This window comes from Xylanibacter rarus, assembly GCF_001275135.1.
In the GTDB taxonomy this organism is placed as follows: domain Bacteria; phylum Bacteroidota; class Bacteroidia; order Bacteroidales; family Bacteroidaceae; genus Prevotella; species Prevotella rara.
Genome location: NZ_LFQU01000025.1, coordinates 1 through 51724 on the forward strand (window position 1 = coordinate 1; position 51724 = coordinate 51724).

The 51724-nt window shown below is 47.9% G+C and carries 34 protein-coding genes; 16 read left to right on the plus strand and 18 right to left on the minus strand.

Features of this window, described 5'->3' with window-relative positions:
- The first annotated feature begins 586 nt into the window (after positions 1-586).
- Both ACU52_RS11495 and ACU52_RS11500 read left to right on the plus strand, forming a co-directional pair.
- A complete protein-coding gene (locus ACU52_RS11495; RefSeq protein ID WP_053398874.1) occupies positions 587-1690 on the plus strand; it encodes a glycosyltransferase in 1104 nt (367 codons plus the stop codon).
- Positions 1691-1841: 151 nt separating this feature from the next.
- Positions 1842-2651, plus strand: coding sequence for a LicD family protein (locus ACU52_RS11500; protein WP_053398875.1), 810 nt, complete (start codon positions 1842-1844; stop codon positions 2649-2651).
- A 99-nt stretch (positions 2652-2750) separates the two neighbouring features.
- Here the strand turns inward: ACU52_RS11500 and ACU52_RS11505 are convergent, their stop codons facing one another.
- Complete coding sequence (locus ACU52_RS11505; protein ID WP_053398876.1) at positions 2751-3755, minus strand: NAD/NADP octopine/nopaline dehydrogenase family protein; 1005 nt, start codon at positions 3753-3755, stop codon at positions 2751-2753.
- Positions 3756-3773: 18 nt separating this feature from the next.
- Positions 3774-5594 (minus strand): aminotransferase class I/II-fold pyridoxal phosphate-dependent enzyme, encoded by a 1821-nt coding sequence (locus ACU52_RS11510; protein WP_053398877.1) that lies wholly within the window; start codon positions 5592-5594, stop codon positions 3774-3776.
- A gap of 585 nt (positions 5595-6179) precedes the next feature.
- On the opposite strand from ACU52_RS11510, the gene rplM reads away from it, so the two are divergent.
- The 4 genes from rplM (at position 6180) to tsf (ending at position 9180) form a co-directional block, all read left to right on the plus strand.
- On the plus strand, positions 6180-6641 hold the full coding sequence (gene rplM / locus ACU52_RS11515) for a 50S ribosomal protein L13 (RefSeq protein ID WP_021855731.1): 462 nt from the start codon (positions 6180-6182) through the stop codon (positions 6639-6641).
- 10 nt (positions 6642-6651) lie between these two features.
- Positions 6652-7038, plus strand: a complete 387-nt coding sequence (gene rpsI, locus ACU52_RS11520; protein ID WP_021855732.1) for a 30S ribosomal protein S9 — start codon at positions 6652-6654, stop codon at positions 7036-7038.
- Positions 7039-7302: 264 nt separating this feature from the next.
- Entirely contained in the window at positions 7303-8151 is an 849-nt protein-coding gene (gene rpsB, locus ACU52_RS11525) for a 30S ribosomal protein S2 (RefSeq protein ID WP_021855733.1), read from the plus strand.
- A gap of 39 nt (positions 8152-8190) precedes the next feature.
- A complete protein-coding gene (tsf, locus tag ACU52_RS11530) occupies positions 8191-9180 on the plus strand; it encodes a translation elongation factor Ts (RefSeq protein WP_021855734.1) in 990 nt (329 codons plus the stop codon).
- Between the two features lie 244 nt (positions 9181-9424).
- Here the strand turns inward: tsf and ACU52_RS11535 are convergent, their stop codons facing one another.
- Positions 9425-10564 (minus strand): sensor histidine kinase, encoded by a 1140-nt coding sequence (locus ACU52_RS11535; protein WP_053398878.1) that lies wholly within the window; start codon positions 10562-10564, stop codon positions 9425-9427.
- On the minus strand, positions 10554-11879 hold the full coding sequence (locus tag ACU52_RS11540; RefSeq protein ID WP_021855736.1) for a sigma-54-dependent transcriptional regulator: 1326 nt from the start codon (positions 11877-11879) through the stop codon (positions 10554-10556). Before ACU52_RS11540 ends, ACU52_RS11535 begins: the two co-directional genes overlap by 11 nt.
- Positions 11880-12209: 330 nt before the next feature.
- Here ACU52_RS11540 and ACU52_RS11545 point away from each other — a divergent pair, with 330 nt between their 5' ends.
- The 7 genes from ACU52_RS11545 (at position 12210) to ACU52_RS11575 (ending at position 25638) form a co-directional block, all read left to right on the plus strand.
- Positions 12210-13532, plus strand: coding sequence for a TolC family protein (locus ACU52_RS11545; RefSeq protein ID WP_239684920.1), 1323 nt, complete (start codon positions 12210-12212; stop codon positions 13530-13532).
- The gene (locus ACU52_RS11550) at positions 13517-14770 is read left to right on the plus strand and encodes an efflux RND transporter periplasmic adaptor subunit (RefSeq protein ID WP_053398880.1); all 1254 of its coding nucleotides are present in this window, start codon (positions 13517-13519) and stop codon (positions 14768-14770) included. The genes ACU52_RS11545 and ACU52_RS11550 overlap by 16 nt, the downstream gene beginning before the upstream one ends.
- A gap of 338 nt (positions 14771-15108) precedes the next feature.
- On the plus strand, positions 15109-17466 hold the full coding sequence (locus ACU52_RS11555) for an ABC transporter permease (protein ID WP_053398881.1): 2358 nt from the start codon (positions 15109-15111) through the stop codon (positions 17464-17466).
- A 105-nt stretch (positions 17467-17571) separates the two neighbouring features.
- Positions 17572-19953, plus strand: a complete 2382-nt coding sequence (locus ACU52_RS11560; RefSeq protein ID WP_053398882.1) for an ABC transporter permease — start codon at positions 17572-17574, stop codon at positions 19951-19953.
- A 106-nt stretch (positions 19954-20059) separates the two neighbouring features.
- Positions 20060-22417, plus strand: a complete 2358-nt coding sequence (locus ACU52_RS11565) for an ABC transporter permease (RefSeq protein WP_053398883.1) — start codon at positions 20060-20062, stop codon at positions 22415-22417.
- Between the two features lie 68 nt (positions 22418-22485).
- Positions 22486-24867, plus strand: a complete 2382-nt coding sequence (locus tag ACU52_RS11570; protein ID WP_053398884.1) for an ABC transporter permease — start codon at positions 22486-22488, stop codon at positions 24865-24867.
- A gap of 108 nt (positions 24868-24975) precedes the next feature.
- The gene (locus ACU52_RS11575) at positions 24976-25638 is read left to right on the plus strand and encodes an ABC transporter ATP-binding protein (RefSeq protein ID WP_021855743.1); all 663 of its coding nucleotides are present in this window, start codon (positions 24976-24978) and stop codon (positions 25636-25638) included.
- 806 nt (positions 25639-26444) lie between these two features.
- Here ACU52_RS11575 and ACU52_RS11580 read toward each other — a convergent pair.
- The 7 genes from ACU52_RS11580 to ACU52_RS11610 form a co-directional block, all read right to left on the minus strand.
- Positions 26445-28073 carry a hypothetical protein gene (locus tag ACU52_RS11580; protein ID WP_147630854.1) on the minus strand — a complete coding sequence of 543 codons (1629 nt, stop codon included), beginning with the start codon at positions 28071-28073 and terminating at the stop codon, positions 26445-26447.
- Between the two features lie 122 nt (positions 28074-28195).
- Positions 28196-30529, minus strand: a complete 2334-nt coding sequence (locus tag ACU52_RS11585) for an Ig-like domain-containing domain (protein WP_147630855.1) — start codon at positions 30527-30529, stop codon at positions 28196-28198.
- Positions 30530-30704: 175 nt separating this feature from the next.
- Positions 30705-34472: a choice-of-anchor J domain-containing protein gene (locus ACU52_RS11590; protein ID WP_082335269.1), complete on the minus strand. Its 3768-nt coding sequence runs from the start codon at positions 34470-34472 to the stop codon at positions 30705-30707.
- 27 nt (positions 34473-34499) lie between these two features.
- Positions 34500-35153 (minus strand): hypothetical protein, encoded by a 654-nt coding sequence (locus tag ACU52_RS11595; protein WP_147630856.1) that lies wholly within the window; start codon positions 35151-35153, stop codon positions 34500-34502.
- Positions 35154-35259: 106 nt separating this feature from the next.
- Positions 35260-36084: an Omp28 family outer membrane lipoprotein gene (locus ACU52_RS11600; protein WP_053398889.1), complete on the minus strand. Its 825-nt coding sequence runs from the start codon at positions 36082-36084 to the stop codon at positions 35260-35262.
- Between the two features lie 6 nt (positions 36085-36090).
- Entirely contained in the window at positions 36091-37731 is a 1641-nt protein-coding gene (locus tag ACU52_RS11605; protein WP_021855749.1) for a DUF6029 family protein, read from the minus strand.
- A gap of 36 nt (positions 37732-37767) precedes the next feature.
- On the minus strand, positions 37768-38256 hold the full coding sequence (locus ACU52_RS11610) for a TlpA family protein disulfide reductase (RefSeq protein WP_147630857.1): 489 nt from the start codon (positions 38254-38256) through the stop codon (positions 37768-37770).
- A 1408-nt stretch (positions 38257-39664) separates the two neighbouring features.
- Between ACU52_RS11610 and ACU52_RS11615 the strand changes: the two genes are divergently transcribed.
- Positions 39665-39883, plus strand: coding sequence for a hypothetical protein (locus ACU52_RS11615; protein ID WP_053398892.1), 219 nt, complete (start codon positions 39665-39667; stop codon positions 39881-39883).
- Between the two features lies 1 nt (position 39884).
- Positions 39885-41324: a lipopolysaccharide biosynthesis protein gene (locus ACU52_RS11620; RefSeq protein ID WP_053398893.1), complete on the plus strand. Its 1440-nt coding sequence runs from the start codon at positions 39885-39887 to the stop codon at positions 41322-41324.
- A gap of 174 nt (positions 41325-41498) precedes the next feature.
- On the opposite strand, the gene ACU52_RS11625 is transcribed toward ACU52_RS11620, so the two are convergent.
- The 7 genes from ACU52_RS11625 to ACU52_RS11655 form a co-directional block, all read right to left on the minus strand.
- Entirely contained in the window at positions 41499-42452 is a 954-nt protein-coding gene (locus tag ACU52_RS11625; RefSeq protein WP_021855754.1) for a glycosyltransferase family 2 protein, read from the minus strand.
- 68 nt (positions 42453-42520) lie between these two features.
- Positions 42521-43960: a DUF6080 domain-containing protein gene (locus ACU52_RS11630; protein WP_053398894.1), complete on the minus strand. Its 1440-nt coding sequence runs from the start codon at positions 43958-43960 to the stop codon at positions 42521-42523.
- A gap of 137 nt (positions 43961-44097) precedes the next feature.
- The gene (locus ACU52_RS11635; RefSeq protein ID WP_053398895.1) at positions 44098-44700 is read right to left on the minus strand and encodes an HAD family hydrolase; all 603 of its coding nucleotides are present in this window, start codon (positions 44698-44700) and stop codon (positions 44098-44100) included.
- 48 nt (positions 44701-44748) lie between these two features.
- Positions 44749-45639, minus strand: a complete 891-nt coding sequence (locus ACU52_RS11640; RefSeq protein ID WP_053398896.1) for a decaprenyl-phosphate phosphoribosyltransferase — start codon at positions 45637-45639, stop codon at positions 44749-44751.
- Positions 45640-45764: 125 nt separating this feature from the next.
- A complete protein-coding gene (locus ACU52_RS11645; RefSeq protein WP_053398897.1) occupies positions 45765-46775 on the minus strand; it encodes an acyltransferase family protein in 1011 nt (336 codons plus the stop codon).
- Complete coding sequence (locus ACU52_RS11650; protein ID WP_053398898.1) at positions 46772-47836, minus strand: acyltransferase family protein; 1065 nt, start codon at positions 47834-47836, stop codon at positions 46772-46774. The genes ACU52_RS11645 and ACU52_RS11650 overlap by 4 nt, the downstream gene beginning before the upstream one ends.
- 71 nt (positions 47837-47907) lie before the next feature.
- Positions 47908-49737 carry a phosphoethanolamine transferase family protein gene (locus ACU52_RS11655; protein ID WP_053398899.1) on the minus strand — a complete coding sequence of 610 codons (1830 nt, stop codon included), beginning with the start codon at positions 49735-49737 and terminating at the stop codon, positions 47908-47910.
- 257 nt (positions 49738-49994) lie between these two features.
- Here ACU52_RS11655 and ACU52_RS11660 point away from each other — a divergent pair, with 257 nt between their 5' ends.
- Positions 49995-51680, plus strand: a complete 1686-nt coding sequence (locus ACU52_RS11660) for a SulP family inorganic anion transporter (protein ID WP_021855761.1) — start codon at positions 49995-49997, stop codon at positions 51678-51680.
- Positions 51681-51724 lie beyond the last annotated feature (44 nt).

Consider the following 51724-nt stretch of genomic DNA (forward strand, 5'->3'; position numbering starts at 1 on the left):
TTCATACCTATTAGTAAAAAATAGGAAGCAAGCGGATTGAAAAATCCTTATAGTTCAGTTCCGGCAGATTACAAATCAGCCGGCACATTAGTCTTGTTGGTATATGCCGCTTGTAGGGACAACATCGAATATAAGAATTGTAGAGAAGCAACAAGGCTAATGTTCTGGCGGATATGCTATCCGACAGCAAAAAATATAAGGATCTGTGATCCGAAATTCATACCTATAAATCATAAATAGGAAGCAAGCGGATTGAAAAAATCCTTATACTTAATTCCGGCAGATTGCAAATCAGCCGGCACATTAGCTTTGTTGCTACATATCCGTCGGAACAATAGTCTTGTTGGTATATGCCGCTTGTAGGGCTCGGCATAACCAAATATAATTTGCTTCTGCTCTCACTTGCACGACAATTGCAAATCAGCCGGAACAATAGTCTTGTTGCTACATATCCGTCGGACAAGCTATAATGTAAATCCTCAAATCATAATTGGTTGGCGCCGAACTTCATTTCTCCATTCTCAATTCTCCATTCTCAATTATTCTTCGTATTTTTGCAGATATAACAACTTTGCCATAAACAGATATGCAGAATAAGAAGAAACGAGTTTTTCATATAGTGTCGCATTTCGATGTAGGCGGAGCCGAGAGAGTGGCCGTGAACATTGCCAAGTCGCAGACTGAAGGCTTTGAATATCACGTGGTGGAACTGATACGCGCACACTCGGCGTTCACCAAAGTGTTTATAAAGGAACTCGAGGACGCGGGGATAAAATATCATCGGGGGCTGGTGCCAGAGGTGCATTTTCATTATCTGTTTGAGCGTCTCGCCGCAGTTACCTTTCCGCTGTGGTTTATCTTTCTGTTTCTGAGATACCGCCCTGCCGTGATACACAGCCACACCGAGATGCCCGACCTTGCCATATATTCGTTCTTCAAGATGTTCCCGACGCTGCTCAGAGGCTGCAAGGTGGTGCGCACAATACACAACACGCAGCTGTGGACAGGACTGAAGAAGACCGGGATGAAGGTGGAGAAATTCTTTATACGCAACAACTCAAACATAGCCATATCCGTAGCCGTGCGCGACAACTACACGGCAGAATATCACCAAACTGCACCTATTATATATAATGGTGTGGCTCCGTCGACGCAGAAACCGTTTGACGGAATTGTTGAAGGCAAGAAGAACATTCTGTTTGCCGGACGGCTCGAACCACAGAAAGGCATCGACGTGCTCGTGGAGATTATCAGCAGACTGAGCGGCGACGGCCGTTTCTTCTTCCACGTGGTGGGCGACGGCAGCATGCACGCCTTTGTACAAAGCAAGCTCGGCGGACTGCCCAACGTGAGCCTGCGCGGCCCTATACACGGACTGCCGGCATATCTGTCATCGTTCGACTATCTGCTCATGCCGTCGGTGTTTGAAGGTCTGAGCATAATGTCGCTCGAGGCAAGCATGGAGGCACTGCCCGTGATAGCCAACAGCTGTCCCGGACTGCGCGACACCCTGCCCGACGACTGGCCGCTGAAGGTGAGCGGCAACAGCATCGACGCCTATATGCACATATTCAACGACATTGTGGCAAAGGAAGACAAGAGCCGCTTAGGATGCATCGCCCGCGACTTTGCCGCCGCAAAATTTGGCGTAAGGCAGATGCAGACAAGCTACGAGAAGGTGTACGGCTGACCTGATGACGCCATGCAGGCCTCAACGCCTGCACCAACAGGCACATAACGCCCGGCAGGACGGCCCATGTTTAGCTACTTTTTACAAAGTCATGCGGCAAAAACATAAAAAAGCATTACCTTTGCATCAAACTGATTTACGCGGAAAAGATATGAAACGAATTACCGACATAGCCGAACTGCGCAAGGTGCAGACGGGCATACTCGACGACATACACAGATTCTGCGCTGCCAACGGAATAATGTATTTTCTGTCGTGCGGCACTCTTATAGGAGCCGTGCGCCACAAGGGATACATACCATGGGACGACGACCTCGACCTGTATATGCCGAGAAAAGACTACGACAGATTTGTGAAACTCTATACTGACGCAGGCGGACGCTACCGCGTGCTCGACCCGAAGAAGGAGAAAAACTACTTCTACACATTCGCGAAGGTGGTAGACACACGCACGCTGCTCGTCGAGACAGAAACAGAAGGATACCAGATTGGCGTTTACGTAGACATATTCCCAGTAGACTACGTCAGCGACAACGAGGCCGAAAGGCAGCGCATATTCAAGCGCAAGCGGCTGCTGTATAAGATAAGGCGATGCAAAATTTCAAAGAGAAACTATCTGAAGTCGGCACTGGCCTACTATTGCTACAAGATGCTGCCCGTAACCGTGGGCATGCTAAACGGCATGATTGAGCGCATGGTGGTAAGACGGGAGCCTACAAACACCGTTGCCAACATGACCGAAGCCGGCCCGTCGGTAAAGGGATGCATGCCGGCAAAGGACATAGAGGGCGACGTTGACATTGAGTTTGAGGGAAAAATGTATAAGACCATGGCAGGATATAAAGACTATCTGAGCCGCACCTACGGCGACTATATGAAGCTGCCGCCCGTGGACCAGCGCGTAACCCACAGCTTCGAGGCTTACTGGACCGACGGCAACGAGCCGAAAGACGGCGAATAGCATCAAGAAAAAGAAAAAACGATTTAGACATAAGAGAAAAGAAAAGCCGGGCAATGGTCATTGTCCGGCTTTTCTTGTATTGTTGCAACTGACACCTGGTCATAAAATCTTGCTCATTCCCCACTCGTAAACCTTGTCAATAACCGGACAAGGTATATGTTTTTCTTTTGCCAGATTGCGTATTATGGCAAGTCCGTAGGGAAAGTCCTCGGTGAAATATCTGCTCGAGAAATCGGGAACATAGCCCCCGTCGACCTTCTTCATTGGCGACGGTATGCCCTTGAAGGCTTCTATGGAGCGCAGCTTTGCCGCAAGAGAGGCGGCGTCGGTGCTCTCGTAATATTCGAGCACGCCGGGAATGCATCCGGACGAAACGGGAAGCACACGGAGCAGCAGGCTAAGCTCGTTGTCCATGGCGATATAAATGGCTGCCGCCTCTTCGGTCCATTCCTCATAGAACATGCTGTTGCGGCTGTAGACATCACCCGGCTTCCAGTCTTTCCACATGCTGTAAAGGCGCGAGGGATGGAGCAGCGGATTGCTGTTGGTGAGACTCACCTCATACATATTGTCAAGAAGAGTTACAGGAGTGGCCATGAGGCGCTCTATGTCGCTACGCAGCTGTTCGGGATGCTCCACGTTGTCCGTGCCCATGCTCAGCGACTTTTTATACCCAAGGAGCGACGCCCTGTGGCCATACTCCGAGGTGCGGGCTATGAAGGGCACGCGCTGAAAGCCGAAAAGAGGTGTGCCGGAAGGCAGCAGGCGCCTGGCATGGAAATAAAAGCCCGTGCTCGACACGATGCTGCCCACAACCGTGGAGGCAGAGAGATGCGGACATATTTCGCTGAGCGTAGACTCTATCGAAAAGCCGGGAAGGCAGAGCAGAACGATGTCGGCACCGGGCACCACCTCGGCGGCATCGGCCGACACGCAGGCCAGACGGCCCTCGAGCGTGCCACGGTCAGGAGTGTCGACAAGCAAGGTTTCGCCCCACTGAGCCGGGCGGCGCGTAAGTATTCTCACTTCATCTGTGCCGGCTGCGGCAATAAATCCGGCAGTTACATGTCCGAGGTTTCCACCTCCGCAGATACATATTTTCATGTCGTGCGTATTGTTGTGTTATTGTTTGTCTAAAGCCAGCAGTGCATCCACAAGCCTGTCGTTGTCGGCCGTGTCTCTCACTGATATCCTGACAAAGTTCTTGCCCTCAAGGAAGGTTTTAGTGTTGCAGTCTTTTATCATTATATTAAACTGCGCCAGAAGCTTCTTTGCCAGTTCGTGCGACGTGAACTTGCCAAGCACCTCACAGCAGAAATAGTTGGCCTGCGACGGCAGCACACGCATGTAAGACACTGTCTGCAAGCGCTTCATGAAACGTGCCCGTTCGCTAATAAACTTATGGCAGGCTTGGGTGTAGTCGGCCTGATATTTGTTGAATATCTGCATGTAGAACTCGGCAAACGAATTGATGTTCCAGATGCTTACATCCTTCTTCACACGGCTGATAAGCTGCTCGTCGGCAGACGCCATTATGCCAAGGCGAAGACCCGGCACACCGTATGACTTGGAGATGCTCTTGATGACAACAAGGCGGGGATTGTCCTCGAGCGTTGAGTTGCGCAGCAGCGTGTTATGCTCAAAGTCATCGCTGAAGTCGACAAACGACTCGTCAACAACGAGCCTTATGCCCTGCCCGGCGCACCAGCGGCTAAGGCGCAGGACATCGTCTGCCGGAATGAAGTTGCCTGAAGGATTGTCGGGATTGATAAGCAGAAGACTCTTTATGCCGCTGCCTTCGAAGAAACGCATAAGGTCGTCGGCGGTATAAGACAGGTCATTGTTGTCGGGATAAAACGCCACGATGTCGTCCTTACTGAGGCGGTGGGGATATTCCTCAAACGTAGGGAACACCACGCCCGTAAGTCCTGCCGACTGCTCCATGAGGCTCTTGATAAGCTCTGCCGCACCGTTGCCCACGACGACAAACTGCTGCCTGATGCCGAAATACTTGCCGGCCAGCAGCGAGTTGACATACATGCCCGACGGATATTCGCGCATGAGCGTGTCAAAGTTGGCCTTCATCTCCTCAGTTAGCTGCTCGGGCGGGAAGTAAGGGTTGACAAGATAGCAGAAGTCGAGCATCTTCGGGAAGCGCCAATGACCGCCGTAGCGGTAGTTATAGCGGCGCATCATCTCCTCGTCCTCGGCAAAGAGCGTCTCGGCAATGTCAAGGTCCTGCACGTCGTCAATCTCATACCATTTCTCGTTTCCAACAGGAAGCGCCTTAAGGTTAGAATTGTCGAGCAGCGTTATCACGCGCAGCACCTGCTCATAATATTCGTTGTTGCCCAAGGCCTTGCAGTAAGCATCGAGGAAAGGAACATACTGACGGCACGAAAACTCACGGCTGAACTTATAGATGTTTACCGTTTTATAGTAATCATCGACATCCTCAAACCTGAAAGCCTTCTTCGGGACAAAGTTCACGATATTGCGCTCCTTGTCTATCCTTACCATCGTTCCGTCCATCCACGACTCATATTTAGCCACAAGTGCAAGGTTGGGATGCGGATCGTTCAATATCATGGGCAGCATGCGGTCGGAGAAAATAAGGTCGGACTCTATAAGCAGCGTATCGTCCTGCTGCAGCTGCTCCTTGGCCAGCGAAAGCGAATAAATATTGTTTGTCTTGTTATATATAGGATTCTCCACATACTCTATGTTGAGCCTGCCGTCGTACCTGTTGCCTATATGGGCCTTTAGTTCACTGCCCTTATATCCCACAACGATAACCACGCGCCGCAAGTCAAGACGCGCAAGCTGTCCGAGCATACGGTCAATCAGTTTCACGCCGTTGACCTCTACCATACATTTAGTGTTGTTCTTGGTGTATTCGCCAAGTCTGCGCCCAAGTCCGGCCGCAAGGATTATTGCCTGCATAACAAATAGTCTTAAAAATTTGGATATCCGGCAGAAGCTTAAAGTGCCGCAGCACCATCAGGGCCGCTTACATATTCAGCATGTAAACAACGCCTAAGCCCAAAGCTGCACATTCTGCCGCCACAATCTGATTATCTTTCTGTCGGCAAAGATAATGAAAGGTGAGAGCAAAGCAAAATAAAAACACAGTTTTTTACTTTTTGCTTAGCCGAGCCGCATCTTATCTTATGAAAAGATAATGAAAGGTGAGAGCAAAGCAAAATAAAAAACATAGTTTTTTACTTTTTGCTTGGCCGAACCGCATTTATTCTGCTGAAAAGGCATCAGGTTTTACGCTATACGACGCCCATCGGTAGTTAAACTAAGTTAATTAAATATAATACAACACGTTCAACGCCCTTCCCTGCGAACGAGTTATAATAAAAATATGTACCTTTGCAGTCCGATTATTAAGGGGATAACTCTTAGAACCCCGGAACGGAGTGTTAATAGTCGTACTTTTGGCCGAGTGCGACGGTTAGTGAATCGCCGTTCAAGCAATAATGAATTTAAAAACGTTTTTTAGTAGTAATTTTAAAATTAAAAATGAACACTTTAAGTTACAAAACTATTTCCGCAAATAAGGAAACAGCAAAGAAAGAGTGGGTTGTTATCGACGCCACAGACCAGGTAGTTGGCCGTCTTTGCTCTAAGGTTGCCAAGATTCTGCGTGGAAAGTACAAACCTAACTTCACTCCTCACGTAGACTGTGGTGACAATGTTATCATCATCAATGCCGCTAAGGTGGTATTCACTGGCAAGAAAGAAACCGACAAGGTGTACACCCGTTATACTGGTTATCCTGGCGGACAGCGTTTCAACACTCCTGCCGAGCTGCGCAAGCGCAAGGACGGTGCAGACAAGATCATCCGTCACGCAGTTAAAGGCATGCTGCCCAAAGGCCGTCTCGGACGTCATATCTTGAACAATCTTTATATATTCGATGGCACAGAGCACGATATGCAGGCTCAGCAGCCAAAAGCAATTGATATTAACCAGTATAAATAATTAAGCAATAATGGAAGTAGTTAATGCAATAGGTCGCCGTAAAAGTGCCGTGGCACGTGTTTACGTAAGCGAAGGTACAGGCAAAATTACAATAAACAAGAAAGACATTACAGAATATTTCCCATCAGCTATTCTGCAGTATGTTGTTAAGCAGCCTCTGCAGCTCCTTGACGTAGCTGAGAAATATGATATAAAGGTGAACCTCGATGGTGGTGGTTTCACAGGTCAGAGCCAGGCTCTGCGCCTCGCCATTGCACGCGCACTCGTTAAGATCAACGAGGAAGACAAGAAGAATCTGAAAGATCACGGATTCCTTACTCGTGACGCACGTGCCGTTGAGCGTAAGAAACCGGGTCGTCCGAAGGCTCGCCGTCGCTTCCAGTTCAGTAAGCGTTAATATCTGGCGGAAACTGTTCCTAAAGATAAAGGCATGCCTGTGGAAGCGTCGTCACAAGGCTTTATTTACCTTGTGTACGGCGAAGCCCCAAGTCTGCCGACTGAACATTGTTTAGCATCTAAACCGATAAGACCCGCCGCAACGGCGATAATCGGAAAGCGCTCATGGCCATGCCGCGGTGCTAATGCCGCAGAGCGGTTACCTGTCGGTTGGTTCTAACAAAACTAAAAAGAAAGTAAACAAAACAATTAAAAAGAAAAGAAAATGTCAAGAACAAATTTTGATATGTTATTGCAGGCTGGCTGCCACTTTGGCCACCTGAAACGTAAGTGGAACCCCGCAATGGCTCCTTATATCTTCATGGAGCGCAACGGCATCCACATCATCGACCTTCACAAGACTGTAGCCAAGATTGACGAGGCTGCAGACGCACTGAAGCAGATTGCCAAGTCAGGAAAGAAAATCCTGTTCGTTGCTACTAAAAAACAGACAAAGGACGTTGTAGCTGAGAAGGCTGCGTCTGTAAACATGCCTTACGTTATCGAGCGCTGGCCGGGCGGTATGCTCACCAACTTCCCGACAATCCGCAAGGCTGTTAAGAAGATGGCCAACATCGACAAACTGATGAACGACGGAACTTACTCAAATCTCTCTAAGCGTGAGATTCTGCAGATCACACGTCAGCGCGCTAAGCTCGAGAAGAACCTCGGCTCTATTGCTGACCTGACTCGTCTGCCTTCAGCTCTGTTCGTTATCGACGTTATGAAAGAGGCTATCGCAGTTAAAGAGGCTAACCGCCTGGGTATTCCTGTATTTGCAATCGTTGACACCAACTCTGATCCTAAGGATGTTGACTTCATGATTCCTGCTAACGACGACGCAAAAGACAGCGTTGAGGTTATCCTGAACGCTTGCTGCGCTGCTATCGCAGAGGGTCTTGAGGAGCGCAAGGTAGAGAAGGCTGACGAGAAAGCTGCAAAAGAGCAGGCTGAGGCTAACGCTATAGAGGACAAACCGAAGCGCGCACGCAAGGCTCGCAAGGATGCTCCTGCTAAAGAGGAAGAGGCTGCTAAGGCTGAAGAAACAGCTGAAGAGGCTCCCGCTGAGGCTTAATATCTGATTTTAACTAACTTAAAATAGAAAATACGAATTATGGCTGTATCAATAGCTGATATACAGAAAATCCGCAAGATGACCGGTGCCGGTCTTGCAGATTGCAAAAAAGCCCTCACAGACGCTGAAGGCGACTTTGACAAGGCAGTACAAATCATCCGTGAGAAGGGTCAGGCTATCGCTGCTAAACGTAGCGACCGCGAGACATCTAACGGCTGTGTACTCGTTAAGGCTGACAATGGTTTCTCTGCCATGATAGCCCTGAAGTGCGAGACCGACTTCGTTGCTAACGGTAAAGACTTCATCGCTCTGACACAGAGCATCCTTGATGCTGCCGTTGCTGCCAAGGCTAAGACTCTTGACGAAGTTAAGGCTCTGCCTCTGAACGGAAGCACTGTTCAGGACGAGGTTATCGCACGCTCTGGTATCACAGGCGAGAAGACTGAACTTGACGGATATCTCTATCTCGAAGGCGACAACGTGTCTGTTTATGACCACATGAACAAGCACTTGCTCTGCACAATGGTTCAGACTAACAAGCCGGCTGAAGAGCAGGCTCACGCTGTTGCTATGCAGGTAGCAGCTATGAACCCTGTTGCTCTCGACGAGGCAAGCGTTCCTCAGGAAGTTAAAGACACTGAGCTGACTGTTGCTATCGAGAAGACAAAAGAGGAGCAGATCAACAAGGCTGTAGAGGCTGCCCTGAAGAAGGCTGGCTTCAATCTCTACATCGCTGAGAACGAGGAGCACATCGCTGAGGGTATTGCTAAAGGCAACATCACTGAGGCTCAGGCTGAAGAGATACGCAAGATAAAGAAAGAAACAGCTGAGCAGAAGGCTGCCAACATGCCCGAGCAGATGGTTCAGAACATCGCTAAGGGCCGTATGGCTAAGTTCTACAAGGATTCTTGCCTGCTCAACCAGGAGTTCATCCAGGACAGCAAGCAGACTGTTGCTCAGTATCTGCAGGCTGCCGATAAGGAGCTCACAGTTGTTGCTTTCAAGCGTTTCACACTCCGTGCTGAATAATCCTTAAAGCAAAACAATAAACAAAAAGCTGTCTCAAACATTTTGGGGCAGCTTTTTTTATGCCTTGTTACATATACACGAAGACATGGAGAATAAATCAGGAATCCTGCCTATAAGTATAGGCAATAAAAGTTTCTGAATAAACTCATCACTCGTCACATTTGCCTTTAATAAACTGAATGATAGACACATACAGCGTAATGAGTTGCCTTGTTAAACTAGTCACACAGGTACAAAACAGAAATTAGTTGAAGATAAGCCTGAAAATAGTCAGTCGGTTAGCCCTGTCGGTAACAAGAGAGATAAAGCCGTTGCTCACACGCATAATCTGTCTGGATATAGAAAGGCCTATGCCACTGCCTTCTTTCTTTGTCGTAAAGAAAGGCACAAATATGTGAGAGGCCACATCGTCGGGTATCATCGGGCCGTCATCTATTACGTCTATCACCACGGTGTCGTTCTCGCCGGTGTAAGCCTTCATCCATATATGCCCACCGGCAGATACTGCATCGGCGGCATTTTTCAGCAGATTAGACACCACCCTACTTATAAGTCCCTCATCGGCATATACAATAAGATCGCCCGGAAGCACGTCGGCCTCAACAGTGCATCCGTCTTTAAGATACTGTCTGGCAAGACTCGCCATCCGCTCAAGAAACGGCTTAACGTAAAAGAGCGTAGGCTGCGGCGCAGGAACATGGGTAAATCGGCGGTAGTTCTCAACAAACTTGACCAGTTCCTTGCCTGTGCGGTTGATTACCGAAAGTCCTTCATGCTGTTCGCCTTCCGAATGGCGCAGCAGCGTATCACTGAGCGACACAATAGGCGTTACGGTATTCATGATTTCGTGAGTAAGCACACGTATTAGCTTAACCCATGAGTCGATTTCCTGATTGGCAAGTTCCCCTTTGATGTCGCTGAAGGCAACAATCCTCACACGGCGCCCTTTCAAGAATGTGTTGGTCTCGCGCGACGAGAAGTTTTTCATCGTCTCCTTTATCTGGTCGACGTGCGTTATCACCTCACGCTGCAGAAGTTTCTGTGCAGCACGATTGTAGCGCAGCACCACCCCACGGCCTTCCTCAACCACGATAATGCCCGTGTCGACAGAATCAAGTATAAGTTCAAAGTATTTCTCTCGCTCCATCTGCTCGTCGCGCGCATGCATCAGTATGTCCTTCACCCGGTTCAGCGACCTGTTAAGCACTCTGTCGCCTGCCGCCTTGTCGCCCTCGGCAAAGCGGAAGCTATAATCGCCGTTGTCGATAGCGTTGAAAAGGAAGGTTACCTTTCTGACGGTCGACCTGTAGCGCCGCCAGAAATAAAGGCAGCCTGCGGCCGCGACGACGGCAAACAGGAGCAGAAGAGCAATATCAAAGTCCATACTTCTTTATTTTGTTATACAATGTCTGGCGCGACACGCCAAGCCTCGACGCCACCTGCGACAGGTTGCCGTCACACTCGCGTATAGTCTTTTCTATCAGCCGGCTCTCCATCTCGCCTATTGTCTGCACGCCTTCCATAGGCTTCTCCGCAACAGACGCGCTGCCGCTTATGTCCTGCTCGCCTATCTCCCTGCCGTCGCTCAATATCACGGCCTTCTCTATTGCGTGCTGCAGTTCGCGGATGTTGCCATACCACGGCATATCCTTTATCTTCTGTTCGGCAGCCGGCGTAAGCTCCATTGCGGGCTTGTTATACATAGCCGCATACCTGTTGAGGAAGAGGCGTGCCAGCGCCGGAATGTCTTCTCTACGCTCACGGAGCGAGGGCAGATGCAGATGTATCGTGTTGATGCGGTAGAGCAAGTCTTCGCGAAACTCGCCCTTAGTCACCATATCGCTCAGGTCGCGGTTTGTGGCGCATATCAGTCTGACGTCGATAGGTATAGGCACACTGCCGCCCACGCGCACAATGCTGCGGCGCTGCAGGGCCGTCAGCAGCTTTGCCTGCAATGCGTAGCTCAGGTTGCCTATCTCGTCGAGAAACAGCGTGCCGCCTTCAGCCAGTTCAAACTTGCCTGCCTTGTCTGCCTTGGCGTCGGTGAATGCCCCTTTGACATGACCGAACAGCTCGCTCTCAAACAGCGTCTCGCTCACGGCTCCCATGTCTATCGTCATCAGACTCTTGCCGCTACGGTGCGACAGACGGTGAATCTCGTTGGTCAGCACCTCCTTGCCCGTGCCGTTCTCGCCGGTTATCAGTATGTTGGCGTCGGTCGCTGCCACCTTAGTTACCATAAGTCTGAGTTCCTGCATGCACGGAGCCACGCCCCAGTACATGCCGCTCTCGCCGCTGCCGGCATCAGAGCCGCCGGCCGACTTGCTGCACGCCTCCTTCAGCGTGGCTATCAGCTTGTCGTTGTCAAACGGCTTTACGATGAAGTCAGTGGCGCCCGCCTTAATCCCGCTTACGGCCAGTTCGATGTCAGCATAAGCCGTAAACAGCACCACCTTGGCCTGCGGACGCATCTTCTTGATTTGTCCGAGCCAATAAAGTCCCTCGTTGCCGCTGTTTATTCCGCTCTGAAAGTTCATGTCGAGCAGCACCACGTCGGGCTTGTCCTCGCGCAGGTGCGCCGGAATATTGTTCGGATTGGCTATGGCGACAATATGCTCAAAGGTGTTCTCGAGCAGCATCTTCACGGTGGTCAGGATGTTGCGGTTGTCGTCTACAATAAGTATTGTTCCCTGTTTCATTTCAATGCAAAGATAGGTTGTATAACCGACAAAAGCAAGAGTGTGTAAAGTTTTTGGACACTAAATTTTCAGATATTCACAAATAATATTACTATATGCCACCTTCATGCCCCATCACACGCACAGCCATACGGCTCGCGGCACGGCTTAAAGCAGCAAGACAGCCTGCATAAAGCCATTTTTCAGCCTCAACCATGCCTGTTGTCTAATTTTTATACGCCAGTGTCTAATTTTTGGACACTCACAAAAACGCGGATTTGCCGTATCTGCCTGATATACTGCAACATAGGTATTTTGGCACGGTTTTGGCAATGATAATGGTGTATGAATATGAAAATTGCCATAATTACTCTCGCACTTGCCGCCCCTGTGGCTGCCGGCGCACAACAGGAATGGTCGCTCGACCGCTGTGTCAGTTATGCCATTGAGCATGCTACCGAAATGGGACGCGAGCGTATCGAGCAGAAACAGGCCCTGACGGAATACCGCACCTCGCTGCTCGACTTCCTGCCAAGCGTCTCGGCCCAGGTGAGCGGACAGTACAACTGGGGACGAAACATCGATCCGGAGACCAACACATATAACAATGTTACTACATTCAACAACGGCTATCAGATAAGTGCGTCGCTGCCCGTGGTTGACTGGGGGCACACATGGAACGCGTTCCGCAAGGCCCGCATAACCAAGAACACGGCTGCCACGGCGCTGCAGAAGGCTAAAGACGACAAAGCCATAGAAGTGATGCAGAAGTTTGTCGACGCCGTGTATGCCATCAAGTCGATAGAAATTACCGACAGAAAGCTTGCCGACTCGAAGGCTCTGCTGGCAAAAACGCGCAGACTGTACGAACTGGGCGAGAAGAGCCGGCCGGACGTGGTGCAGATGGAGAGTCAGGTGGCAGAGGACGACTACAACCTGCTGCACCAGAAGAATCTGGCACGCACCGCCCTTATTGCCCTAAAGACGGCAATGAACTATCCTGCCGCCGACTCGCTCAGCCCCGACTGCTCGATGGCAGCGCTTACGTCGCAGATTCCCTCAAGTCTCATGGTTGACAGCATGGCACTGAGCGGCAAGCCCGACATAATAATGGCAGAAGCCAACGTCGAGAAGGCAAGGCTCGAATGGAAAATAAGACGTGCCGACCTGCTGCCGCAGCTGTCGCTGGGTGCCGGCGTATCAACCAACTACTACATAAATCTCTCTCAACATCAGGACAGACTGCCGTTCAGGTCGCAGTTTCGCAACAACTTGGGCGAGTATGTCTACCTTACACTGTCTATCCCCATCTTCTCTCCTTCCACATGGAGCTCGGTAAAGCGCGCCAAGGCCGACTATCAGCTCGCCATGCTCGACGCACAGGACGCGCGGCGCAAGCTGAACGACGCCGCCCTGCAGGCCGTAACCGACTATGAGGGCTACCAGAAGGAAGTGAGACAGATGGAGAAGAAGGTGGCTGCCGACTCGCTGGCCTACCGCCTGTCTTACCGCAAATATGAGGAGGGCATGCTCTCTACGTTCGACATACACGAGGCGGCGCAGACTTATCTCGAAAGCAGCATAACGCTGCTGCAGCTGAGAATGCTGCTCGCCATAAGACAGAAACTCGTAAGATACTACATAAACAACGAACCGCTATGGACATTAAACTGAAACAGAAGAAATACTGGATTCCAAAAAAATACTGGCTGTGGGCCGGCGGAGGCGCACTTATAATAGTGCTGCTGATATGGCTCGCCACGATGAACTTCACGTCGACGCTGCGTGTAGACCGCCGCGGCCTCAGCATAGGCAAGGTAAGCAAGGCACAGTTTGACGACTACGTGAGCGTAGACGGCAGCGTGGTGCCCATACAGGTGGTGCAGATTTCGTCGGAAGAAGGCGGCGTGGTGCTCGAAAAGGTGAAGGAGGAAGGCACACACGTGAGCAAGGGCGACGTGATAATACGCCTCAACAACTCTAACCTCGACCTCGAGATTCTCAACGCAGAGAGCGAACTGGCTGAGAAGCAGAACATGCTGCGCAGCACGCGCCTGTCGATGGAGCAGGACCAGCTGAACAACAGCAACGAGGCGCTGCAGCTGAGCATGGACGTAAAGACAAAGCGCAGGGCATATAACCACCAGGCAGCGCTGCAGAAGGAGGAGCTGAACTCGCGCGAAGACTATCTGAAGGCCAAGGAAGAATATGAGCTGGCTGTGCAGAAGGAGAAGCTGATAAGGCAGCGGCTCAAGAAGACCAACGAGCTTAACCGCTCGCAGGTGGAGCAGATGGCTTCAGACCTGGCGTCGATGCGCAAGAACGTGGAGCTGGTGCGCGAGCGCAAGGCAAGACTGAACGTGCGCTCTACAATAGACGGCGAGATTGGTCTGCTGGACGTAGAACTGGGCCAGAGCATATCGCCGGGACAGAAAATAGGCGTCATCAACGACCTGAGCGACTACAAGGTGGAGGCACAGGTGGACGAGCACTACATCGACCGAGTGCATGCCGGACTGTCGGCCACGTTCGAGCAGAACGGCAAGACATATCGCCTGACCGTGCGCAAGGTGTATCCGGAGGTGCGCGAAGGCCGCTTCAAGATAGACTTCACCTTCAGCGGCTCGCGCCCGAAGAACATACGCACAGGACAGACCTACTATGTCGACCTGCAACTTGGCGAGTCGAAAAAGGCAATAATCATACCCAAAGGCACGTTTTACAGCGTGACGGGAGGCTCGTGGATATTCGTTCTCGACAAGGACGGCCGCAAGGCATACAGGCGCAAGATACGCATAGGGCGGCAGAATCCGCAATATTATGAGGTGCTTGAGGGCCTCGAACCGGGCGAGCAGGTGATAGTGAGCGGATATGAGGGCTATAAAAACAACGAAATACTCGTGCTCGAATAATCACGCCAAACCTGACATGCCGACAGAATGAGCCGTGTCTGACATCGGAAAAGATACATTACGGCAACCGTCAGATGTAAATATATTTCGCGTTGGCAACAGCGCCGCAAGGCAACAGCCGCAAAGGCGTAATGCAAAAGGTGGCCTTTCGCACTGCAAAACATGGTCTTTCAGGCTGTAAAAAGGCACCTTTCAGAGGCTAAAAGACGGTCTTTTGCAATGCCTCACATAACCTTTTGATTATCAATCGGTTATAAACCAACAAACCCAATGCGGCAAACAGCACAGAAAAAGGCTGCAAAGCGCACGAAAAATGAAACATAATAACAGCATAAAATATGAGCAACTTTAACCTTAAAAGCTATTTCACGTTCCTTTCGAGGAACAAGACATACACGGCTGTGAACGTGTTCGGACTGGCCGTAAGCCTGACATTCGTCATCATCATCGGACTGTACACGTGGCAGGAGTTCTATATCGACCGCCAGCACAGCAAGGCAAAGCGCATTTACAACATAGGCCTCAACATGGACGACGGCACATGGCGAACAGCCAACTGCCACCACGCCGTGCTGCGATACCTGCGCTCACGGTATCCTGAAATAGAACAGACGTGCGGCTTCACAGCAGGAAGTCTGAAACTGAAAGATAACGGCAACTTTGTCAATCTAAATGTTCTCGAGGCAGACTCGACGTTCTTCTCAATGTTCGATTTTCCCTTTGTGCAGGGCAACCGCACCAACAGTCTCGACCAGAAGGGCAACATCGTGCTGACAGAGAGTGCCGCACGCCGCCTGTTCGGCAACACTGCGGTAATAGGCCGCACCCTGACAACAGCCAACGACAATCACTTCCGCGTTACAGGCGTGGTTAAAGACTTCGACAACACCTTTATCGACAAGGACATACAGGGCGTGATCGACTTCTCATACACCATCAACATGGCCAACATGGACGAAAATTTTCCGCACATGGTCAACATAACCGGTGCGGCATCGTTCGTGCAGGTGCGTGAGGGCTGCGACTTTGCAGCAAAGCAGAAAGACGTGGACGCCTACTTCCAGACATTCTGGGAAGATAACCACCCTATCATAACACGCCTCGACAAACTGTATTTTTCAGGTCTTGATGCCTTTCTTATGCAAATGGGTAATCTTACATTGGTAAAGATACTGCTCGCCGTGGGCATTGCGATACTTCTATTTTCCATAATGAACTACGTCAACCTGACCGTGGCACAGAGCGGATACAGGGCACGCGAAATGGCCACCCGCCGCCTGTTCGGCTGCACCAGGGGTACTGTCGGCGTAAACATGTTCACCGAATCGTTGGTGATGTGCGTCATATCCCTGCTCATAGCCGTGGCGTTGGCCTGTGCGTGTGCGCCATACGCAAGCCTGCTGCTTGACACAAAGCTCGACCTCAGCCTGCTTGCAAGTCCGCTTACTGTCGGCATCATGGCGGCTTTCATCCTGCTGGTGAGCCTCGCCTCAGGTGTGCTTCCGGCCACGATACTGTCAAGGGTGAAGCCCATCGAGGTGGTGCGCGGCACGTTCCGCAAGCACACCAAGATGATATTCTCGCGCGTTTTCATAACGGTGCAGAACATTATAACCATAACCATGCTGGCATGCGCCATGATAATGTCGATGCAGATGCTGCATCTTACAAAGGCACCGCTGGGCTTCAACACCGAGAACATTATCTGCATAGAATATCCCGACAACTACTCCAGCCAGAATTCAGGCGAATTTGAAGACCGTCTGCGCTCGTTGCCGTTCGTAAAGGCAGTGGCTCCGTCATGCGGAACTCCGGCTACCGGCGGCAACAACAACACCGTAACGTTTGACGGGGAGAAACGCGAATGGTCGTTCCAGTTCATCAGCGGCACACCCGAAATGATGAAAATATACGGCCTTACATTGAAAAACGACCTGCACGCCAAAGGCGACAGTATTGTATATCTTAACGACATGGCGATGAAGGCATTGCAGATGAAACCCACGGACAGACACCTTAGCAGCCGCTACGAACAGATAAGGTATGGGTATTTCCGCAAGAATGCTGAATTCGGCGGCGTGCTCAACGAATTGCGCATACGCAACATTCTCGAAGAGCAGCACCCTCTGCTCGTACAGGCGTGCAACAACATACAGAATCCGTGGAACATCTCAATACTCGTCAGCGGCGACCCCGTGGAGGCATATGCCAAGATAAAGGATGTATATAAGGAAGTGTTCCACGAAGACATCGACGAGTCCAGTTCGCCGTTCGTAGATAAGTATGTGCAGGAACGCTTCAAGCAAGAGCTGCGCACAACCAAAATCGTGTCGCTCTTCGCCTTCATAGCCATCATAATCTCGCTGCTCGGACTTGTGGCAATGTCGACATACTTCATACAGCAGCGCGCAAGAGAGATTGCCGTGCGCAAGGTGTTCGGCTCTACCGGCAACCAGATACGCCTGCGACTGATACGCACGTTCATGCTATACGTTGGCATCGCCTTCATCATAGCCGTGCCGATAGTGGTGCATTTCATGTCGAAATGGATCGAGCAATACAGCTACCGCATCGTATGGTGGCCGTGGATTGTTGCGGCAGGAGCAATCGTTATGCTTATAAGTCTGGCTGCCGTGGCTGTGCAGAGCTGGATGGCGAGCAACGAAAACCCCGTGAAGAACATCAGGCAGGAGTAAGAGTCACAGAAAGAACATCGTGAAGAAAAGGCTTCGCCATGACCGGGAAACTCTGAAAAATGAACGGACAAGTATAAAATTTGTGTAACATAACAGATACAAGATATGAGCAACTTCAACCTTAAAAGCTATTTCACGTTCCTCTCGAGGAACAAGACATACACGGCTGTGAACGTGTTCGGACTGGCCGTAAGCCTGACATTCGTCATCATCATCGGACTGTACACGTGGCAGGAGACAAGCATCGACCGCCAACACAGCAAGGCAGACAGAATATATAACATAGGACTTGAGTTTATGGATGACAGCAGCCGAGTGATGGGTTGCCACCACGCGTCGCTGCGTAACCTGCGCATGCACTATCCGGAAATTGAAAACACATGCGGCATGGTGACAGGAAGCATAAAGGTCAGAGACCGCGACGATGTTCTGAACGTGAACACTATTAACACCGACTCGACGTTCTTCTCTATGTTCGACTTCAAGCTGCTGCGCGGCGACCGCGCCACCTGTCTTAGCAACAAGGGCAACATTGTGGTTACAGAACAGTTTGCGCACCGGTATTTCGGCACAGACGACGTACTGGGACGCACCATAATGACCACCGACTCGCTGCACTTCAGGGTTACGGGAGTGGTGCAAAACTTCGACAATACGATAATATCAAAGAACACAGATGCGCTTGTTGACTTTGCTTATGCCGAACGTGAAGGTGAAGGAAACATGGACAAATATTTTCCGGGACAGATAAACGTAACCAACTGTGCCTGCTTCGTGCTGGTGCGCGAAGGCTGCGACCTGATGCAGAAAGAAGCCGACATACAAAAGTTCTGGCCTACATTCTGGCCCTATGAACCGGCTATGCCCCTACGGCCGTTCCTGACACCGCTCAACAAGCTCTACTTCAACGACACGCCGAAAGTAAACGTCATGCAGTTTGGCAATATTAACATGGTAAGAATCCTGCTTGCCGTTGGACTGGTGATTCTGCTGTTCTCAATCATGAACTACATCAACCTGACCGTGGCGCAGTGCGGCTACCGCGCAAGAGAGATGGCCACGCGCCGCCTCTTCGGATGCAGCAGGGCCGGCATCATCACCAACATGTTCAGCGAGTCGCTCACCATGTGTGCCTTTTCATGCATTATAGCCGCTGCAATGGCCACAGCCACAGCCGGATTCGCAGGCCGCATAATCGGCAAGGACATAGACACAGGAATACTGGCCACACCATGGGCCATAGCCGCAATAGTGCTGTTTGTCGTAGCTGTAAGCCTGCTGGCAGGCATCATTCCGGCCACTGTGCTGTCAAGGGTAAAACCGATTGAGGTGGTGAGAGGTACGCTGACAAAGCACACAAAGATGATTTTCTCGCGCATCTTCATAACAACCGAAAACCTGATTACGATAGTGCTGCTGTCGTGTGCACTTATAATGTCTATACAGATGCGGCATCTGCTGAATGCTCCGGTAGGATACAACAGGGAAAACATAATAAGCCTATTTGATCCGTGGAAGTTCAACGGCAACGACCTCACCGTATTTCTAGACAAAGTGCGCGAGCTGCCGTGTACAGAAAAAGCCACAGCCACCTGTGGATGTGCCGTATATGGAGGAAACAATACCGGAATAACTTTTGAAGGAGACAAGGCGCAGACAACCGTACACATATTCAACGTAACGCCGGAATTTATGGAGATATACGGCATAACGCCTAAAAACGGCGAAAAGATTCAGTCAGGCAACACGCTGTATCTTAACGACCAAGCCCTGGAACTGCTGCACATGAAACCTACGGACACACACCTCAGCCGCAGATACAAAAGCTCAAAGTCAAACATGCTGCCTGTCGACGTAAGATACGGAGGAGTAATAAACAATTTTCATACGACAAATATTCTGCAGCCGATAAGTCCGTATTTCATCTTCGTAAACGACAAGATTGAATATCCCTGGTATGTAACGATAAAGGTGAAAGGCGACATCGTTGACGCACTAAACGAAGTGAAGAAGGTTTATAAAGAAGTGTTTAAGGAAGAAATAAACGACAGCAGGCCTATGACTGTAACCGGCCAGATAGCAGAACTTTTTGAGAAAGACATACGCACATCCAAGATTGTATCGCTCTTCGCCTTCATTGCCATCATAATCTCGCTGCTCGGACTTGTGGCAATGTCGACATATTTCATACAGCAGCGCGCAAGGGAGATTGCCATACGCAAGGTGTTCGGTTCTACGGGCAACCAGATTCGCGTAAGACTTATACGCACATTCATGCTATACGTGGGCATCGCATTTGTCATAGCCGTGCCGATAGTCGTTCATTTCATGTCGAAATGGATCGAACAATACAGCTACCGCATCGTATGGTGGCCGTGGATTGTGGCGGCAGGAGTAATCGTCATGCTTATCAGCTTGGCCGCCGTAGCTGTGCAGAGCTGGATGGCGAGCAACGAGAACCCCGTGAAGAACATCAGGCAGGAATAAATCTCTGTAACTGAAGACGATGCCTCTGGCAAATGTCCACATGGGCAAGACAGCCGCATAAGGCATAAGAAAAAACAATATTTGTAATGTATATACGAAAACAGCAATGAGCAACTTCAACCTTAGAAGCTATTTCACGTTTCTCTCAAGGAACAAAATATACACGGCAGTGAATGTGTTCGGACTGGCCGTAAGCCTGACATTTGTCATCATCATCGGACTGTACACGTGGCAGGAGACAAGCATCAACCGGCAGCACAGCAAGGCAAAGCGCATATACAACATAGGACTGATGTCCGACGACAGCATCGGTACGGCCAACTGTCACCATATAGTCCAAAGATACTTGCGTGACAGATATCCTGAAATAGAAAAGACATGCGGCTTCACAACCGAAAACATGAAGCTGAAAGACAGGGACAACTTTGTCAACGTAAATGTAATGGAGACCGACTCGACATTCTTCGACATGTTCGACTTCCCCCTGCTCTATGGCAACCGCGCCACTTGTCTCATGCAGAAAGGCAACATTGTGCTGACGGAGAGCTTGGCGCTCCGCATGTTCGGAACGGCAAATGCCGTTGGCCGTGACATAACAACCGCCGACAACACCCACTTTCGCGTTTCAGGAGTGGTGGCAGACTTTGACAACACCATCATAGATAAAGACATTGATGCAATAGTCGACTTCTCTTTCTGCAAGAACCTTGCAAACAAGGATGAGTATTTCTATCAGTTTGCAAACTACCTTATGTGCTCGGTTTTCATACAGGTACACGAAAACAGCGACTTCATGGCTAAACGGAATGAAGTGAGAAAGTATCTGCATGAGACCGTCAAAGACTGGCAGCCCACGATAACGCGCCTTGACAAACTGTATTTCTCCGGACTCAACGCCTATTCAGGACTACATCTCGGCAACCTTATGCTGGTAAAAATTCTGTTCGCCGTGGGACTCGTTACGCTGCTTTTCTCCATTATCAACTACATAAACCTGACCGTTGCACAAAGCGGTTACCGCGCAAGAGAGATGGCTACACGCAGGCTCTTCGGGTGCAGCAAGAACAGAGTGGCAGTCAACTTGTTCATAGAATCGCTCGTGATGTGCGCCATTTCGCTGCTTATCGCCGTTATGCTGGTACATATAGCCGCCCCTTATGCAGGCCGGTTGCTCGACACAAAGCTCAACCTGTCTTTGCTCATACACCCATATTGCATTGGTCTGACGGCTGTTGTCGTCATTGCGGTGAGCATCATTGCCGGCATACTTCCTGCCACAATACTGTCACGGGTGAAGCCCATCGAGGTGGTGCGCGGAACATTCCGCACGCAGACAAAGATGATTTTCTCGCGCATCCTCATAACCGTACAGAACATCATAACCATAACCATGCTGGCATGCGCCTTTATTATGGTCAGCCAGATGCTTCATCTGACGAAAGCTCCACTTGGCTTCAACACGAAGAACATAATAGCCTTAAAGCTTAACTACACAACGGACAACGACCTTACCAACGAGTTTATCAACCGTCTGCGCACTCTTCCGCCGGTAAAGGCTGTGGCCCCGTCTAACGGAACCCCGGCTGACGGAGGCAACGACCCGTCTGTGCAATTTGAAGGGGACAAGGACATAAGCCGCTTCAACTTCATAACAGGCACGCCTGAAATGATGAAGATATACGGCATAAAGATGAAAAACGACTTCAACCTGAAAGGTGACAGCATAATTTACATGAACGACCAAGCTCTGCAATATCTGCATATGAAACCAAACTCAACGCATATGAGCGAAAGGTTTGACAGTTTCGTGCTGACATACTTTGCAAAAAGCGCAAGATACGGGGGCGTAATCAACGACTTCCACGTACGCGACATATGCAACAACACGAAAGGCATAATATTGCTGACGTGCAGGAACATTAAGCACCCCCTCAACATATCAATACTCGTAGAGAGCGACCCCGTGGAGGCATACGCCCGGATAAAGGAGATATATAAAGAGGTATTTCATGAGGAAGTGGACGAAAGCACACCACCGTTTGTAGATAAACAGATAGAGAAACGCTTCGAGCAGGAAATCCGCACGTCTAAAATCGTGTCGCTCTTCGCCTTCATAGCCATCATAATCTCGCTGCTCGGACTTGTGGCAATGTCGACTTATTTCATACAGCAGCGCGCAAGAGAGATAGCCGTGCGCAAGGTGTTCGGCTCTACGGGCAACCAAATACGCATAAGACTGATACGCACTTTCATGCTCTACGTAGGCATCGCATTTGTCATAGCCGTGCCGATAGTGGTGCATTTCATGTCGAAATGGATCGAGCAATACAGCTACCGCATCGTATGGTGGCCGTGGATTGTGGCGGCAGGAGTAATCGTAATGCTTATCAGCTTGGCTGCCGTGGCAGTGCAGAGCTGGATGGCGAGCAACGAAAACCCCGTGAAGAACATCAGGCAGGAATAGGCCGGCACCGTAAGACAAGACTGCGGCAAGCAGACAACAAGAAAAATCATTAAACAACATATCAGAAGATGAACAACATAACGCAAGCATTAAAGAACCTGACACGCCGTGGACAGCACAACATAATAAAGATATTGTGCCTCGGCATTGGCTTTGCACTGGCGTCGGTGCTGATAGCGAAACTATGGTATAAGCACGAATACGACACGTGCTACCCCGACCATGACCGCATCTACCGCATAAGCGAAAAGATAAGTAGGGGCTCTGATCCGGAAGCTACATACGGCAACACGCCCGGAGGCATAGCCACGACGCTGAAAAAATATATTCCCGAGATAGAAACGGCAACAAGAATAAACCCTGCATGCAATGATGAGGAAATGAAAATAAACGGAGAACGACGCGTCAAAGGAAACATATACGTTGTTGACTCGTGTTTCTTCAAAATGTTCCCGACCAGGATATTGGAGGGCAACGCCGACGAGGTGCTGGCAAAGCCGTATTACTGTCTTGTGTCACGGACTATGGCTGAACGCATGGGCGGCAACGTGATAGGACGCAAACTGGAGCTTACTTCTATTCCGGGACTGACGATGACCATAGGCGCAGTATACGAGGACTATCCATGGAACTCTTCTTTTCACGACTATGACGTAATGCTCTCAATGACAACACAGCGCAGCTTCAGCTACGACGGACAGGACAATCTGGCGGGCAACGACCGCTACTACTCGTTCATAAAGGTGAGCAAGGGATGCCATCCTGAGCAGGGCGACTTTGACAATAAGGTGAACGAAATAGTAAGCAAATTTCTTGCCCTACTTGAAAAGGAAGAGATAAAATTCTCGCTGAAGTTCACTCCCATATCAAAATATCACCAAGAGGACAGCTACTTCAGGCAGACATTCCTCATGATGATGATATTAGCGGCGGTGATTCTCGCGGCAAGCGTGCTCAACTATCTGCTGATTGTGATTGGCAACACGGTTACGAGAGGACGCGAAATGGCCGTAAGAAAATGCTACGGAGCCATGCCGCGTAACATATTAGGCATAACCATGGCCGAAACCCTGCTGCATATCGTGCTGGCAATGATGCTGGCCGCAGCACTGATATACGCCTGCAAAGGCTCGATAGAGACGCTGCTGTCGGCCCCGGTCAGCTCACTTTTCACCGGCAAGGGCACACTGTTCCTCACAGCATTGCTGATAGTGGTGTTCATCGTTAGCGCCCTGCTGCCGGGCAGGATATACAATGCCGTGCCCGTAACAACGGCGTTCCGCAACTTCACCGAGAGCCGCAGGCGCTGGAAGATGGCACTGCTGGCGGTGCAGTTTTTATTCGTCAGTTTTCTGGTATGCCTGCTGCTGATAGTCAACAGCCAATATTCCAAGCTCACAGACTTCGACCTCGGCTACTCTTATGACCGCCTCGCGATAGTCAACGTAAACCAAATAAAGGGCGAAAAGCGCAGCGCCATGGTTACAGAACTAAGCAAAATGCCAGAGATTGAGGCATGGACGGCTGTAACATCTCCCTTGTTTTCAAACGGCGGCGGCAACAACATAGTTGACCCGGAAACCGGTGAGGAGATGTTTAACGCCACCGACCTGTATATGGCAGGCGACAACTATCTCGACATGTTGGGCATAAAGCTCAGACAGGGGCGCGGATTCAACGCCAGCAGCGACAGTCTTAAGGAGATGATGGTAAGCCCCGACTTCGCACAGAAGCTGAAGAACGAGAAGAAATGGAAAGACGTGATTGGACGTAAGATTCTGATAACGGAACACAGCCAGACGGGCAAAGACCTGTTCACCATAGTAGGAATATATGATAATTTTCACGCCAATACGGCGCTCGACGATGACGACCGCCCCACGATGATGTTCCACTCAGACCCTTACGGCAGCTACATCAGTTATTTTCTGCTGAAGTTTCACGACCTTACGGCAGACAATATGCAGGCTGTGCAACAGCGGCTGCAGAGGCTTTATCCTGACGAAACAATCATCGTTGACAGCTATGCACGGCAGCTGGACACATGGTATGACAGCGTAAAGCATTTCCGCTCGGCTGTCATGACGGCAGGAATATGCGCGTTGCTTATAGCTCTGATGGGACTCATAGGATATGTGAACGACGAGATGCAGAGGCGAAGCAAGGAAATAGCCATACGCAAGGTGAACGGTGCAACCGCCATAAGCGTGCTGCGCATGGTGCTGGGCAACGTGCTGCTGACGGCCGTTCCGTCGGCAATAGCTGGGGCTATTCTTGCCGGGATTGTGGCGGGCAAATGGCTTGAGGACTTCAGCGTGAGGACAAACATGAGCCCGTGGCTCTTTGTGGCAGGCATATTGGCAGTGGTGGCGGTTATAGCCGCGACCGTGGCCGCCAATGCTTACCGCACGGCAAACAGCAATCCTGTAAAATACCTGAAGAACGAATAAGCACTTAACGCCTGAAAAGCAGGCATTGAAGAAAATATAGAAACAATAAAACTAACCGAGCTCACGAATACGGCGAAAGCCGTGAGGGGGCATAAAATAGAACAGAATATGATAAAGGTAGAAAATCTTAGCAAGTCGTTCCGCACGGAAGAGGTGGAGACTATAGCGCTTGACAACGTAACGTTCAACGTGGAAGACGGTGAGTTTGTGGCAATAATGGGTCCTTCGGGATGCGGCAAATCTACGCTGCTGAACATTCTCGGACTGCTGGACAACCCCACTTCTGGCCAATACTGGCTCGACGGCCAGGAGGTGTCGCTGCTGAAGGAAAAAGACCGCACGGGCATACGCAAGGGACAGATAGGCTTTGTGTTCCAGAGCTTCAACCTCATTGACGAGCTTAACGTAGAGGAGAACATCGAGCTGCCCCTGACATATCTGAAGGTTGGCAAGGCTGAAAGAAAACAGAAGGTGCAGGAGGTGATGAAGCGCATGGGCATAACTCACCGTGCAAAGCACTTTCCGCATCAGCTCTCGGGCGGTCAGCAGCAGAGAGTGGCAATAGCACGCGCCGTGGTGTTCGGCCCCAAGCTGATTCTGGCGGATGAGCCTACGGGTAATCTAGACTCTAAGAACGGCGCCGAGGTGATGCGCCTGCTGACAGAACTGAATCAGGACGGCACGGCAATAGTGATGGTTACGCACAACGAGCACGACGCGCAGATAGCCCACAGAACGATACACCTGTTTGACGGAAAAATCGTTGGATAGTGTGCCTGATGGTATTGTCATGGCCATGACGCCACAAAGGCTCAGGCAACAGCATCAGACCAGCAACACAAAAGACGTCCTTCAGCAGTACAAAAGGCATGCTTTCACGCTGTAAAACATGCCCTTTTGCAACGTGAAAGGACGTCTTTTGCATAAGCAGAAAACACGGAACGCCATAGGGAAAGGACTCTTTAAAGTAAACCAAATTTAGGGAAGTACACTGTAAACAATTTAGGTTTATTTTTTTGCGAAGGAACTCGTCACTCGTCACATTGCGACATAACGTCCTGAATGTCAAATCGTTGCGGTGTGACGAGTTGCCGTTGCAACTCATCACACAGAGTAAGCCCAAAGCAGGAAAATACATAAAATTGCTACGAAGTGATGAGTTGGAAATTCAACTCATCACACATTAACAGTCTAACTGTCAGCAACTTACGCACAGATGTGACGAGTGATGAGTTTTTTCAAAAAACTTTTTACGGCTTATTTACGGCGGACAGCTTGTCGGCAAACTGCCGAATACAATAATCGCCCATTACAGACAGGTCATTATAAGGACCAATAAAACCATGCTTTTAACCAAGCAACACGCCGGCATATAAAAGAGAAACACAAGCAAAGCATGCATAACAGACATCAGAATTTTGCGTTCAATGCTCACGGCTGACCATCGTGCGCAAAACCGTCAACGCGTGATTAATCTTAATCATACATGTTCTGAATCTTCAATAAAAAAACAAGCTGCCTCATAAAATAAATGAGACAGCCTGCGAAATTGTCAGTTATATATAAAATTGCAGTAATTATTTTACAACAACCTTCTTGCCGTTCATGATATAAACGCCCTTCTTAACACCTGTAAGAACAGTTGCAGCAGGAGCCTCCTTAACGAGGATACCGTCGATTGTGTAAAGCTTAACAACGGCATTGGCATCGTCACCAAGAACAGAATCTATACCTGTAGGATCAGTGTTGAATTTACCTGTAATCTCAACGCTGTCGCCATTGCTGAGCATTCCACCTTCTACAGTCAATGTAACCTCACGGTCCTTGCTTACGCCGGCAAGTGGAATATGGCTTACATAACCCGCATAAGATTTATCATAAGCAAACGGAACATCCTCTGCCTTGAATTCCTTTGTCTGGAGTGTGCCGCGGTTGTTGAGCCACTGCAACAGAACCTTGTCGAAAGTAAGAACACCAACTTCCTCCGGCAACCAGATTATGATCTCGCTGCAATCAGCCAGAGAGCTGCCTTCAGTAGGCAAGAAGTCATAATAAAAAGATATTTCCTGCTTCTTCAGAGGATAAGTAACAACGATGCCACTTGTTCCGGCAGAAGCGTTGTTTGTGAGAATAGCACGTCCGTCTGCAGTTGTAAGGCCCTTGATGTTCATTGTTATCACAGTCTGCACTTCACCGTTTCTTGAAGTCTCTACTGTCTCTGGGAAGCGGTAACCGCGGATATCAACAACAACAGTCTTGCCTTCGATAGTAAAATCAGGATTAAATGAACCCATAGAACCGGCCTCTGAATCGCCATAAGACAGGTCTACAGTTACCTTACTCTTATCAGTATTAAGTTCATCTGTGAAAGTAAATGTCAGCAAACCTTCTTCACCGGTTTCAGGATAATATGTATAAAGAGTTGTACCTTGTGCCGAATCTATAGAAACCAGCTCACCGGGCATCTCGCCCATAATCAGTGTAACAGAATAGTTTCCGTCCTCACCATAGATTACGCTCTCATCGTTAGCATCGCAAATACCTTCAAGAGTGATTTTAAACTTATCACCAACCTCAAGTTTACCGTCTTCAGCCATCTCACGGATAAACTTGCTCAGCTCGATGCTATAGAAATACTGAGTAGTATAGGTACCATTGATATATGCTGCGGGAATCTCTTCCTTTGTTTTAAATACGCCGTCAGCCTCCTCACCATACTCAATCCAGTTGTGGGCTATATCAACCGTACGGTCAAAAGCCAATTCAAGGTTTGAGCCAGAAACTGTATAGGTATCACCATCCGAAAAGTTAGATGTCAATGTGATAGGCATGCCTTCTCCGTTACCATAATAAATTGTAACATCTATTGAAGGCTCAGTAATCATACTGGTTGAGAAATAATAAGTTTTTCCTTCCTCAACCTCACTACTGAAGATTTTGTGACCTTCAGCGTCATAGCTTATAGAAAGGTTGTTGCCCTCTTCACCCATGGCATTACATTCAAACATCATAATGCCAAAATATCCGACATTAAAGTGGATGGTGTTGCTCTCAATAGCCTTCAGCTGTAAATAGTTTGCACCTGGCTGCAATTTAATAGTTACAGACTCAGACGGGTCATTAATCTCAATCGGAGTAAAAGTAACAGCCTTTAAACCTGTCAACCCCAATACAATACCGATTAAAGTAAAAATAAGTCGTTTCATGTCTAAATATTCTTGTCTGTTTTATTTTGAGGAAAAAGCTAAAGGCTGGTCGATGCGCTATTGCCATAAGGCCAAAGCGACAGGCTGCAGCCTTTAGCTTTTTATTTAAAATCTACGGCAGATTAGCGGATAACCACTTTCTGGCCGTTGATGATATAGATACCCTTAACGAGTTTCTTCATTACGTCAGCTTTCTTACCCTTGCTTACGAGGCAGCCGTCTACGCTGTAAACCTCAACAACAGCATTAGCATCTTCAACTTCTACACCACCGATGTTTGTAGAATTGTCAACGATGAATGTATATGTCAGCTCAGGATTGAAGAGATTGCCGTCAAGATCATAGAATGTTTCTTCAGGAATAACAACAGTGTAAGTACCATCTTCTGTTATTTCCGGAGTAAACGTAATCATCATCTTATTCATGTCATCACCTGTAGCATAATCGATCGCTGCAGAGATATTGCTTGCCTCAACACCGTCTTTCTTAACTGTGATAACATTGTTTGTGTTCAGTTCACCAACACCATACTTAGAATCTACAGTGAGTTCAACAGTAGCAATTGACTTAACTGTGCTTCCGTCAGCAGGTGTAACCTCTGTAGGAACGAGGATATTCTTAGGCATCTGATATGCGAGCAGGATAACACCGTCTGTGCCATAGCTGATAGGTGTGCCATTTTCATTAACAGCAGCAACAGATACGCCTATGTTGTTCTCAGCGAGAGCAGCCTCAGGAACAGTAACTGTTATAACCTTGCCTTCAACCTTTGCTTCAGCAGGAACACGAGTGTTCATACCATAAGTTACAAGAGCAGAGTTTACTTTAGCGCCCTCACCGCTCAATGTAATATTAATTTCAGCAGGAATCTCCTTGCTGTACTCGCCACCTTCTACGTAAGGAGCCGGGTCAACAGACTCAACTGCAAGAATAGCCGGGTCAATGTTGAATGCTACAGTGAAGTCTGGGTTACATGTACCATGACCCTGCAAACCATCAGTCCAAGGTGTTTCTTCGTTGAAATATTCGTTAGCAATTGACTGTGAATCTACCTTAAGAACATAAGCACCAAACTCATTGATTTCTTTCGGAGTCTGTGTGCCAATTTCAACAAACTGAGCTGTTACAACAAGGCCAAGACCTGTTTCATCCTCATTTGTAGTCAAAATTGCATCAGCAACTTTCTCTTCACCTTTGTAAACGGCAGCTGTAGCTGTAGATGTTGTATACACTTTCTCACCATATGTAAATTCCATCTTGCCCAAGCTTGTGCAGTAAGAATTTTCAGCAGGTGTTACAGATTTAAAGTTCAAAGAAGCGTCTGCAAAACGACCATCGTTCACACCAAATGTAAAATTGTAACCGCTTCCGAATACAACACTTTCAGGGAAGCCTTCTGCCTTAGGCTCAATTTCGTTGCCCTCTTCATCAGTCAAATCAAGCTGAAGGATAACGTCTGTTACAATAGTTCCCATAAAATTATAGAACGCCTCAGACATAGTACACTTGATAATAGAGTGGCCTTCTTCTGTATATGATACTTCTGCCTTTTCCCAGTCTAATGTTCCGTACATACCCATCGGGTAAACACAGTTCTTAACTTTAACTTTCTTGTCAACTTCAACAGTTACAACCTTTCTGTCATCCTTAAAGCTGAGCAGCTGGTCTTCTGTAGGATAAACGACATTTGGTTCCGGTTCAACTTTTACAAGATTTACAACAGTCTTTTCAACTTTTGCTGTACCACCTTCAAATGTCAGAGTTGTTGTCTCAGGAGTTTCAGTACCCTGCTCCATACCTTCCTTAGTCTGATATGACTCAATAATGATTTCGTATGTATTTCCTTCATACATATACCATGCATTATCAAGAACACGGTCGTCTTTTACAATTTTCTCAGGACCAACCATGATAACATCTTCACCTTCTTCAGCCTCAGATGTATAATACTGGTGCATAATGCCTTCATCACCATGGAACTCACAGTGAACATACTTAACCTTCTTGTTCAATGTAACCTTAACCTGATTATCCCAGCTGATTTTCTCAACCTTTGAACCCTGCTCAGGCTCTGAACTTACAACCTGCAAAGAGCTGGCACCTTTCTCCTCAAAAGAAACGGCTATCTCTAAATCAAAAAAGAGTTGTCTGTTATTATAAATAACATAAGTCTTACCAGCTTCAACCTCCAAAGAAGAAAAGTTTGCATCCACACCCATTGAAACATTCAACGGAGTTCCATCCTCCAACATAAATGTCGGGTAAGACCAACCATGCTTAAGAGATAAAGTACCATCTGCAGGAGCTGTAAAGCTAGCATAAACGATGTCATTTACAACATAAGTGTCACCATCGGCAATCACATACGGATCCTCTTTGGTACCCGAACCGCTTGGGGTAGCATTGACCCCCAAGACACATAGGAATGCCATCAAACTGATTAGTAAAGATTTCATAATACTTAATTTTAAATTAATAATAAGTTAGCATTAAATTATATAGGAAGGGTTGGGGACTAGCCCCATACCCTTTTCTATATCTTAGGTTCTTAAGGTCCATGCCTTGCTGTCTGCTGTATTATGTTTTGTGAAGTGTTTTTCTGATACAAACATACAAGGCAGATCTAAATATTTATTTAACGATTACTTTCTTAACAACGCTTACGCCGTCGCTTGTAGCCTTAACGATAAACAAGCCGTTCTTTCCGCCTGTGCTTACCTTAACAGCACCAGAAGTAGAGTTGACATTGCTTATTACGCTTCCGCTTACATCATAAACTGTAACGTTGAGATCGCTTCCGCCGTTAACGCTTATTGAACCGTTCTCACCAGAAATTGTGATACCGTTTTCAGATACTGTTGCATCGTTGATTCCAGCTGTTCCGGCTGACATCTTAAGTCTTGCAGCATTCAGAACGCGCTCTGTATTTGCATCGAGCAACATAACAACAACCTTAGTGTTATCCCAGTTCTTAACGTTTTCAGGCAAGCTGAATACCTTATTGAATGCAACAGGCTGACCTGCAGTTACGCTTACAGGGATGAAACCTGATTCACCTGCGAAGTTGTCGTTTGGCACTTTACGTGCAACATCGTTGAATGTTACAACAGCAACGCTTGAACCATACTTGCCGCCCTTACCGAACTCACCGAATATCGGCTGGTCGAGAACGTAGAAACCATTAAGCTGAGGTCCTTCCAAACCATCCTCAAGAACAACAAATGCAAGATTGTGGTTCAGAGAGTTCATGGTTAGAGCATAGTTTACATTACCTGTAATCTGTATGTTCTTGCTTGAAGCATCGTAAATAGCCTTGTCGATGCTGACATCTGCAATTGCATAGTTTTCGAACTCACGCTGAGCTACATCATAGAATGTATTGTTGCCTTCTGGTGAATCGAAGTGATACTGCTCGCTTCCATCAACATACATCGGCGCATAAAGAGTGTCTATACGATTAACCAGACCCATAGGCTGTGCTGTTATACCGAAATATGTATTATAGTTCTCATAAGCAAACTGGTCTGTTCCGATTATAGAGCTATGAATAGCGATAGGTATAACCTGCTCACCGTAAAGTTTCTCAAGATTTTCCATTGCAAGGATTCCCTGAGGACAGTTCTTACACTGCTGACCAGTGCTTTCTTCTATAACTACATGCTTTGTTGTCTCAAAAGCAAGGTTGCTGATAGTGTTTGTCTGGCTGTAAACAGTACCGCCGAGATCAATGCTTATAGTATACTTATTCTGTGCACCTACAGTCAGAGGCAACTTGTCAGGGAATGTGAAAGAATAATTCTCTGCACTTGTTATAGGCTTGCTAGGTGTATCTGTATAAGTGCTCTTGAATGAGCCGTCTTCAGAAGTAAGTGTTGCATTAATAGTGTTATAAGTCTTATCACTTGTAACCTTAACTATTACACCAACATTTGTAGACTCTTTGTTAACCTGCGTGCTTTCTACATTAGGAACGAAGTTGAAGTCGCCCTTGTAGTAAACCTTCAGATTATCCAAGAAGATCATACTCTGATTTTCGTTCTCATTAACGAAAGCGATATAGATATTCTTACCTGCATATTCTGCGAGAGATTTCTCAACATGTGTCCAGTCACCTGTCAGATTTTCCTCTGACTCACCGGGAGAAAGCTGCTCGTCATAAAGAACCTTACCATTAGCCTTGAACTTCTCATAAAGTTCTGTTGTGAAGTTAGAATAAACAGCATCATCCTCAAGAACGAGAACCTTAAGTCTGTCTGCCTTTGACTTATAGTATGACTGAACGTCAAAGCTGAGATAATAGTCGGCATTTTCTATTGACAGACGGGGTATTGCCATCCAGTCGTCAGATTTTCCTGTAGGATTATAGATAGATGTTGAAGCTGCACAATAGTCAGAGCTGCTTTCTGATTCACGGATTACGAAAAGCCAAGGAGAATTGTCGGCATCAAAGCCTAAATCCTGCATTGCACTTGACGGCTTGTTGTGGTCACCTTCATAAAGGAGGTATTTAACCATAGAGTTGCTAGGATCATTGAAGTCATCAGAGAAGAGGCTTCCGTCAGAACTGATTTCAGGCTCGTATGCACCTGTGTAATTAATTGTAATCTCATTGTTCGGACAGAATCCCATAATATCTGTAACAGAACCAGCCTCTACAACAACCTTATATTTCTCATCTTTTTCAAGATAACGCTTGAGGCTAGGATACAGAAGGATTGTGCTTTCTGCTCCCTGCACAAAGTTAAGTTCACAAACCGGTGATGTCTGACCATCTCTATACAGATAAGCCTTAGCATCTTCAGATATAGCGATAGACAAATCGAAGAGAATCTGTACAGGATGCTCTGAACTTATTTCAGATACATTTGCCTGATCTGCAGGAGAAACCTGCTGTACAGCAGCCGGAGCCTCGGCACGGCCGATATACTTAATTGTGATTTCATCACTCTTGATAGAGTTGTCTGCCATCAAATAGAATGCTCCAGCAGGAATCTTCATTGTATATTCCTCGCCTGCATTCAGAGCCTGAGGTATACCGCCAATAGTGAATGTCTTGTTACCAGACTGAGCCGTAATGTTATACTCTCTCAACACCTTACCAGAAGCGTCCATGAACTGAGCCTTAACACCAGATGTTACAGCGGCAGACTTAGAGAAAGCCAACTTCATCTGACTGAATTTAGCAAACTTAGAGCCATAAGCAGGAGAAACGGCATAAGTGCCTAATGGATTCACGCTGCTTGCAGCTTCGCTGATAGTTTCAGGAAGACGAATGATATAACCCTTTGTCTTTGTTTCAGACATACCGATTATGGTCTTTTCATCATCAGAAACTCCTTGAATTGTTCCTGTGAAATCATAGCCAGTACGCTCATAGAAGTTCATATCATAACGGCCAGAAAGAATTTCGTCTATTCCGTACCAAAGACTACCCACACGTACGTAAGCAGAACGGACAGGGTTTACGGCAGGACTGCAAGCAAATACAACGCCTGTATTTGAAACAGCACTTCCGGCACGGTCTTGCTCTTCGCTTTCTGTATTATATAATATACAAGAGTTGTCACTTGTATTGTAAAGATAGCTTGAAATGTATGAACCACCAGCCACCTGTACGATACCGGTAAGATATTTACCATTGTTACTCATTGTTGACTCGTCAACAAATGTTTCGTCAGGCACTTCTCCGAGAGCATTGTCTACATATTTGCACTCCTGAGTTGTCTTGTTGTAAACATAATAGCAAACAGTTGCAGGAGTTACAAAGTTAATAATACCAGAAAGGATGTTACCATCAGGACTAACATTGTCTATACGTACCTGCTGAGTGTTTGTTCCAAGCTTTGTTTTCTTTGGGAAGTTAGGAAGTTCAGCATACACATCAATTGCACGATATGTACCATCAGACTGCTTCTCCCACAAAAGCGGTGTTTCAACATAAGCATCACCTGAGAAGCTACCAGAATTGCTCCATCCGCTGATGTATTTGCCATCAGGTGTTACAGATGTAGCTTTTCCAGGATTCTCAGACTGAAGAGTGATCCACTTACCCTGATTCATGTCATAATAAGCAGGCTTGCTGTCATAGGTACCAACGATGATTTTTCCATCATTAGTAACGTCTGTTGCTTCGAGTGACTTTATCAAGTCTGCTTCAACCCAAAGTTCAGTAAGAGCACCTGTCTCTACATTAATAAGATAAGGATAGGCATACTTACTTTGATCATCATCATTCACACCAGCAGCAGTAGCCCACAAGCCATTGTCTGACAAAGATGTGAAAGCTGCAGCCTTGGGGAAACTCACAGTGGTAAGCTGTGCTTCCTGTGCTGAAGACGGAATTGCCCACAGCAGGCCCAAAGCCAACAGGATACATAAATATAAACTTTTCTTTACCATACAATAAAATTAAAAATAGGATTTATTTTACTTTACAATCACTTTCTCTATACGTCCGTCAGCATACTTCAGGATGTTTATGCCTTTCTGAGGAGCATCAAGAAGCTGACCATTGATTGAATAGCGTGCTACGACCTTATTATCTGCATTATTCTGAATACCGTCTATACTTGCAGTACCATCATAAATGAAATTAATAGTAATTTCAGAATCAGGCAGCATAGATTTAGATCCCTGAGCTGATATTTTCACTGTAGTTGTACCTGCAGCAACAGGAACCCACTCAGTATCAGTTGAGATATCAATAGTTTTGCCTGCATCAGCATTGGCATTCTTCTCTATTGTACCTTCACTATCCAAATTTGAGCAGTTTTCTGCACAGCAAGCAGCAAATGAGCCATTAGGCAAAGCTGTAACATTATAAGTAACTTTACAACTCTGAGATTCAGCAGAGTTATTCTTAATATAAACTCCACTTAAAGAAATCATTGGCACCTGTATTATTTCATAAGAGCCATCAGGATTAAATACGAAATCCTCTTTATAGGATACCTGATCCATTGTAAGAGTTGCACCATTTTCAATGGTATTGCCGTCACCATCAACGAATATAAAATTCTGTGCATTCATTGCTACACAGCTAAATAACAAAGCGATACAAAGAGTAAATAACTTTTTCATCTTGTTCTTTTTATTAAAATATTAAAATTGTTTTTTATAGTAGGATTGAAAGAGGATATCAATGAGAGTGCATCAAAATGAAATACACTCTCATCGACATTATTTATCATTCATTCGGTTGTGCGTCGTCTTCAGTACTGATAACGGGTACTTTAACTACCTGCTGAACACCACTATTGTTATATACGAATGCTACAACCGACATATTTTCAGCCTTCCAGTCTTCATCCAAGACGTAAGTGCTTGTTACAGTCTTTTCTTCATCCCAAGCTATGCTGAAATCTTCTCCGTCCTGTCCGTTGACAGCTGTGCGGAATACATGATTATGCACATATTGAGTATTGACAGATCCGTCTGGCATATACTGAATGTTTGTTATATTGTCTTCAGTAAGCCAAAGCTGCAGTTTACCTGTAACATCAAGCACGCCTTTTGCATTAACATTTATGGTTACGGTTCTTGTTGCCTCATCATAAGATGTTGTTGCATCAAGTGTGAGCGGAGCAGAAGCCTGCAATGCGTCACGGACGATTGTTCCCCAAGACTGATATGTACTTGAAACCGTTTTTCTGTCAATAACGCCGGTAGGCTGTGCATCTATGCCCCATGAATTAAAATAGTAATCACCTGTTTCAGTCCACAATGGGAAAGGCTGATTAGTTACAGTCTTAGAGAACGGACCACTATGAATACCCACAGCGATGACATTCTCTGCGCCATACTGCTCTTGCAGGCTTTCAATCATTTCTGAAGCATTCGGACAGTTAACGCAACGCTGTCCTGTGAAGTCTTCAATCAATACACGTTTCGCAACTTCTACAGGCTCCACTTCAATAAAGCGGTCGTCCTCATCAATGTTGCTACATGCCATCAGAGAAAGTGCTGCTGCACAGATGGCAAACTTATTATATATGTTATTTTTCAGCTTCATCTCTGTTTAGAAGTTATAGTTGTACGAAAGTGTTACACCCTTGCTTGCCGGAACGTAACGGCATACACCGCCTGAGCAGTTATATCCTGCACGTGTACGGCCATAGCCGAGCTGTATACGGTGTGATCCTTTGTTGAATGTTACATATCCCTGATAGTAATGAAGGTCTGTCACGCCGCTGTTATACTCGTCGGCAATTGTGAACATCCAGTTGGGAAGCACTGACAGCTCCAACAGAGCATACCACCAGTCGCCGAGGTCGTCGTCTGTAGACAGATACTGAAGTTCGCCGCGCAAAGTGAATTTATTGTTGAACTGATATTTTGCATCGGCGATGAAGATGTCAGAATGGATCATACCACCTTCACCCTCTACTATTGTCTTATTGTAGAACTGGTTCATGTACATGAGGTTGAGCTTGAACTGACGTGTCAGTTTCTTCTCAATCTGTACGTTCAAGTCCTGATAGAAAGTCTCGTCGCCCATTTTCCAGAAAGCAGAGCCATATCCGTCTGTGCCAGCTCCACCCACTACGTTAGTATCAATACCACGAATGTGAGAGAAGTTCACCTTTACGTTTGTGCCATACTTACCGCCAAGGAGTGTATGACGCTTGAACTTATAGCCAAACTCGCCCTGGAAGGCCCATTCGCCGTCAGGATTGGTTGCATAAGGATACATGGCAGCCAACGCATAAGTCTGGTCCATCGTAAATGCCGGCAGATGGTTTATGAACGATGATGTACCGTTAATTGTTCTTTTACTGCGGAACGACATGTTGTCGCTGCGCTTTGCCTGCAGCAATACGCTCAAGCCTCTCTTTGAATAAGAAGCTGACAACATTGCCACGTTTCCTTTACGATATATATATCCGTTGTCGAACGTCGGGTCTTGTGTCTTCCACGCATATTCTGCGAGAAGGCTGAAGTTTCCTTTCTGTAAATTTGCACGCACGTCAAAAGCGTTTACCGTTGTAGGCAGGTTAAGCTTGTGCGTAGCATCAACCATGACGTCTTCTTCTTTCTCGTACTTGTTTACCCATGAAGCACCGAGTGTAAGATATGTTCCGCTGTTGCTCAGGCCCTTGAACCACTGGTCGAGACCGAGTTCAACGTCTGCACCAGACACCCATGAGTCGTTGTGTGACCAATATCTGCGCTGCTTACCGCTAAGAGCCTTTATCGAAACTCCGGGCAGCGGCTTGATTGTCAGGCGTCCTCCAAGCAAAGAGTTGTCGATGCCCAGTGTGCGCTCCTCGTATGTACGGAGGATAAAGCCTGAACCGAACTGCTCGTAGAAGTTACCTAACGTAAGGTCCCAATTTTTAAAGTGTGTTTTCAGATAGAAATAAGGAACTCCCCATCCCTTGTAGTCTTTTTCGAATCCGGGTAGAGGATGTTTCAGAAATTCGAAACGTGCTCCGGCATCGATATGCTCGCTCATTACATTCACATCAGCGAATGTGTTGGTCAAAGCCCATTCATTAACTTTTTCGGTGCCAATTGCTTCATCGTCTTGCGGAATAAGGATGTCGCTCTGGATACTTCCGCTGACGGTTATCTTTTTTTCTTCTGTCTCTTGTGCCATTGCTGTCAAAGACAAAGCAGGCATAAGCAAGAGACAGAAAATTTTATTATACTTGTGCATAAGTGTCAATTATTCTATAGTCAGCACTATGTGACATTATTTGTTTACGAGCTCTCTCACTTTCTCAATGAGTTCCTGTTCAGCTCCTTCTGTGTATCCGTTGTGTTTATAAACAATATTACCATTTCCGTCAACGATCAGTGTGTAAGGAATCATCTGAATTCCAAGTGCACGCTTGAAATCGCTGTTCGGGTCAAGCAGTACTTCATACGGCCACTCATGACTGTCAACAAGAGGTTTTACCTTGTTGATGTTCTGTGCCTGGTCAATAGAAACGGCTATAACCTTTACGCCGGTCTCTTCCTGCCACTCTTCATAAACTTCGCTGATGGCAGTCAGCTCACGGTTGCAAGGCTTGCACCATGTGGCAAAGAAATCAATGATGAAAGGTTTGCCATTGTTTGACAACGTGTCTGTTCTCACTGTCTTACCATTAATGTCTTTAAGTGTTACAGACGGTAACTGCGCATTTGCAGAACACAATATTCCTAGCGCAAAAACAATTGATAATAAAAATTTTTTCATTATTAATGCAATTTTACTGTTTTAACTTGGACAAAGTTAGTAATAATTTTGTAACGCGCTAACTTTTTTATTAGAAAAAATGCATAAAAATATTTGTTTATGATAAATATTCAGACCAAAAGACCTATTTAATAAATATTAACTATAAAGATGCAATTTTTATGCATAAATTGTTCTTTTATAGAAATGACTTAGTCGTTTTTTCTTTGTTTTTCCTTTTTTAGGCTATTGCATACCTTCGTGACAACTAAAAAGATTATATAATAACATTATGCAAAGTAAAACTATCCGGCATTTTTCGATATGAAAACTTTGCGCCTTATACGCCCCGTTATATCATGGCAATAATTATTGCTGCTCATATTTCTGCAAATTTAAGTGTAAAACGGACATTATTCTTTTACTTTCAAATAGATGACAGGTCAATAAAAAACAAAAGTCAATATTGTCATTTTAACAACAAAAAGCACCAGGCAGAAAAGCAGTAAAATGATACGGAAAAATTATCAAAACACTAAAAAAATTAACGCCCTATATATATAAATAGGTGTAAAGCCTTGATTAATATCAAGAGCTGCTGAATGGGCCTGACAATAGAGATGCTTAATAAGGGAACAAAAACACATCATGCAGCGGCATAAATATAAACTATATCTATGTAAAAAAATCAGAAGCAAAGACGCCTGATAATACGGCGAGAAAGAAGGCTGGCATAAGTCCGAAAAATATTTACATTTAAAGCTAAATGTAACATCTTTGGGGCACTGAAAATCACGTAACAATAATAAACAGGTTAAAAGTTATCGGGCATCCATTTGTAACTTTGCAGGCAGAAAAGCGCACATTATGTCATTTAAGTTTTGTCATGATTTTCAGGCAAAATAGAAAACAAAATTAACGGAACAGGCTTTAAAAATAAAAAATTATTTACGATGCCCATCAAAAGGGCACGTTTTACATGCCGAAACAATGCCTTTTACGACTTAAAACACGGCTTTTGAAGGCTTAAATTAATACATATTTTGGTGAAAAAACATATGTTTTAAGCCTGAAAAGGACGGGAAAAATTGCACACTTTGACACACATACGATTAAAGGCCCTAACAATCAGAAAGTTATGCTTGCACGCGTTTTCAGGCAATATTTACAGACAAAAGATTTTATTTTTGAAATAACGCAGTCTAGAAGCGTCATTAAAATCCAATATGTAAGCAAAACGCACATAACGGCAGCAATCTGACTCTGATTTAAACGCAAGCTATACCACAGCCGCAATGCCGTATCCGGGCTTGCGAAATAACAACATTTCATATGCATTTATTTTGCTTTTCGAGCAGTTTGCACTATCTTTGCATTAAGTGGAAAATGGCTTTGCCTATATTGAAGGCAAAAGATTAAGCTGTTTGAAATGAAAGACTGCAATAAATACATAATATTCTGCCAGACAATGAAAAGGCTGTTCAGAAACAAGACGGGCGTCGGAGTTTCTGAAGGGCAGCTGAAGACATTGACCGGTGGAAGGGAAAAGAACATTGAGAATGCTGCAAGGACGAAAGTCTTTGTTCTGGCGGCATACACGGCCGGAGAAGCTGCCGCACTGTCGGCTCACGGAATCAAGAACCTATAGAATGGAAACATTAAAAGAGAAAACAGCCAAAGGGCTGATATGGGGGCTGATGAACAATGGCTCCACACAGATTTTAAATCTGATATTCGGCATATTCCTTGGCCGGCTGCTTACGCCGTCTGATTACGGAATGGTAGGCGTGCTGACCATATTCACCGCAATAGCCGGCAACCTGCAGAGCAGCGGATTCACTCAGGCACTGACAAACATGAAGCATCCTGAAAGCCGCGACTATAATGCGGTGTTCTGGTTCAACGTTATCGTAAGCATCAGCATATACACCATTCTGTTCTTCTGCGCCCCGCTCATATCGCTGTTTTTCCATCAGCCTGCACTGACCGAGCTGTCGCGCTTCGTCTTTCTAAGCTTTGTGATATCATCGTTCGGCATTGCCCACGGAGCATACATGTTCAAGAACCTCATGGTAAAGGAAAACACCGTGACAGGATTTGCAGCATTGGTGACATCAGGCATAGTGGGAGTGGTGCTTGCAATAAACGGACAGTCTTACTGGAGCCTGGCATGGCAACAGATTATATATATCACCATAATCAACATAGGGCGCTATTTTTACACGCCCTGGCATCCTACGCTCCACATAGACCTGCGGCCAATAAAGAAGATGCTTAACTTCAGCATGAAGATTTTGCTGACGTCAATAATCAACACGCTCAACAGCAACATTCTTGTGTTCATCTTCGGACGCCTCTACCCCATAAAGGCTGTTGGAAGCTTTACGCAGGCCAACAAATGGAACACCATGGCCTATTCGTTTCTCAGCGGAACGATGGCGCAGGTGGCACAGCCGGTAATGGCACAGGTTACGGGCGACAACGAGCGTGAGCGCCGCGTGTTCCGCAAGATGATGCGCCTCACGGCCATGCTTTCCTTTCCTGCCATGTTCGGTCTTGCCATGGTGGCCGAAGAGTTTATCCTGCTGACCATCCACGAGCAGTGGCTAAGCAGCGTGCCACTGCTCCGCATTCTATGCATCGGCGGAGCATTCATGCCGCTTTACACTCTGTATCAGAACCTTATGATAAGCCGCGGACGCAGCGACATATACCTGTGGTGCACCGTGGTGCAGATTGTCATACAGATAGCCATCGTCGTGGCATTCGCCAAGTTCGACATGCAGGCAATGGTTTGGGCATATACAGCCGGAAACATTGTGTTTATCGGAATATGGCAGTATTTCTTAAACAAGCTTACAGGCATACGGACTACAGAGATAATGCGCGATATATGCCCGTTCATGATTTCAGCGGCTGCGGTCATGGCTGCGGTATGGCCGCTTACAGCTCCAATATCCAACCTATGGCTGCTGCTTATCTGCCGCTTTATCCTTGCCGCCGTTCTTTATCTTGCGATAATGCGACTGGCACATGCCGAGATTCTGAATGAAGCTATCGAGTTTGTCAAGAACAGGAAAAAGCGATAAAGACGATAAGCCCAAATCGACCATTAGGATTCGGTCGGGCTTTTTGCTTTATATTGAGCGGATTTTCGTTTGATTGCGGCCATATCAAGAAAAGCAGACTAAAATACGGATGAAAGCATGAATGCACAAAATATATAAAATAATGTGCTGTTTAATAACAGATTGGTGTCTAGACTAAAAGAAACGGCTGCATATCTTGCGCGCCGTGAGATATGCGAAATTGGCTATACTGAAAGGGCAACGCCCACGGAACATTGCGGCAAGCATCTTGAACAGCGGTCCTGACGGACGATAAGGCAGAAGGCCGTAAGCCTCGTCAAAGCTATATCCGTCAGTGCGCACACAGCGCAAGGCATTGATCATGCCCAACTGCAAAGGCACGGCATACACGCGGCGAGAGTCGTTCTCTGTAAAGAAATCAAGCACTATGCGGTTTGCCTTCAGATATGAACGCAGATGCCGTTCCGAACGTGTATGTGTATAAGAAGCCGTGTTTTCGTCGCTGTAATAATAAACAACATCGTTGATAAACGACCGCTTGGCGTAGAACATCAGCCTCGTCATTATAGAATAATCCTCGCTATAGTCCACTCCCGGCACAAGGGTTATGCCGTGGTCGGCATACAGACTGCGGCGGAAGAGCCGTCCCCACATGCGGTTTGACACTATATTCTGGCACAGCATAAGCGAGAGATAACGCTTTGTATCATGAGTCTGGCATGGAAGCACCGGCTCAGACAGTCCTGCCGACGTGAAACGTTGCCAGGCTCCGTCGACGACATCGGCACCGCTGCGCTCCATCTCGGCGCACAACAGCTCTACAGCCCGCGGCGGCATATAGTCGTCGCTGTCGGCATGCATGATACATTCGCCTGTTGCGGCAGCAATGGCCACGGCACGCGTAGCACCCACTCCGCGGTTCACCTCATTGTCTATTATGCGCACCTGCGGCGCACGGTCAGGATAACGCTCTATGACTGAGCGCAAGATGCTTATGCTGCGGTCTGGAGTACAGTCGTTTACAAACACATACTCCATGTCACGATGTGTCTGCTCGAACAGCGAAACAGCACAACGCTCAATATACTTTTCCACCCCGTAGACGGGCACAAGCACTGATACCTTCATAAAATCTCTTGCGTTAAGCGTTAAACCAACCTTACAGCCAGACCGTTATCCTCACAGGCTGCTGCCGTTTATCCCAGCAGATAGCCTGCAAGCAGAGTGACGTTATATGCCCAAAGCCACAGCGTAAGCACAACGAGCAGCACGCGCAGCCATGTTCTGAATCTTCCGTTCTCGGCCTGTTTCACCACAAATGCCATTGCCATAGGCATTACAAACAGCCAGTGGGCACCCATTATATACACTTCGTTGATGCCGAAGCCAAGTCCCATGTGCAGGAACATGTCGAAAGCAAAACCGCCCAAAGCCATCCAAAGGAAGCGCGAACGGCGTCCGCACCATATTCCGCCGATAAACAGCAGAACAATGACAGCCTCAACCACGTAGTTGATAATCCAGCTGTAAGGCACTATCACCGGCCTGCTGCGCAGCGTATCCTGCAGCAGATGCTGGTCGTGCAGCTGTATAGACTCGCCAAAAAGGTTCTCTACAGCCGTTTCAGAGCGCGATGTAGAAATGTCTGTCCACTTGATAAATTCGCCCTTGCCCATCGGCTTGCCGGTATGCTTGTTCCATGCCTTCTGGTGGTCTTTCACATATTTTGCCTTCACACGCTTGTTCATCTCCTTTGCAAAGGCTTTTTTTATCTCGGCACTGTCCTTCAGCGACGTTGTGTCGGCAAATGCATTGAACAGTTTCTGACGTGTCTCGGCACTCTTTTTCAGCCGTGCTTCGTGGCGTGCCTTTTCTTTAGGCAATACGAAAGTGCGGTATTCCCATCGTGCAAAAAACCATATAAGGGCTGAAGGCAGCAGCACTGCAAGCAGCAGATACTTGATGCGGAAGAACTTCTTTCCGTTGGTAAAGAGCGCATATATGAATATCTTCACGCCGTTGCTAAGCGTCACGCCGGCCGTAACAAAAAACAGCAGCACCGTCTGCCAGATGCTTAACCTTGTGCCGTTCTGTATTTTCAAGCCTGATATATACAACGCGAACACAAGCAGAAACATCGACACGCAGAAATGATCGGGCACTACGGCTGCTATCATGACATACGCAAACGAGAACAGCATGGCCGAAAGCACCGTGGCCTCAAAACGCCGTATCTTTATTATGTCGCGGAAGATGCGGAAGATGAATATAAACGAATAGAATGCAAAGAACAGGAGCGGAACAGCCACTATAAACTGCACAAGGTTTAGTCCCGTCATATCCATCAGCCAGCCGTCGAGCAAGGACAGCGGCCAGACCATGAACGAAAGGAACGGATGGCGGTAAACATTATAGTTGGCTTCCCAATATGTAACCATAGAATAGGTTATCGGGTCGAAGCCAGACACTACAAAGTTCTTTATAAATATATTCCAGTGCGCCCCGCCTGTATGCAGAAACGTATTGAAAGTCTTGCTTATCATCATTGCGTGCAGAGCAATCAGCACACAGAGAGCGCAGACCGACGCGGCCATTTCCTCGCGCCTTATTTTAAACATTCTGAAAAATTTCTTCATATCGTTTGTTTATATTTTCTAAAATCCAAAATCCCTGACAGCCCAATGTCCCTCATTGCGTCAGCCAAGCATCAAGCCAATCCGTCAGGCATGCCGGTATATTCGCGGCACTCTCACCGCCACGAAAGCGTCAAAGGCTATTTTCTGAAAGGCTTATAGTGGCTTTCGTTGGCAAAGTCAAGCAGTTCGAAGTCGCCCCTGCTGTCGCCATAAGCCGCAAGCCAATAGCTATTACGACCGGGATAAAGCTGTATCAGGCGTCTCACTTTCTCTTCGCCATAGCAGTTCTTTGAGATAAAACGCCCCGTAACAACCCCGTCGCGCTCCTCTATCATGGTGCCGATGACCGTCACGCCGTCAAGTCCGGCAAAGAACGGTTCCACCCAGTTGTTTATACTCGCGCTTACAATAACCACCTTGCAGCCTTCCTCAAGCACCTCGTTAATCTTCTGTATGCCTTTTGGCCGCAATAAAGAAATGTTCTCACTCGCAAAGCGCACGCACCATTTGTTGAACTCGTCGAGTTTCATCCCTCCGAAGCAATGGGCAAAGACTTTCTGCTTTACCTTCCAGTTGGGATAAAGGCCAAGCTTCATCAGCAACAGCAACGGCAGATAGCGCAGCATGCAAAGAAAGAAAGCCTTGTCGCCACGGACGAACCTTATAAACTCCAGAAGGGTGTCGCGGTTGGTCAGTGTGCCGTCGAAATCAAAGGCGTGTATCTTTAAAGAACTGTCCATAATCTAAATCACAAGAAATGCTTTATACGCTTAAATCAGCTATTGTCCTTACTTTATTACATATATCAGCACAAGGAACGTAAGCGCCCATAGCAGCACCACGCACTGCGTGAACCTGTCGCGGAGCATCATCTTTGTAGGGTCGCCGCTCCTCTTGTCAACAACGGTTATCTGTATGTAGCGTAACAGTCCGAGCAACACGAAAACCGAAGTGAGATAAAGCAGGTCTGAATGGAAACGGTTTACCACCTCGGGCGACACGGTGTACATGATATAGCATACAAGTGTCACCGACGCCGTGATGGTTATTGCCTGATTTATGAAGGTAAGGTTATACCTTATAGTATTCTTTCTCGGCGGCTCTCCCGTCTCGTTCATGCGCAGCACATCATCGCGCCGCTTGGCAAACGAGAGGAAAAGAGTGAGCAGGAAGGTCATCAGCACGAGCCACTTGCTCAGGGCTATGTCCGTGGCAAAACCTCCGGCAAGCACGCGCAGCACAAAGCCGAAAGCTATGATGCAGACATCTACAATGGCATACTGCTTCAGCTTAGAACAATAAAGAATGTTCAGAATATAATAAATAAGGATTACTAGTCCCACATTTATAACATGGGTGTATGTATCGAGCAGACACACCGTTCCTACCGACAGCAGAAACATTAGAGCCATAAGGGCCCAGGCACTCCTGACGCTTATGGCGCCCGATGCGATTGGACGCTTGCACTTAACGGGATGGCGGCGGTCGGCCTCAACGTCGATAATGTCGTTGAAGCAATAGACCGACGACGCAATGAAACTGAATGCAAAGAACGTTACGACCGATGCCCTTATGTCAGACGGGTCGAGCAGACTGCCGCCGAAGAACATGGGTATCATCACGAACACATTCTTTAGCCACTGGTGCGGACGTATCAGTTTTAACAGATTACTTTTCATTACTTCTCGTTTTTAATTTCATTTTGCCGACCAGGCCAAAGACTTGCTCTCCCTGCAGGGCCATATACCTCAGGCCGCCCGGTCAGTGCCATGCATTATCAATATCCGTCACATGCCGTTGACCGCTATATGTTCTTCGGCAAGAATCCTATCACGAACGACACAAGTCGGTGCAACAGCCACGCAAGTACAAGAGAAACGGCTATCATGATAAGAGCCGTAAGACAGTAACCCAGCTTGTAGGGGGTTATGTATTTCATGACAAACTGTATGTGGATGAGATAAAGCTCAAGGCTTACCGTGCCCACAAAGGCAAGTGCCCGGCAGATAATAGCGGGCGTATGGCACAGCAGTTTCACAAGCAGCAATATCATCGACACGGTGAGCGGAATGTAGACCATGCGCTCAAGGAACAGCGGGAAACGGCCTCGCCACGACTCCTCGAACTCCACACACATGGCCAAACTCATGACAAAAATCAGCAGCACGAGCCACAGCGACGAGCCGTCGAGGCTGCGTCCGCCCTTTACGAGCGCGCCGCAGTTGATGCCGATAAGAAATATAGGTATGCGGCTGAAGAATATCTCCACATGCCCTACAGCCTTATGCACAGGCGGATAATACTGCACCATGACGGCAAGCACCATAGCGGCCACCGCAAGCCAACGGTATTCGGGATGCTTCTCTATGAGTTTCATGTATGCCGGGGCAAAGGTGTACATCATCATTATGGCAGGGATAAACCAGAACGTCAGGTCGTCAATGCGCCAGAAGCTCCAGTTTATCAGGATGTTTGCAACGAGGTCGGGCACGTTGCGGCTGTAGCCTCCGCCGGGAGTGTTGATAAACGCCGGAATGTAATACAGGCAGGCCATAAGTATCCATGCCGGATAGATGCGTATGTAGCGGCGCCAGAAAAAGTTTTTCAGCGTTGGCTTCTTGCTCCATGCATACCACAGGCCTATGCCGCTGAGGAAAAGGAACATGTCAACGCCCACGTTTCCGCATCTCACAAAGCCGTACATCGGATTGCTCTTGGGCATCCACACATGGAACAGCATGACAAATATCATGGCCAGTCCCATCAGTTCGCTGCGGTAGCGGCTTATGTCCGAAAGGTTTATGGCTTTTATCATATCTTCAGCTTTGGTTTTGGAATATAGCGGAACATCAGCTTAAACAGCCATGCCAGAAGTATCGACGCAACGATATACGTGATCAGTCCGGTGTAGATGTATCCGCGGTAAGACATCTTTATAATTATCTCGCGCGTGATGGGGTGCATCACGAACAGCGCCGACGATATGGCACCGAACCATACGCACGGGGCAAGTGCCTTGTCGGGTATCAGTTTCATGGTGGCAACGGCTCCGGTTACGATGAACAGCGGCACAAACAGCCACGACCAGAAATAGAAGCTGCCTATGAACACGATGAATGCCGACACCACTACTATGGTGAGATTTATCGGCAAGGGCAGGTTGCGGCCGTGGCGGGCATAGAGTATGCCGGCACCAAAGGGCAGCATGCCGCCAATAAAGTTGTAACGTATACGGTTTAGAATCTCGCCTCCCTCATCGACCGACGGCGGAAAAAATGCCTGGACAGCCGTGCACAGCACTATCAGAGCCAGCGTAACAGCCGAACTGCGGCGATAGAGCACAAGACGGTAGACGATGTAGAGCTGAAGCATGAGTCCGAAATACCAGTAAGGCCCGGGCTTTATGATGTGGTCGGGGTCGGGCATCAGGTTGATATACATCAGCAGCTGGGCTATGACGCGGCCCACGGTATAGCCGTGATAGCCGTGCGGATGGAGATAGCTCACCACGGCAAAGCCTATATAGCCAAGGAACATAAGGCGCAGCAGCTTGGCATAATGGAAGCCGATGAAGGGCAGCGCCCTTACTCTCGTCGGCGTGCTGCGCTCATACTTGTAGACGAGGCCGAAGCCGCTGATAAACAGAAACACGGGCACTCCGTAGTGTCCGAAGAACGACATAACGTGTATAAACAGGTTGTCGTCGAGCGTCAGCATTCGCTCAAGCAGCTGTCTCGGCTTAGATGCCGTGAAGGTGTATTCGTTCTCCTTTACGGCAAAGCCCAGAAAGTGGCAGTAGTTGTGAAGAATTATTCCCAGTATGGCTATGCCCCTGAGGGCCTTCGACTCAGCCATGCTCAGCAGTTCTTTTTTCATTGTCTTAAGTTATTTTGTCACGGCGCCATTGCCGCGCGGCCCGCACCTCACCGGTTGCGGCGTCCTGCGCGTCAGTCTTCAACGCCGAGTTTGTCATAGTCGGTAGTGTTCTTTAACATTCTTGGTCTCTTTTCGTTATACCCGTCGCTCAGCACGTTCAGGTCGTCGCGATAGTGGGGCGAACTTATGCCGCCCAGATACAGCAGCAGATGCGGCAGCGCGTCGGTCATGTAGCGACGGTCTTTGGCCTTCACTATGTCGTTGAACAGCGACGGATGGCCAACCATAAAGCTGTGTGAGCACCATATCCAGAACGGAATGTCGAACTCCTCGCGTGCCAGGCGCGCCGTTATCTCGGTAGAGTGCATTCGGCCGTAGAAGTGTACGTCGCCCTCATAGCACTCCTCGCCATGGTCGGGCACATACACCACGATGGCGTCTTCGTCCTCGAAGCGCTTTATTATCTGGTCGACAATCGAGTCGTTATACAATATTGCGTTGTCGTAGTCGGCAAGCACGCGCAGCTCTTTCTGCTTGAGCTCGGGCCTGTCGTAATCTTCCGGATTAAAGTGTCTGCGGTCTCTCGGGAAGCGCGTGCGATAGTCAACGTGCTGCCCCTTCAGATGGAATATTATCAGGTTGTTCTCTCCGTTGTTGCGCTGCAGCCTGTCATAGTCGCCCAGCAGTCCGTCGTCGTACCGGTAGAGCCGCGTGTTGCGCGTGTCGAACATGGCGTGGCTCAGCTGCGGATTGTTCAGGAAGAAGCCGCCGCTGAAGTCGTAGACAGCCTCCTTTGCCTGAGGCAGAAACTGGTTGGTAAGGAACGTTACATGATAGCCGGCCTTGCGGAACAGCTCGGGGAACAGCGGATAGTCGCACCATTCGCCCTTGTCGCCCACTGTATAGAGCGAGAAGAGAGCCTTGAACACGAAGCTCGTAAGATTCCACGGCGCCACAACGTCGCTGAACGGTATCAGCTCGCCCTTCTGAGCGCGTGCCTCCTGTCTTGGCGTGGTGTCTTTATGGTATCCGTACAGTCCGGCATGATGACGGTTGTAGCTCTCACCTATTATCAGCACGATATTCTTGCTGCGGAACGAGCAGCTGTCCACCTTTGCCTTGTCGATATTTTCCACCAGGGTCTTCACCTGCTTGGCCGTAAGTTCGTTGGCATATATGCTGAACACAAGGCGGTAGCCGGGCAGATACAGCTGGGCCTTCTCCTTCTTTGTAAGTTCGTGCTCCACCTGCCCTATGTTGTCGTAGGACATCAGGCGCACAAAGGCCGTCTTGTCGGCAAAACACTTGACCGTGCTGACCACGAACATCACAAGGAACAGCAGTCCGAGCCACGGCTCAGCCATGCGCCACCATCCGGGCACGCCTAAAGCCATGCCGGTCTTGGCCTCCAGCCATGCCTTGCACTTGGGGCGGTTGTGCCATATAAGCACCCATGCCACATGGGCAAGCAGCACTAGCAGCACCCAGCCCAGACGGCTGAACACCACGGAGCCCGTGAGATACGACTCGAGAAACTCTGCCGCCTCGCGGCTGTCGGTCTCGCCCACAAGCAGCAGCATCGTGGGGGTTATCGTCGTGTCGAACTTCACGAAGCAATAGACGTCGACAAGCACTATCATGTAAAAGAATACGTAGATAAAACGCTTCAGCCACTTGGCCACGCTGCGCGGCAAGAGCCACAGCACAACGCAGATTATGCTCACATCGAAGAACAGCTCGTAGGGCGCAAGCGGCCATGCGTGATATCCGCGCTTGTCGGGCACTACGGCATAAGTGCACACGATGCCGAGCACATACATGAATACAAAGAAAGCGGCATTGCCTTTTATCGGCTTGAAGATATTGGTGAACACACGTCCTGCCAGATTCAGTATTTTCATCAAATTCTAAATATTTTTGGCAAAATTACATCTTTTTATTGTATCTGCAATGCAAATGCACCGCAAATCGAATGCGACAAAGATAAATCACACATATTTTATTATATATAGATACGTTTAATGCGCAAAAGCATGAAGCGCAACGGCGTAAAAAACTAAAAAAGCATAAAAAATGTTTTGTAATGTAACGCAAACATTGTACCTTTGCGACTTCTTTAAAACAAATAACATTTCAGAATAACAACAAATCAGAACAAATGGAACCTTTTGCATTCAGGCCGCGCCTGCTGTCAACGCTGAAAAGCTATAACCGCAAGACGCTGATGGCAGACATCATGGCCGGAGTAATAGTAGGCATTGTGGCCCTGCCGCTCGCCATAGCCTTCGGTATAGCGTCGGGCGTAACTCCCGAGCAGGGCATAATAACCGCCATCGTGGCCGGACTTATAGTGTCGGTGTTTGGCGGAAGCAAGGTGCAGATAGGCGGACCCACGGGCGCCTTCATCATCATCATCTACGGCATAATACAGCAGTACGGCATGGAGGGCCTTGCCATAGCCACGCTCATGGCCGGCGCATTCCTCATCCTGTTCGGCCTGCTGCGCCTCGGAGTAATCATCAAGTATATACCCTACCCCATAATCGTGGGCTTCACGAGCGGAATAGCCGTAACCATATTCACCACGCAGATAAAAGACCTGCTGGGCCTTAGCATAACAGATGTGCCTGCCGACTTCATCGAGAAGTGGGGCGCCTACGCCGCCAACATAAGCACCATTGACATGTGGAGCGCCATTATCGGCGTGGCAAGCGTGCTGCTGATAGCCGTAACGCCGCGCTTCAGCAAGAAGATTCCCGGCTCGCTGATAGCCATAATCGTTATGACGGTGGCGGCGCTGCTGCTGAAAAACTTTGCCGGTGTGACGTCGATAGAGACCATTGGCGACAGATTCTCGATAAGCAGCGAACTGCCTGACGCACAGGTGCCGCAGATGACATGGGAGACAATAAAGAGCCTCGTGTCGCCGGCATTCACCATAGCCATACTTGGAGCCATAGAGTCGCTGCTGTCGGCAACAGTTGCCGACGGTGTAACTGGCGACCATCACGACTCTAACACCGAGCTTATAGCCCAGGGCATTGCCAACCTGGCATCGCCGCTGTTCGGCGGAATACCGGCAACGGGAGCCATAGCGCGCACAATGACCAACATCAACAACGGCGGACGCACGCCCGTGGCGGGCATCATACACGCTGCCGTGCTCATGCTGATATTCCTGTTCCTCATGCCGCTGGCGCAGTATATCCCCATGGCCTGCCTGGCAGGAGTGCTGGTGATAGTGTCATACGGCATGTCGGGATGGCGCTCGTTCACAGAGCTTATGAAGAATCCCAAGAGCGATGTGGCAGTGCTGCTGATAACGTTCTTCCTCACCATAATATTCGACCTCACCATAGCCATCGAGGTGGGCCTGCTCATAGCCTGCCTGCTGTTTATGAAGCGCATGGCCGAAACAACTGACGTAAAGGTGATTATGGACGAGATTGACCCCAACGACGAGCTTGACATCGAGCAGGGCAACCTTGAGCACCTCACTATACCCAAAGGCGTAGAGGTGTACGAGATTAACGGTCCTTACTTCTTCGGAGCCGGTAACAAGTTTGAGGAGGTGATGGCCGTGTTCGGCGACCGTCCCGTTGTGAGGGTGATACGCATGAGAAAGGTGCCATTTGTCGACTCAACGGGAATACACAACCTGAAGAATCTCTGTATAATGAGCCGCAAGGAGGGCATCGAGATAGTGCTGTCGGGCGTTAACAGCAATGTCCGGGCCGTACTCGAAAGGTCTGGTTTCAACGAACTTATAGGCAAGGAGAACATCTGCGACCACATAAGCACCGCCCTTAAACGTTCAAAAGAGATTATCGGAGAGAACGCGTAAGTGAAAGTGAAAAACGAACAGTGAAAAGTGAAAAATCCAAATGC

Excerpts from the sequence above, each read along its gene's own strand:
- ACU52_RS11495 (WP_053398874.1), top strand. The coding sequence starts at position 587 with ATGCAGAATAAGAAGAAACGAGTTTTTCATATAGTGTCGCATTTCGAT.
- ACU52_RS11500 (WP_053398875.1), top strand. The coding sequence starts at position 1,842 with ATGAAACGAATTACCGACATAGCCGAACTGCGCAAGGTGCAGACGGGC.
- ACU52_RS11505 (WP_053398876.1), bottom strand. The coding sequence starts at position 3,755 with ATGAAAATATGTATCTGCGGAGGTGGAAACCTCGGACATGTAACTGCC.
- ACU52_RS11510 (WP_053398877.1), bottom strand. The coding sequence starts at position 5,594 with ATGCAGGCAATAATCCTTGCGGCCGGACTTGGGCGCAGACTTGGCGAA.
- rplM (WP_021855731.1), top strand. The coding sequence starts at position 6,180 with ATGAACACTTTAAGTTACAAAACTATTTCCGCAAATAAGGAAACAGCA.
- rpsI (WP_021855732.1), top strand. The coding sequence starts at position 6,652 with ATGGAAGTAGTTAATGCAATAGGTCGCCGTAAAAGTGCCGTGGCACGT.
- rpsB (WP_021855733.1), top strand. The coding sequence starts at position 7,303 with ATGTCAAGAACAAATTTTGATATGTTATTGCAGGCTGGCTGCCACTTT.
- tsf (WP_021855734.1), top strand. The coding sequence starts at position 8,191 with ATGGCTGTATCAATAGCTGATATACAGAAAATCCGCAAGATGACCGGT.
- ACU52_RS11535 (WP_053398878.1), bottom strand. The coding sequence starts at position 10,564 with ATGGACTTTGATATTGCTCTTCTGCTCCTGTTTGCCGTCGTCGCGGCC.
- ACU52_RS11540 (WP_021855736.1), bottom strand. The coding sequence starts at position 11,879 with ATGAAACAGGGAACAATACTTATTGTAGACGACAACCGCAACATCCTG.
- ACU52_RS11545 (WP_239684920.1), top strand. The coding sequence starts at position 12,210 with ATGAAAATTGCCATAATTACTCTCGCACTTGCCGCCCCTGTGGCTGCC.
- ACU52_RS11550 (WP_053398880.1), top strand. The coding sequence starts at position 13,517 with ATGGACATTAAACTGAAACAGAAGAAATACTGGATTCCAAAAAAATAC.
- ACU52_RS11555 (WP_053398881.1), top strand. The coding sequence starts at position 15,109 with ATGAGCAACTTTAACCTTAAAAGCTATTTCACGTTCCTTTCGAGGAAC.
- ACU52_RS11560 (WP_053398882.1), top strand. The coding sequence starts at position 17,572 with ATGAGCAACTTCAACCTTAAAAGCTATTTCACGTTCCTCTCGAGGAAC.
- ACU52_RS11565 (WP_053398883.1), top strand. The coding sequence starts at position 20,060 with ATGAGCAACTTCAACCTTAGAAGCTATTTCACGTTTCTCTCAAGGAAC.
- ACU52_RS11570 (WP_053398884.1), top strand. The coding sequence starts at position 22,486 with ATGAACAACATAACGCAAGCATTAAAGAACCTGACACGCCGTGGACAG.
- ACU52_RS11575 (WP_021855743.1), top strand. The coding sequence starts at position 24,976 with ATGATAAAGGTAGAAAATCTTAGCAAGTCGTTCCGCACGGAAGAGGTG.
- ACU52_RS11580 (WP_147630854.1), bottom strand. The coding sequence starts at position 28,073 with ATGAAACGACTTATTTTTACTTTAATCGGTATTGTATTGGGGTTGACA.
- ACU52_RS11585 (WP_147630855.1), bottom strand. The coding sequence starts at position 30,529 with ATGAAATCTTTACTAATCAGTTTGATGGCATTCCTATGTGTCTTGGGG.
- ACU52_RS11590 (WP_082335269.1), bottom strand. The coding sequence starts at position 34,472 with ATGGTAAAGAAAAGTTTATATTTATGTATCCTGTTGGCTTTGGGCCTG.
- ACU52_RS11595 (WP_147630856.1), bottom strand. The coding sequence starts at position 35,153 with ATGAAAAAGTTATTTACTCTTTGTATCGCTTTGTTATTTAGCTGTGTA.
- ACU52_RS11600 (WP_053398889.1), bottom strand. The coding sequence starts at position 36,084 with ATGAAGCTGAAAAATAACATATATAATAAGTTTGCCATCTGTGCAGCA.
- ACU52_RS11605 (WP_021855749.1), bottom strand. The coding sequence starts at position 37,731 with ATGCACAAGTATAATAAAATTTTCTGTCTCTTGCTTATGCCTGCTTTG.
- ACU52_RS11610 (WP_147630857.1), bottom strand. The coding sequence starts at position 38,256 with ATGAAAAAATTTTTATTATCAATTGTTTTTGCGCTAGGAATATTGTGT.
- ACU52_RS11615 (WP_053398892.1), top strand. The coding sequence starts at position 39,665 with ATGAAAGACTGCAATAAATACATAATATTCTGCCAGACAATGAAAAGG.
- ACU52_RS11620 (WP_053398893.1), top strand. The coding sequence starts at position 39,885 with ATGGAAACATTAAAAGAGAAAACAGCCAAAGGGCTGATATGGGGGCTG.
- ACU52_RS11625 (WP_021855754.1), bottom strand. The coding sequence starts at position 42,452 with ATGAAGGTATCAGTGCTTGTGCCCGTCTACGGGGTGGAAAAGTATATT.
- ACU52_RS11630 (WP_053398894.1), bottom strand. The coding sequence starts at position 43,960 with ATGAAGAAATTTTTCAGAATGTTTAAAATAAGGCGCGAGGAAATGGCC.
- ACU52_RS11635 (WP_053398895.1), bottom strand. The coding sequence starts at position 44,700 with ATGGACAGTTCTTTAAAGATACACGCCTTTGATTTCGACGGCACACTG.
- ACU52_RS11640 (WP_053398896.1), bottom strand. The coding sequence starts at position 45,639 with ATGAAAAGTAATCTGTTAAAACTGATACGTCCGCACCAGTGGCTAAAG.
- ACU52_RS11645 (WP_053398897.1), bottom strand. The coding sequence starts at position 46,775 with ATGATAAAAGCCATAAACCTTTCGGACATAAGCCGCTACCGCAGCGAA.
- ACU52_RS11650 (WP_053398898.1), bottom strand. The coding sequence starts at position 47,836 with ATGAAAAAAGAACTGCTGAGCATGGCTGAGTCGAAGGCCCTCAGGGGC.
- ACU52_RS11655 (WP_053398899.1), bottom strand. The coding sequence starts at position 49,737 with ATGAAAATACTGAATCTGGCAGGACGTGTGTTCACCAATATCTTCAAG.
- ACU52_RS11660 (WP_021855761.1), top strand. The coding sequence starts at position 49,995 with ATGGAACCTTTTGCATTCAGGCCGCGCCTGCTGTCAACGCTGAAAAGC.